The following is a 56142-nucleotide window of genomic DNA, read 5'->3' as shown; positions in this document are numbered from 1 at the left end:
GTCGAAGGCGTACCCGTCCGTGAGCGCTTCGTAGAGCAGCGCGCCCAGCGCGTAGAGGTCTCCGGGGATGCCCGCGTCGAAGCGCGCGCCCTGCTCCCAGAGGCCCTCGCGCAGGAAGGCCACGCATTCGGGTGGCAACAGGTGCGGAGAGGCTGGCGCCACGCCCACCGTCAGCGTCGTCGCGCCCGGCATGCGCACGGTGCCCAGGTCGATGAGGAACGGGCGCTCGTCATCGCGGCGGATGAGGAGGTTGTCGCCCTTCAGGTCGCGGTGGTGCAGGCCTCGCCGGTGGAGGTCCGACACGGCGCGCACCACCTCGGTGAAGACGGACAGCAGGTGCGCCGCGGAGGGCTTCACGCGCCAGCGCCACTCGTGGAAGGTTTCTCCGTCGATGAAGTCGGTGACGAAGAACAGGTAGCCCTCGGGGGGCTCCGGCCAGCGGTCCACGGCGTGGAGGCGGGGAAGGTTCGGGTGCGGCGCGCAGGCGAGCAGCGCGGCCACCTCGTGCGACAGCCGACCGTTGACGTCCTCCTCCTCGGAGACCTGGGAGCCGGCGGGGCGCAGCGCCATCTTCATCGTGAAGAAGCGCCCTCCCCGCTCGACCTTGAAGACGCGGCCGAAACCTCCCGCGCCCAGCGACGCCACCACGCGCCACGGGCCCACTTCACTGCCGGGAACCAGCTGGTCCGGATGGAACGGCGCCGACATCACGGCGGGGAGCCCTCCGGCCGCGAGGCCACGTCTTCCCGGCAAAGCTCGAGCCCAGCCGTACGGAGGCATGGAACGGCCTCAACGCCGATGCGGGCACGTGAGTCTGGCGCGGGGGGCGCTGTGACCACCCAGGAAACGGGGCCGTACAAGGGTAACCTCCAGGGTTGACCCTAGCCTCGATTCAAGGACTGTCACGAATTTTCCCCACCCGGCAGGTGGGTAGCATCGGGTCTGGGAGACCCAACGTCCTCCGTAGTCCCATGGAGCCTGAGTCCCCTGACGGGACAGGACACCTGGAGGGTCCGGGGCGTGCGCCACCACGGCTTCACGCGCGGGTGAAGGGCCTCGCGCGGCCTGGTGGACCTGTTCGGAGGACTCGTTGATCGCGACGCGACTGGCCCGTCAGTCGACGGGCGCTTCATCGCTCGCGGCGATGTCGAGCGCGGCTTCGGCCCAGCGTCCGCGAAGCCTCGCCTCAGCGGCGAGGGCCTCGTCCCATGAGGGGCCATCCGGCAGCAGCCGTGTCGAATGCGCGAGCACGAGTCGCTCCAGCGCCAGCTCTTCACACAACGCGCGCAGTCCTTCCGAGTCCAGCCCACTCGCGGACAGGAACGCATCGCGCTTGCGCACGGGGACCCGGCGCTCACGCCACCACGCCTCCTGCTCCCGGGCGACCTCATCCCCGGTGACGGACAAGCCCATCGTCCTCGCCCAGCCCGCGAGCAACGCTCGACGCAGGCCCGCTTCCGCCAGCGCTCGTGCGTCGGCGGACTGGCTCAACACCTCGAGCACATGCCCCGAGGGAACCTGCGCATCGGGCACACGCGTCACGTCCTCCACGAGGCGACGCCGTCGCACCAACGAGGATGGAACACGTCGCGCCCCTCGACTCGACGGCGCGCCCGAAGCCACCCACTCCTGTGCCGTACGGATGCAGGCCACCGCGTCGGCGCGCTTCAGGTCCTCCACGCCACGGGAGAACCACCGCGCCCACGCGCCTCGCGCGTCCTCGGGCCACCGCACGCGCTCGAGCAGTCGAGCCCAGGTGCGCTCCTGGTAGAACATCTCCGAGGCGACGGACACCAGCTCACGAGCGCGTGACGCGCTCAGCACACCAGCATCACGCGCGAGCCCGGCCACGTGACGGACGTTGACCAGCGGCACCGTGAGCGGGCGCCAGCCGTTCTCCGCATCCGCGTGCAGCAGCGCCACCTCCGCGTCATCCGCCACGACCCCATCGCGGTACCAGCCGAAGATGCGCCCCACGCCCACCATGCCGTGCGGCGCCAGCTCCACCGCGCGCAGCGCACCCATGCTGGAGCCACCGAAGACCGCCACGCCCGCCTCCAACGCGGCGAGCAACTCGTGGTGCCACACCGAGGGTTGCGCCTCGAAGACACCGTCCACCAACGCGATGGCCCGGGGCCTCCCGCCCAGCGCTCGCCACACGTCGCCCTGTCGCGCCGGGGGCAGCACCACGCACGGCCCCAGTCGCCGCGCCTCCTCGGCCGGCAACGACGGGCCCACGAACACCACCAGGTCCTCGGCTCGCCGCTTCACAGGAGCTCCGAGACGCGCATGCCCGGCACCACCACCCGCCGCACGTGAAGGCCCGGCACCGGCGCATCCATCTCCACCGAGGCCACCTGCGTGAATCCCGCCCGCTTCAGCCGCGCCAGCACCCGTCGCACCTGGACCTCCGCGTCCTCTTTCGCCACCGCGCCCAGGTCCGGAAGCTCCGTCACCCGCCGCCGCGCCTTCACCACCGCGCACGCCTCCGCGAACCCCCGCGCCGCCTCCCGGTCCGTCGAGGCCACATCCTCCCGGGCCCCATGGATGTCCGTCAGCCGCGACTGCGCCGCCTCGAGCAGCGCCTTCAACAGCGCCACGTCGCGCTCCAGCGCGCACGCATACCCCGCCGTGAGCGGCACCGGGCCCTCTTCCAAATCCACCAACACCGCCGCGCCCACGGGCAACCCCACCGCCCCCGCCGTCCGCGCGGACGGCGTCGCGTCGAAGAGATACACCCCGAAGCCACGCTCCCGCAGACGCTCGGCCAACGCGGCCGTCCTCGGCGCAGAGCGCGCCAGCTCCGCGCTCCGCAGCAGTCGCCCCCGCACCGCCGCCTCCGTCCACCCCTCGGGGAACACCCGCGCCAGCTGGTCTCGCTCCGTGGCCTCGAGCAGCGCATGCAGCAGCGCCCGCGCCGGCTCCGGATGCGCGCCCGAGCCGTTGCTCGTCCACGCCACCGACACCGGCCCCAGCGACACGCCCCCCGGCGGCGTCACATGCACGCCCTGCGCGGGCACCCAGACGCTCCGCCCCGAGCCCAGCTCCGTGGCCTCCCGCCACGCACATCGGACACCCTCACCCCACAACCGCGGCTCCACCAGCGCACCCGCGGAGCCCAGGGCGGGGGCACCCCACAACGTCCCCAACGGGCCCTCCAGCTCCTCGAAGGAGCCCCACGCCAGCCGCCCCGGCGCCACCGTCTCCGCCGCCCACAGCTCCGCCGTCTCGAACAGCGCACCCCAGGCCGCCTCGTCCGCCGTGAGCCCCTTGCCGTTGCACACCTGGAGCACATGCCCCCCAGGGCGCACCGCGCAGGCCACCTCCACGCCCGTGCGGTCCAACCCCGTGACACGCGCCACCCGCGTCACGCCCATGGCCCGGGCCAGCCCGGACGAACTCACTCGCTCGCTCGACACGCCCGGGCGGATAGCACTCCTCAACAGTTCTTAACACCCCGGCGACATCAACCATGCGATGCAGGACGCGCCCCTCCCAGGGACTCGGGAAGGACACAGTCGCCCCGTCCTGGGGCGAACGCGGCGGGAGCTGGCGAGCCATCGTCACCCAATCCCGCACGGAAGACGTGGTACCGGTGGACCGTCGCGGCCACCAGAAAGGGAGCTGCCGGGATGCTCGCCATCGGAGACCTCGCGCCTGACTTCGTCGCCATCGACTGTCATGGCGTGCCCTTGAGCCTGTCCGCGCTGCGAGGACGCCGCGTCGTCCTCTTCTTCTTCCCCAAGGCCTTCACGCTCGGCTGCACCATCGAGAACCGGGCGTTCCGCGACAACCACCAGCACTTGCAGGAGCTGGGCGCCGAGCTGGTCGGCGTCTCCGTGGACACCCAGGCCACCCAGTGCGCGTTCGCCGAGAAGGAGGACATCCACTTCTCGCTGCTCGGAGACCCGGACCGCGTCATCAGCCGCGCCTACGACGTCCTCTGGCCCGTGCTCCGCGTGGACCGCCGCGTCACCTTCATCATCGGCCCGGAAGGTCGCATCGAGGACATCATCCGTCACGAGGTGCGCGTTTACCGCCACCTGGACGACGTGCTCGCCTACCTTGAGTCCCACCCCATGACGGCCGCGCTCGACACGGCCGCCTGAGTCACTCCCAGGAGCAGTGGTACTCGCAGTGGGCCGCGCCCCGCGCCCGGCACATCGGATGCGTGACTCGCGGCGACAGCCCGCCCGACAGCTCGATGGCCCGCTCGTGCCAGCCGATGATGGTGAGGCAGTCCGCCTCCGTGACGTTCTCCGCGCTGAAGGTGCGCAGGATGGCGGAGCGAGGCCCCGTGGACTCGTACGTGCGCGAGCCCACCGCGTAATAGAAGCGGTAGATGCGCGGCGCCTGGCTCAAGAGGAAGTGCGGCTCTCCGCGCCGGATGAAGACGCTCTGCTCCCCGTGCAGCGCCTCGTCCGCGGACGAGCGGCCCATGTCGATGAAGGCCCGCCCCTCGTCCTCGGGCGACACCACCTCCGCGATGGCCGAGTCCAACCGCAGGTTCAGCTCCAGCGGATACCAGGCCACCGGGAGGATGGCCTGACGCAACAAGGCCCGGTCCACCGGAGGCAGACGCTCCAGGACCTCGTCCACCCGAACCTGCCCGCCCAGCCGGCGCAGCATGTTCAGGCGCGCGATGAGCACGCCCCCCTTGATGCGAGAGCCCGAGCCTTCCAGAACCATGAGAAGTCCGTGGGTTGCACCAACCTCACGCATTGTGACAGCCGGGTGGCGGAGGCGGCAACCGCCCCCCTGCCCGACGGTCCTTCAACCTGCTGTTATTTCTCGGGAAACATGACTTCAGACCCGGCGCGTCGCCGGAAAATAACCTGGGGGGAGGTCGGGGGTTGAGGCAGTCGTGAGCATCAGGGAGACAGGCGGCCAGGTCGTGGCGATGCCGTCTCGCCGGCTGGCCCTGGAGGGGGCACCGGACGAGGTGCTGTGCCGCGCCTTCCTGGACGGGGAGACGGCGGCGTTCGAGGTGCTGGTGCTCCGGCACCGGGCGCTCGTCTTCTCGCTGGTGCGCCGCTACACGACCAGGCCCGAGGACGCCGCGGACCTGACGCAGGGGGCGTTCCTGCGCGCGCTGGAGGCCTCGCGTCGGGTGTTCGGGCGCTTCACGCCGACGGGGCCGGCGCCGTTCCGGGCGTGGCTGGTGCGAATCGCGCTCAACCTGGCGAAGAACCACGCGCGCCAGGGACAGCGGTGGCGGCCGGTGTTGGTGGAGGCCACCCGCGAGGACGTGGCCGAGGCCCCCGGAGAATCCGCGCAGGACGGGCTGGAGCGGGCCGAGCGGGCTCGGAAGGTGCGCGAGGAGGTCCTCACCCTGCCCCGTCGGCAGCGCGAGGTGCTGACGCTGCGCGTGGACGCGGGCCTGGCGTTCAAGGACATCGCGCAGACGCTCGGCATCACCGAGAACAATGCGAAGGTTCAGTTCCACCATGCGGTGAAGCGCCTGAAGGCGCGGGTGGCCGAGCCCGAGGAGAAGCACTGATGGCCGCATGCCCGGACATGGAAGCCCGGCTGGACCTGCACGCCGCGGGGGCGCTGGAGCCCGAGGAGACGGTGCCCCTGCTCCAGCACGTGGAGTCGTGCGCGGGGTGCCGCGAGGCGCTCGCCCAGTCGATGGAGGTGTTGTCGATGGTGGCGCTGCCCGCGCCGACGGCCGCGGAGAAGGCCGCGCGGGACACCGTCCCCCAGCGCGCGCTGGAGACGTGGAAGCGCGAGCGCATGAGCCAGACGCTGCGGCGGCGCACGGTGGGCTCGCTGCTGGCCGCGGCGGCGGTGGTGGCGCTCATGGTGCTGATGCCGGGCATGCCGCGCCCGTGGGCGACAAAGGACTCCGCCGCCGAGCCCACGGACACCCGCGCCGAGGAGCGCGCGGTGGAGGCGCAGACGCTCGCGGACTTCGAGGCCTGGGCCGGACTGGAGCCGCTGGAGCCCGGGGCGACGTGGGAAGACGAGGAGTCCTTCGAGGACCTCGAGGGCTGGGACGACGACCTGCTGGGAGAGACGTTGTGAAGACGATGACGCGCACGTCGTGGGTGATGCTGTCCGTGGTGCTCGTGCCGTGGCTGGCGCTGGCGAAGCCCGGTGACAAGGGCGAGGAGCGCTCCACGCGCGAGACCAGTTGGATGGAGCGCGTGGAGAAGCGGCAGCGGCTGCGACAGGTGTTGTCGCTGTCGGAAGCGCTGGAGCTGGACAACCAGCAGGCGCTGAAGATGGAGCAGACGCTGCGCCAGTTCGACGAGAAGCGCAGGCCCCTGCGCGAGCAGGTGCGGGAGGCCGCGCGCACGCTGCATCAGGCGGCCCGGGGTGACAGCGCGGCGCTGGCGCAGGTGGACGCGGCCGCGCAGCGCGCGTTCGAGGCTCGCGAGCGCATCACCGTGTTGGACCGGGAGATGTATCAGGCGCTGGCGAAGGAGCTGCCCGCGGACAAGCGGGCGAAGCTGGCGCTCACCCTGGCGCGGGACGGTGTCCGGGGCAAGCGCCCCTGGAGGGGCGAGGGGCCGGGCGAGGCCCGCGGGGACGACTGAGATGCCGTCCCGTCCCCAGGTCCGGGACGGACAGGCATCCCTCCGGGAGTGCGGCGCGGGGGCATGACTACCGTCAGGGAGCCGACGGCGCGTGTCGCGCCGTCATCGAGGAGGCTTCCATGCGTCCGCTGATTCGACTCGCGCCCCTGTTCGTGGCGTGTGTCCTCACGGCCTGCGCCGGCATCGACGTGAGCACGAACTACGACCCGACCGCCGTCCAGCAGCTCGACGGCTACAAGACCTACGCGTGGCTGCCGCAGCCCCAGGGCAGCGACAAGCGCGTGTACAACCCCATCGTCGGCGGCGAGGTGGAGCGGGCGGCGGACGCCTATCTGCAATCGCACGGCTACCGGAAGGTGGAGGCCAACCCGGACTTCCTCATCGGCTGGCACGGGGCCATCGACAACAAGCTGGAGGCGGACACCGTCAACGCATACTACGGCTATCCGTACGACCCCATGTGGGACCCGTTCTACGGGGGAGGCCCGGTGGCCATGTCCGTGCCCGAGACGGTGGTGCGCGAGTACGAGCAGGGCACGCTGCTGCTCGACATCGTCGACGCCCAGTCGAAGAAGCTCGTGTGGCGCGGCCAGGCGCAGTCGGAGATCAGCGACAGCGCCAAGGCGGAGAAGCAGCAGTCGCGCATCAACAAGTCGGTGGAGGAGATTCTCGAGCGCTTCCCGCCTCGGGGTGGGAAGTAGCAAGGCGCGCGTGTCCGGCGCGGAGGCGTCGGACGCCGGACACGCCCGCTGTCCCGGAGGTCCGGTCGTGACGTGGCGGGGACGTGAGCAGCTTGAGCCGGCTCCATGTCCCTCCCGCGCCGACTCGTTGGATGCACCCTGCTGCTCGTCTGGGTGAGTGGGTGCTCCGTCGTGGCGCCCCGCTCGGAGCTGGTGCAGCGCGTGGGGCGCTCGGACCTGTCCGTCGAGGCGCTGCGCACCCGCGTGCGGGACATGGCCCGGCGCTTCTCCGGATTGCTGGAGGCCTCCGCGGATGAAATCGCGGCGGAGTCCGACTCCGAGGTCGTGCGCGAGGCGATGACGCGGTTCAAGATCAACGCGGTGCCCGCGATGCAGGCGGCCCTGCTCCAGCCGGACCCCGTGGCGGCGCTGGTGGATGCGTGGGCCCTGCTCGCGCAGCTCGAGCTCGCCCTGCCCGAGAGGGCGAGGAGCGCGGGCGCGTCACCGGAGCTCGTGGCCCGGGCGGAGCGGCTGTTGCGCCAGCAGGAGGCGGAGGTGGAGGCGCTCTGGAAGGACGTCTGCGGGCGCCAGGACGTGGAGGGCGCACGGGTGCGTGTCCATGAGTGGGCCGCGGAGCATCCGCTCGTGGGTCCGCTCGTCACACGGGTCTCCACGGTGTCGCTGCTCGCCGATGTGACGTCGCTGTCGGGACTGGGGGCCATCGGGACGGCGGCGGTGCTGGTCGAGGACATCCGGGACCTGACGGCGCGCGTGGACCTGTACGCGGCGTCGTTGCCCAGGCAGGCGCGATGGCAGGCGGAGTCGATGGCGCAGGATGCGTTGAAGGCGGTGCCCACGCGCGAGGTGCTGGCGGACTTGGGGCGCGCCGTGGACACGCTGGAGCAGTTCGGAGCGCTGGCGGCGGGGACCTCCGCGCTGGTGGCGCGCGAGCGCGGCGCGCTGGTGTCCGCGCTCACCTCGGAGCGGGAGGCGCTGCAGCGGTTCGTCGACGAGGAGCGACGGGCCTTGATGGCGGAGGTGGCGGGCGAGCGGCAGGCCGTGCTCGCCGCGCTCCACACCGAGCGGGTGGAGACCCTTCAGCAGGGCGAGCGCATCGGCCTCGGGATGGTCGACCAGGGCTTCCAGCGCGCGACACTGCTGGTCGACCGGGTGTTCCTGTGGCTGCTCGGGATGACGCTCGTGGGAGTGTTGGGGGTGCTGGGCCTCGCGGTGGTGCTGCTGCGTGCGTGGAGGCGCAAGGCGGGCTGAGTCGCGCGACATCGTGACGAGGGTGCGGCACGGCCTCCTGTCATCCTGTCACGAGCGCTTCGTCCCCACGCCATTCGGCCCCGGGGCCGTGGTCTGGGTGTGGTGTTTGCAATCGCCCGTGGGCATGGACTCGCGCTCACGCCAGGACCGCATCACCGGTGCGCTGTTGGGGACCCTCGTGGGGGATGCGCTCGGGCTCCCCCGGGAAGGGCTGGGACCCAAGCGCGCCCTCCGGATGTTCGGCGGCGCTCCACTTCGCCACCGGCTCATGTGGGGCCGAGGCGTGGGGAGCGATGACACGGAGCACGCATGCATGACGGGCCAGGCGCTGCTCGCGCAGCCCGAGGACCCGGCGCGCTTCGCTCGGAACCTGGCGTGGAGGTTGAGGGGTTGGTTCGTGGCGCTCCCCGCGGGCATCGGTTGGGCCACGCTCCGCGCCACCATGAAGCTCTGGGTCGGATTCCCGCCGGACCGCAGTGGTGTCGTCTCCGCGGGCAACGGCCCCGCGATGCGAGCCCCCATCCTGGGCGCGTGCCTCGCGATGGACACCGAGCGCCTCGATGCCTTCGTGCGCGCCTCCACGCGGCTGACGCATCGAGATGCACGCGCCGAGGACGGCGCACGACTCGTGGCGCGGGCCGCGGCCTACGGAGCCCTCCATGGCCCCGAGGGACTGCAGGACACGGAGCACGTGCTGCGGCGCCTGCTCGAGGCGACGACCACGCCCGACTTCCGCGAGGTCTTGGGCACCACCGTGCGTGCCCACCTGGCGCGAGGTGCCTCCTGTGCGGAGCTCGCCCAGAGCATGGGACTCGCCCGCGGTGTCACCGGCTTCGTCATGCACACCGTCCCCGTGGCGCTCTACGCGTGGCTCCGACACCCGGATGACTTCACGCGCGCGGTGGAGGAGGTCATCCTCCTGGGCGGAGACACGGACACGGTGGCGGCCATCGCGGGCGGCCTGGTGGGCGCCACCGTGGGCGCGAGCGGTATCCCCGTCCACTGGCTCGACGGCATCGCCGAGTGGCCACGCACCGTGAGCTGGATGAGCGCCCTCGCGGAACGCCTGTCACGACGCTTCCCCACGAACGAGTCCCCGAGCGAGAACATCGGCCCACTGGCCCTCTTCTGGCCGGGGCTGCTCCCCCGCAACCTGGCGGTCCTCGCCATCGTGCTCGCCCACGGCTTCCGCCGCCTGCTGCCACCGTACTGACGGCCGAGGAGCACGGGCCTCGTGCGCGAAAACCCGCACGAAGCCCTCCCCGAGTTGCCTCGCGCACACCGTCGTCGGGCCGCCCGCCCGCGTGTTCCGCTCACGGACTCGAATCGGCGGGAGGTTGCTCCGGCAGGGTGACGCTCCTCCACGCGCCCTTCACGCTCTCGGGGATGATGAGGGGCCGCTCACACCGGGCGCGGTCCCACTTCCCCAGGTCCGCGCACGCGTCATACGTGGACTGGAAGAAGTCGAGCAGGAAGGCCCTCGGGTCCTCCGCGCGCCGCACGGCCTCGTACGGCAGCAGGAACTCCTTCAGGTTCGCGTCGTACCCCGCCCCCGCGGGCCTCACGCTCGCTTCGGAGAAGCCCTTCGGCTCGGGCGCCGCGTAGCAATAGAACGCCGCGCCACCGAGCACCTCCGTGCCGGGCCAGAAGCCCACGCTGCACACCTCTTCGCAGTACGCCTCCGCCGTCACCGCGTCCGCGCCGGGCCGAGCCGGAGCAGGTCGCCCCCCGAAGCGCGTCACCGCCAGGTCGAAGCTCCCCCAGAAGAACTGCACCGGGCTGCACTTGCCGGTGAAGCCCGCGCGGAACTCCTTCATCGCGATGTGGGCCTGCAACAACACCCGCCACCAGTTGCGCACGTGCCCTGGCACATAGGTCGCGTGGTGCGTGTCCTGGCTGAAGGGCGTCGTGTCCTCGGGAATCTCCACCGGCTGTTGCCAGATGTGGACCTCGACGCCCAGCTCGCGCAGCGTCGACATCACGTCCCGATAGAACTCCGCCACCGAGCGCGCCGTCAGCTCCATGACGCGCACGTCGCCACGGCTCGTCAGGAAGCGCAGCTCGCTCGCCAGGAAGTCGAAGTCCACCTCGAAGCTCCCGTTCCCATAGGGAATCAGCCCCGTGGTGAGCCCGCGTGACGTCACGCGGAACGACACGTTCCACCAGTGGTTCTCCGGAGGCGTCAGCGCCAACCGCACCTTGCCGAGCACCTGGGTGTACCGGTGCAACGTGGCGTAGGTGTCCTTCCACTCCGCGAAGGGCAGCGCGGGCCACGCCTCCTCCCGCGTCCCGAATCCGGATGTCGACAGGGCCATGCGGCTCCCTCCTCAAGGGCCACGTCCACTTGGGACGGTGACCCCAGAGGCACGTCCGCGCCACACGGGCCCGGAGGCCCGCATGCCGTGAGGACGGAGGAAGGAGCGCCGGCCCACGAGGGCCCTGACACCCTCACGAACGACGCATCACCCGCCCGGGCGGCAGCCTCCACCCGGGCCGGCGAACGAGCACCCGCTCAGGGCTGGGCGAGCGCGGCGTCCACGGCCTTGCGCAGCTCGTCGCTCTCCGGCGTCACCTTGCTCGGGAAGCCCGCGCGCACCTGGCCGTCCTTGCCCACCACGTACTTGTGGAAGTTCCACTTCGGCGCGTCGTGGTCCTTCGACAGGAAGGCGTAGACGGGCGACTGGCCCTCGCCCTTCGTCTTCACCTTCTCGAACATGGGGAACGTCACCTTGAAGCGCAGCTCGCAGAACTTGGCGATCTGCTCCGAGCTGCCCGGCTCCTGCCCGCCGAAGTCGTTGGACGGGAAGCCCAGCACCACGACGCCCTTGTCCTTGTAGTCCTGGAAGAGCTTCTCCAGGCCCGCGTACTGCGGCGTGTAGCCACACTCGGACGCGGTGTTCACGATGACCAGGACCTTGCCCTGGTAGTCGGAGAGGTTCGCGGGCTTGCCATCGAGGCGGTTGGCGGACAGCGCGTGCAGGGACATGGGCTTCTTCTCGGTGGAGGGCTGGGACTTCGCGGGAGGGGACGGCTTCGTCGCCACATCACCGGCCAGGGCCGGGGTGACGACGAGCGCCGAGGCGACGCACAGGACATGAAGGGTTCGCATGCGGCCGGAAGGATGCCGAAGCCCGGCCCCCGTTTCACGCCCTTCTGTCCTGTCCATGACAATCTCCGCCATCCCCTACCCCCGCCGGGTCCCCGCCGCGCCCCGTCGCGATGACGGAGCCTCCTCGCCGGTGAAGAGCGAGCGCAGCACCCGCCCCGTCGCCGTCTTCAGCTTCGCCACCTCGCGAGGCGTGCCCGCGGCGACGATGTGTCCACCCTCCTCGCCGCCCTCGGGCCCCAGCTCCACCAGGTGGTCCGCCGCGCCGATGACCGACGGGTGGTGCTCGATGACCACCAGCGTGTCGCCGCGGTCCACCAGGCGCCCCATGAAGGTGATGAGCTTCTCCACGTCGCCCACGTGCAGCCCCGTGGTGGGCTCGTCCAGCACGTACAGCGTGGGCTCGTGCCGCGAGGACGCCGTCAGCTCGGCCGCCAGCTTCAACCGCTGCGCCTCACCGCCGGACAGCGTGTTGGAGCCCTGCCCCAACTGGAGGTAGCCCACGCCCAGGTCCGCGAGGCACTGCAGCGGCGCCGCCACCTTGGGCAGGTTCTGGAAGACGTCCTTCGCCTCGTCCGCGGACAGCCGCAGCACATCGCCGATGGACAGCCCGTGGTAGCGCACCTCCAGCGTCGCCGCGTCGAAGCGCGCGCCTCCGCAGGCCTCGCACGGCGTCACCACGTCCGGAAGGAAGGACATCTCGTGGGAGATGGAGCCCTGGCCCTCGCACGCGGTGCACCGTCCACCGCTGGCCGTGTTGAAGGAGAAGCGCGCGGCGGAGAAGCCCCGAATCTTCGCCTCCGGCGTCGCGGCGAAGGCCCGACGCAATTCATCCCAGATGCCCAGGAACGTCGCCGGCACCGAGCGCGGCGTGCGGCCGATGGGCGACTGGTCCACCGACATCACCCGCTTCACCGCCTCCACGCCCTTCAACGTGTCGAACGGTCCAGGTCGCGAGGACACCAGCTCCAGCGCCTCGCGCAGCGCGGGGTACAGCACCTGTCGGATCAGCGTGCTCTTGCCCGAGCCGGACACGCCGCTGACGACGTTGAGCCGTCCCACCGGCAGCCGCAGGTCCACGCGCTTCAGGTTGTTGGCCCGCGCGCCCTTCAGCTCCAGCCACTGCTTCGGCTCCCCGCGTCCGGAGGGAGGCCGCACCTGCGACGCCCTCAGCGCGAGCGCCGTGGGGGACTCGCCCTGGAGCACCACGTCCGGAGGCCCCTCGGCGAGGATGCGCCCACCGCCGCGACCGCCCGTCGGGCCCAGGTCCAACAGGTGGTCCGCCGCGCGGATGGTGTCCGAGTCGTGCTCCACCACCAGCACCGTGGAGCCCGTGTTCACCAGCGCGCGCAGGTTGTCGAGCAGCCGATGCGTGTCGCGCGGATGCAGGCCGATGGTGGGCTCGTCGAGCACGTACATCGCGCCCGTGAGTCCCGCGCCCAGCTGCGCCGACAGCCGCAGGCGCTGCATCTCGCCACCCGACAACGTCGCCGCGTTGCGGTCCAGGGACAGGTAGCCCAGGCCCACCCGCTCCAGGAACTCCATGCGCCGCAGCAGCTCCTGCCGCGAGGGCTCGCCGAGCAGCGCCCGGTCTCCCTTGAACTTCCAGCCCTTCACCCGCGCCAGCGAGGCCGCCACGGACTGCTGCACCACCTCGTGGTAGCGGGCCCCTTCCAGCCTCACGCCGCGAGGCACCGGCGCCAGTCGACTGCCGCCGCACTCACGGCACGGCGCCATCTCGCCCTCGGCCTGCGCTTCGGGGCCGCCCTTCACGCCCGTGCCCTCACACGACTCGCAGCGGCCCTGCCTGGTGTTGAACGAGAACCAGCGCGGGTCCAGCTCCGGCACGGCCGTGCCGCACTTGGGGCACGTGCGCTCGGTGGACAGGAGCGTCTCGCCCTTCGACGTGCGAATCTTCAGCGCACCCTGCCCCCAACCCAGCGCCTTGTCGAACACGTCCCGAGGCAGCTTCGACAGCTTGCCCTCGTGCATCACCAGGTCGATGTCGTGCTCGCGCGTCTTCGCCAGGCGCGGCGGATCATCCGTGGAGGACAGCTGTCCGTCGACGATGGCCGTGGTGATGCCCGCACGCGCCGCGGCGGCGAAGACATCCAGGTACGTGCCCTTGCGCGAGCGCACCGCCGGCGCCAGCACCGTCCCGTCCCCCTTCATCTGGGAGAGCTGCGCGAACAGCACCTCCGGCGACGTGGAGGTGATGGGGGTGTCGTCGTTGGGGCAGTGCGGCTCGCCCAGCTTGGCGAACAAGAGCCGCAGGTAGTGGGCCACCTCGGTGACGGTGGCCACCGTGCTGGTGCCGCCCGCGCGCGAGGTGCGCTGCTCCAGCGCCACGCTCGGAGGAATGGAGCTGACGCGCTCCACGTCCGGCCGAGGCATCGTGGGCAGGAACTGCCGCGCGTACGGGCTGAGCGTCTCCAGGAAGCGCCGCTGTCCTTCCGCGAACACCACGTCGAACGCGAGCGAGCTCTTGCCCGAGCCGCTCGGCCCCGTGACGACGGTCATCTTCCCCAGGGGAATCTTGCAGGACACGTCCTGGAGGTTGTGCTCGCGCGCGTGCTCCACCTCGATGGCGGGCGCCGCGTCCTTGCCCTTGGGCCGCGCCTTCACCACGCGCCCCAGGGGCTTGCGCTCGCCCCGGAGCGCCACCGCCGTCGCGCCCTCGCCGCGCGCCACCGACTCCGGCGTGCCCTCGGCCACCAGGCGCCCGCCGTCCTTGCCACCCACCGGCCCCAGGTCGAGGACCCAGTCCGACGCCTTCATCACCGCGACGTCATGGTCCACCACGATGACGCTGGCGCCCTTGTCCACCAGCGCGTGCAGCGCGTCGATGACGTGACGCACGTCCTCCGCATGCAGGCCCGCGGAGGGCTCGTCGATGAGGAACAGCGCGCCCTTCGCCTCGCTCGCGAGCGCCCGCGCCAGCTTCAACCGCTGCGCCTCGCCACCCGACAGCGTGGACAGCGGCTGTCCCAGCGGGAGATAGCCCAATCCCAAGCGCGCCACGGGGCCCAGCGCGCGCTGCAGGGCCGCGTCGCTCCCGAAGTGCTGGAGCACCTCCTCCACCGTCATCTCCAGCACCTGCGCCACGCTGAAGCCCTGGTGACGGACGGCGAGCACCTCCTCCTTGAAGCGCCGGCCCCGGCACACCGCGCACAAGAGGGCCACGTCCGCGAGGAACTGCATCTCCACCGTCTCGTAGCCCTCGCCCGAGCACGCCTCGCAGCGCCCCTTGTCCACGTTGAAGGAGAAGTGGGCCGGCGTCAGGCCCCGCACCTCCGCGTCCGGCTCCGCGGCGAAGCGCTCGCGCAGCCGGTCCCACGCCTTGGTGTACGTGGCCGCGTTGCCGCGCGAGGTGCGCCCCAACGGTGACTGGTCCACGAAGGTGATGGCCTTCACCGCGTCGGCCCCCTCCAGCGCGTCCACCGCGCCCGGGGCCTCCACGTCCTTCACGCCCAGCCGCCGCGCCAGGTGGCGATAGAGCACCTCGTCCACCAGCGTGCTCTTGCCCGAGCCGCTCGGCCCCGTCACCGCGCACAGCACGCCCAGCGGCACCTTCACCGACAGCGCCTTCAGGTTGTGCTCGCGCGCGCCCTTCACCACCAGCTCACCGGTCCGCTCGCGCGGCGCCCGCTTCGTCTCGGCCCCACCCGCGAGCAGCCGGCCGGTGGGCAAGTCCTTGCGCTTCGCCAGCGCCTCCGGAGGACCGTCGAAGCACAGCTCACCGCCCTCGCGTCCCGCGCCCGGCCCCAGCTCCAGCACGCGGTGCGCGGAGCGGATGACCAGCGGGTCATGCTCGATGACGAGCGCGATGTTGCCGCGCTCCGCCAGCTCCGCGATGGCCTCCGTCAGCGGCGGCACGTCCCCCGGGTGCAGCCCCACGGTGGGCTCGTCCAGCACGAACAGGGAGCCGGTGAGCGAGGTGCCCAGCGCCGCCGTCAGCGACACGCGCTGCGCCTCGCCTCCGGACAACGTGCGCGCCTGTCGGTCCAACGTCAGGTAACCCAACCCCACGCGCTGAAGGTAGCGCAGACGTCCGGCCAGCTCGCGCCGCGCCAGCTCCCCCTGCCCCGTCGTCGTGCCCAGCGCGTCCAGCCGCGCCAGGGCCTGCGTCAGCTCCAGCCCGTGCCACCCCGGCAGATCCAACCCGCCCACGCGATAGGCCCGCGCCTGCTCGTTGAGCCGCGCGCCGCCGCAGTCCTTGCACAGCGAATACGCCCGGTAGCGCGCCAGCAGCACACGCACGTGCATCTTGTACGTGCGGCCCTCCATCCACCGGAACCACGCGCGAACGCCCGGATACGCGCGGCCTTCGTCGTAGTCCCCCGCGCCCTCCAGCACCGACTCACGCTGCGCCGGCGTCAGCGAGGACCAGGGCGCATCCAGGGGAATCTTCTTCTCGCGGCACCAGCGCTGGAGCATGCCGCGCTCCCACTCCGTCGACGCGCCGGACCAAGGACGGATGGCGCCCTGGGACAGGCTCAGCGCCGGGTTGGGAATCACCTTGTCCCAGTCGATGCCGATGGTGCGGCCGAAGCCGCGACACGCCGCGCACGCGCCCACGGGCGACTGGTAGCTGAACAGCCCCGGCCGCGCCGCCTCGAACTCCCGCGCGCACTTGGGACACACCAGCCCCCGGCGCACCCGCTTCGCCTCGGCGCCGGGCAAGAGCACCACCGCCTCACCCTCGGCGCGCGCCCACGCGTCCTCCAGCGCCTGCGTCACCCGGCCCACCTGCGACGCCGACAGCTTCACCCGGTCCACCAGCACCCGCGCGATGCCCGCCGAATCCGTGGCCTCCGAGGGCTTGAGCGACTCCAGCTCCTTCACCTCGCCCTGCACCACCAGCCGGTGGTAGCCGTCCTTCAACAGCCGCGCGCGCACGTCCAGGAACGACGCCGTGTCGGGGACGCGCAGCGGGAAGGCGATGAGCGCCGCTGTGTCCGGGGACTCGGCCACCAGCGCCCGGGCCGCCACGCCCGCGTCGGTGCGCACCGCCTCCACCCCGCATGCGGGACACACCGGCATCGCCTCGCGCGTGAAGAGCGCGGACAGGTACGGCTCCACGTCCGCCAGCGTCGCCACCGTGGAGCGCGAGCTCTTCACCGGCGCCCGACGGTCCACCGCCACGCCCGCCGCCACCGGCTCCAGCGCCTCCATGGGCGGCCTCTCCAGCCGCTCGAGGAACTGCCGGGCATACGGGCTGAAGCTCTCCACGAAGCGCCGCTGTCCCTCGGCGTACAGCGTGTCGAGCGCGAGGCTCGACTTGCCCGCCCCCGAGACTCCGGTGATGCAGACCAGCTCCCCCTCCGCGAGGTCGACGGAGAGTTCCTTGAGGTTGTGGGTGCGCGCGCCTACGAGGTGGGTCTTGTGCATTCGGGTCGGAGGTTTAACGACCCGACACTTCAACGCCACAGACAAGTGAAGCTGTTTACCGATGCGCGCCCTCCCCGGTTGGGTGGAGGCCGAGCGGCTTGATACAACAGGGGTACAATCGAGCGCGCGAGGGCGGCACCCGGCCCGGTGCCCATCCCAGCCTCGCGACGCAGGAGGCCTCATGGCCGAGGGAGTCGTCAACAGGTCCCCCCCCCGCGACACGCTGTTCTTCGCCTCGCCCTCCCTGGTGTTGCTGGAAGTCGACGGTCGCCGCGCCTCGGGCTTCCTCGCCACCGAGCAGGGACACCTCGTCACCAGCCTCCACGCGGTCTGCGGAGCCCGCGAGATTCACGCGGTGATGGCGGACGGCACGCGCACGGAGGTGGTCCAGGTCGCCGCCATGGATGACCGCCGCGACCTGGCCGTCCTGCGGCTGCCCATCTCCAGGCTCGCCCCGCCACTCGACCTGTCTCCCGTCAGCCTGCCCGGCGAGGGAGACACCGTCTACGTGCTCAGGGCCACCGCCAGCCCCGCACCGGAGGTCCGCTCGCAGGAGGTGCGGGCCGTCCAGGTGCTCGGCGACTGGCTCACCCTGCTGGAGCTCACCCGCACGCTCCCCGACGACTTCTCCGGAGGTCCGGTGGTGGACCTGCGCGGCGGCGTGGTCGGCGTGGCCACCGCGGCGCTCGCCAACGGTCGCTCGTTGGGCCTGGTCATCCCCACGCGCTACCTGCTGCCGCTGCTGCACGGCGCGGGCAGCCTGCCCCTGTCCGCGCTGGACACGCCCCGCCGCCGCGCGGGCCGCGTGCGCCACGTGCCACGCCACCCGATGAGCCTCCTGGACGGCGCCAGCGCGGACGCGCTGGAGTCCATCGCCACCACGCTCGGCCACGCCATCAACGCCGGCGCGCCCGCCTACAACCGGGGCGACGTGGACGGCTGCTACCGGCTCTATGCGCGCACCGCCGAGCGCCTCATCGCCACGTGCGAGGCCTTCCCCGGCGCCCAGCGCGCGCTGCGCGACGGCCTGTCCCGCTGCGCCGGCCTGCAGGACTCCGACGACCGCGCCTGGGCCCTGCGCGACGCCTTCGACGGGCTGTTGGACGTCATCGGCCGCTGGCTCCAGGCCCGCCCGCCAGCGCCGCGCCCCTCGCCCAAGTCCAGCCCGAGCAACACCAGCCTCGTCGTGGCGCCCGCGACCAAGCACTACCTCAACTAGTCGCGCGCGACTCCTCCCACCGGACCCTCAGCGCGTAGCCCGTCGGGGCCCGCTCCAGCACCTCCACCCGCGCCGTCACCCGGGTGAGCCGGAGCACCCCGACCACCACGCCCGCCACGAAGTCCGGCAACGGGTCCGCGTCCACCACCCGCACGCACCACTCGCGCTCGCGCACCGGCTCCAGGTCCATGCGCATGTCCTCGCGGCCCGCCTTCAGGTACGTGGGCAGCCGCGTCAGACACCGCTCGGTGCCCAACAGCGGCGCGGCCGTGGCGAAGATGCGCCCCACCAACGTCTGCGCGAAGCCCTCCACGTAGGACAACCCCAGGGCCCGGTTCGCGGCCTCCGGCGTCTGCCCCGCGCACACGAAGCGCCGCGCCACGCCTAGCGCGGCGCGCCACACGGTGAGCGGGTAGTGCTCCTGCAAGTCCTCCGCGTCGTAGCCGATGTCCCGGAGGGATTGGGCGAACGCCCCGGACGGCTTCAGCGCATGCATGAACAGCCCCTCGAAGCTGCGCCGCGGCACCCAGACGGCCACCTGCGCCCTTCGCGCCACTCCCACCATGTCCTGCGAGCCCCGCCGTTCCATGACCATCCCCCCGTGCTTCGAATCCACCCGTCGTCCCGCAGTCTAACAGCCCGAAGGGCGCGAGGCTTTGGTTGCCCTGGAAAACTAGACCCTCGGCGCACTTTTACAACCGGAGGGCTCGTGCAACGATGGTTGTTTGCAATGCGAGGAGTCCCATGCGGGTCCTGATAGTCGCTCAGGGAGGGGCGGACCTGTCGCCACTGGAAACCCTGCTGGAAGAGCGGGGGATGACGGTGGTCCACGTCTCCAGGGACGTGGAGGTGCCAGCGGCGTGGCGCGCCGGCCCCTGCCCACTGGTGGTGCTGGATGCACGCGAGAGCGGCTCGCGCATGCCGCTCGTGCGGGCCCTGCGCAGCCTGCCCGGTGGGACGTCCGCCGTGGTGCTGCTGGTGGGACGACGCGGCGCGCTGCGGGCGCTGGAGCCCGCGCTGGAGGACGGGGCGGACGAGGTGCTGGCCTGGCCGCCGGACACCGAAGAGCTGCGGGTGCGGCTGGACATGGCCGAGCGCAGGTACCTGCGGCGCGAGTCCCGCATGGGCGTGCCCTTCGGAGACGAGCTGCGCGACACCATGCTCGCCGTCAGCCCCGTGCCCACCTCCATCACCACGCTGGGCGAGGGCAAGGTCGTCGCCGCCAATGACGCCTACTACCGCGCCTTCGGCTACACGCGCGAGGAGATGCTGGGCAAGACGACGGTGGACCTGCACCTGTGGGAGCGCCCCATCGACCGCGCGCAGGTGATGGAGCGGCTGCGCCGACACGGCTCGGTGCGCGGCGTGGACGCCCAGTACCACACGCGCACGGGTGAGGTGCGCCACACGCTGCTCTTCATGGGCCTGGTGCCCTACGCGGGCGAGCCGCACGTCATCTCGTTCTTCCCGGACATCACGCCGATAAAGCAGGCGGAGGAGGAGGTGCGCCGCTCCGAGGTGAGCTTCCGCACGCTCATCCAGAGCCTGCCGGACCTGGTCGCCGTGTTCGACCGCGACGCGCGGGTGCGCTACGCCAACCTCAAGGTGGCGCGCGCGCTGGGCTATTCGGACGTGAAGGAGCTGGTCGGCAAGCACATCTCCGACATGATTCCCCCCGAGGACTTCGCCTCCGCGGACGCGCGCATGCACGAGGCCCTGCGCACCGGCCGCAATGCATTACAAGAAAGGCGCATGGTGCGCCGCGACGGCGGCATCCTCCACGTGGAGTCCACCACCTTCCCGCTGCACTTCGACGGCGAGGACTCCATCGTCTCCGTCGCGCATGACCTGACGGAGCGCCACCAGATGCAGGCCCGGCTGATGCTCGCCGAGCGCATGGCGTCGGTGGGCACGCTCGCCGCGGGCGTGGCGCACGAAATCAACAACCCGCTGGCCTACCTCACCGCCAACCTCGCCTTCGCGCGCGAGGAGCTCTCGCGTGTGCCCGCCCCCGGCGTGGACGCCTCGTTGACGGAGGCGCTGTCGGACGCGCAGGCCGCGCTCTCCGAGGCCCAGCAGGGCGCCGAGCGCGTGCGCACCATCGTGCGTGACTTGAAGACCTTCAGCCGGGTGGACTCGGTGGAGGACTCCGTCGTGGACGTGCGCGCGGTGCTCGAGTCCACGCTGAACCTGGCCACCACGGAGATTCGCCACCGCGCGCGGCTGGTGAAGCTCTTCGAGGACGTGCCCCCCGTGCGCGCCAACGAGTCGCGGCTGGGCCAGGTGTTCCTCAACCTGCTGGTCAACGCCGCGCAGGCCATCCCCGAGGGCGCGCCGGACCGCCACGAGATTCGCGTGGGCGCGCGCATGGGCGAGGGCGGCCGCGTGCTGGTGGAGGTGACGGACACGGGCGTGGGCATCGCCACCGAGCACCTGCCGCGCCTGTTCGACCCGTTCTTCACCACCAAGGCCCCCGGCGTGGGCACGGGCCTGGGCCTGTCCATCTGCCACAACCTGGTGACGGCGCTCGGCGGTGAGATTCAAGTCCGCAGCGCGCCGGGCCGCGGCTCCACCTTCCGCGTGCTGTTGCCCTCGGCCGAGCCCGTGCGCGTCGCACCCGCTCCACCGGCCGAGCAGCCCCAGCCCGCCGCCCCCGTGGAGAAGCGCGGGCGGCTGCTCGTCGTCGATGACGAGCCCCTGGTCTGCACCGCGCTGGGCCGCACCCTGCGCCCGCACCACGACGTCACGCTGGCGACACGCGCCCAGGACGCGCTGGAGCGAATCGAAGCGGGCGAGTCCTACGACGTCGTCTTCTGCGACTTGATGATGCCCGGCATGAGCGGGATGGACTTCTACTCCACCCTCATGAAGCGCCATCCGGAGCAGGCCCGCCGGGTCATCTTCCTCACTGGCGGTGCGGTGACACCGCAGGCCCGCGCCTTCCTGGAAACCGTCACCAGTCCCCACATCGAAAAGCCCTTCGCGGGACGTGAGCTCCTGTCCTTGGTGCAGGAACGATTGGCCCGCGCCTGATCCGGGTCACTGTCCACCTGTGGAAGAATCGGACAGGCTCACTCACCAGCTGTCCTTCAATTCCCCAGCGACTTTCCGGGCCTCCCCAACGGGTGTCCGCAGGCGCCGCCCCAAGCCCCCAGTTTCATTGAGCTCAAACGAATCCCTCAGAGGAAGACCTCGGGATTCCTGAAGAATTTCCAGGCGCCAGGCCCCCTGACGCGGGCTGGTACGCGGGTTGCTCAAGGACTGACGCGCCGCACCGAGGAAGCCTCTCGGGGCGGCGGAACCGGGTGAGCACCAACGAATCTGGCGCTCGCCCGCCCCCTCGGTCTCCTGGAGGCAGCAGGCGTGACGTCGGACAGCAACAGGCAGGGCGGGATGCGCGCGGCGTGCGTGCGGTGGCTGGGCGCGGCGATGGTGGCCACGGCGGGCACGGCGTGCGCGGCGGCTCCGGCCTCCGCGGCGCAGACGCGCGGCGCCCAGGCGTTCTCCGCGGACACGGTGGTGGAGCTGGCCCGGCAGAAGGCGGCGCGGCCGTACGAGGCGCCGGTGTCGACGTTGCCAGAGTCCTACCAGTCGCTGGACTACGACGCGTACCGGGACATCCGTTACCGCCCGGAGAAGGCGCGCTGGCGTGACGCGAAGCTGCCCTTCCAGGCGCAGTTCTTCCACCCGGGCCGCTCGTTCCAGTTCCCGGTGGTGATGCACGAGGTGTCCGAGGGCAAGGCCCGGCCGCTCGCCTTCTCCCCGGAGCTGTTCACCTACGGCCCGCTGGTGAAGCCCGGTCCGCTGAAGAAGGCGGAGGGCTTCGCGGGCATGCGCCTGTCGCACCCGCTCAACCGCGAGGACGTGTTCGACGAGCTGGTGGTGTTCCAGGGCGCCAGCTACTTCCGCGCGCTCGGCCGGGGCAGCCTGTATGGCCTGTCCGCGCGCGGGCTCGCCATCGACACCGCGACGTCCCGCCCCGAGGAGTTCCCCGACTTCAGGGAGCTATGGCTGGAGAAGCCCGCGCCCGGCGCCGACCGCGTGGTGGTGCACGCGCTGATGGACAGCCCCAGCGTCACGGGCGCCTACCGCTTCACCATCATCCCCGGGGCGAACACGGTGATGGAGGTGGAGGCCACCGTCTTCGCGCGAAAGGCCGTCGAAGAGCTGGGCGTGGCGCCGCTGACGAGCATGTACCTGTTCGGCGAGAACGACCGGGGCGACTACGACGACTTCCGCCCGGAGGTGCACGACTCGGATGGCCTGTTCGTCTGGACGCGCGCGGGTGAGCAGCTCTGGCGGCCCCTGCAGAACCCCGAGCGCATCAACGTCTCCAGCTTCCAGGTGGAGAGCCCGCGCGCCTTCGGCGTCCTGCAGCGCGACACGACGTTCGCCCACTACGAGGACCTGGAGGCGCACTACGAGCGCCGGCCTTCGGCCTGGGTGGAGCCCGTGGGCGACTGGGGCCCGGGCGTGGTGCGGCTGGTGGAGCTGCCGACGCCGGACGAGACGAACGACAACATCGTCGCCTTCTGGGTGCCGAAGAAGACGCTGGGCCCCGGAGACTCGCTGCGCGTCCAGTACAAGCTGCACTGGGGCGCGCACTCGCCCTGGCCCGTGACGGGCTCCACGGTGGTCGCCACGCGCGTGGACGCGGGCGACTCGTGGAAGGGCGCCCGGCTCAAGGACGCGCGCCCCATGCGCCGCTTCATCATCGACTTCGCGGCGCTGCCCGACTTCGCGCAGGACGACGTCCCGGTGGAGCTGGTCGTCAGCGCCTCCTCGGGCAAGGTCCTGCGCCCCATCGCCACGCGCCACACGCCCACCGGCGGCTGGCGCGCCACCTTCGAGCTGCACCCCACCACCCCCGTCCCCACCGAGCTGCGCGCGTTCCTCAAGCGCGGCCCGGAGACCCTCACCGAGACCTGGAGCTACCTGTGGATTCCGTGACGACACTGACCACCTGCCCTTCCGTCCCGACCACCGTGTGGGCCGTCCCGCGCGCTCGCGCGGCGCTCGACACCTTCTTCCAGGGCTTCGGCTTCACGGCCGAGGCGGACCTCTCCACGCTGGCGGCGTGGGTGCTGGACGGCTTCGGCGCGCACGGCGCCCAGCCCCAGGCGGCGGTGGCGCTGGCCCGCGCTCGCATGGAGACGTGGCTGTCGGGCGTGCTGGGCCTGGAGCACTCGGGTCCGGGCCTGCTGTCGCGGGGCCGGGCGGCGTTCGTGCTGTGCGACGGCGCGAGCCGGGGCGCGCGGCTGCTCACCCGTCCCGCGGCGCCGGAGGACTTCGTCCGGGCGGTGCGCGCGGCGGTGCCGGTGCCGGCGCCCGCGCAGGTCAGCTCGGTGATGCCCGAGCAGCAGCTGGTGCTCAACCCGTTCGGGGAGATGCTGCGCCGCTGGTGGCGTGGCGCCACGGCGGGCATGTCCACCTCGCCCTGAGCGGGGCCCGGGGAGCGTCGCGATGCAAGCCCACTCGTTTTCGCCCGAGAGCGCCGGCTACCGGCGCGCCGGAGTGCTGGGACTGGCGGCCGTCACCACCGTGGTGGGGACGTGCGAGATGCACCGCCTGTTGAGCGCTCAAGGGACGTCGGTGCCGGAAGTGGTGCTGGTGGGGCTCTTCGCGCTGTGCTTCGGGTGGATTGCGCTGTCGTTCTTCACGGCGGTGGCGGGCTTCTTCCAGCTGGCCTTCGCGTCGCGGATGCCCGGGCTGCGCTACCCCACGCCGGAGGAGGAGTCGCAGCCGCTGGTGTCGCGCACCTCGGTGGTGATGCCCATCCACAACGAGGACCCCGCGGCCGTCTTCGCCAACGTGCAGGCCACGTACGAGTCGGTGGCGGCGACGGGGCACCTGGACGCGTTCGACTTCTACGTGCTGAGCGACTCCACGCGCGCCGAGTCATGGGTGGCCGAGGAGCTGGCGTGGTCGGATTTGTGCCGCAGGGTGGGCGGACAGGGCCGCATCTTCTATCGGCGGCGCACGGACAACACGGGCAAGAAGGCCGGCAACCTGGGTGACTTCTGTGAGCGGTGGGGACGCCGCTACGACTTCACGGTGGTGCTGGACGCCGACAGCCTGATGGATGGCCGCACGCTGGTGAAGATGGCGCGGCTGATGGAGCTCAACCCGCGCGCGGGCATCCTCCAGGCGCCCCCGCTGAACGTGGGCCGCACCACGCTGTTCGCGCGCCTGCAGCAGTTCGCGGGCCGGGTGTACGGCCCCGTCGTGGCGGCGGGCGCGGCGGCGTGGCAGCTGGGCGAGTCCAACTACTGGGGCCACAACGCCATCATCCGCACGGAGGCGTTCATCAACCACTGCGGGTTGCCGGTGCTCCCGGGCAAGCAGCCCTTCGGCGGGCACATCCTCAGCCACGACTTCGTCGAGGCGGCGCTGATGCGGCGCGCGGGCTACACGGTGTGGTTGGTGCCGGAATTGGGCGGCAGCTACGAGCAGCCCCCGCCGAACCTGCTGGCGTATGCGCAGCGAGACAGGCGCTGGTGCCAGGGCAACTTGCAGCACCTGAGCCTGGTGATGGCGGGGGGCTGGCATCCGCTCAGCCGGGGCCACTTCCTGATGGGCGTCATGTCATATGCCGCCTCGCCGCTGTGGCTGCTGTTCCTGGTGTCGGGCCTGGTGGCCGCGCTGCATGACCGCTTCTTCCTGGACGTGTCCGCGCTGGAGTCCCCGGCGCTCGCGTTCGACGCGCCGGGCGCGCTGCGCCTGTTCGCCGTGTCGATGGGGATGCTGTTCGCGCCCAAGTTCCTGGGGCTGACGCTGGCGCTCTTCAAGAAGGGCGAGGCGGCGCGGATGGGCGGCAGGTGGAAGCTCATCCTCAGCGTGCTCGCGGAGAGCGTGCTCGCGTCGCTGCTGGCGCCGGTGATGATGCTGTTCCAGTCGCACTTCGTGTTCGGCACGCTGCTCGGCTACCGGGTGAACTGGTCCAGCCAGCAGCGCGAGGACGCGGACCTGCCCTGGTCGGAGGCGGCGCGGCGGCACGTGGCGCACATGGCGGTGGGCGTGGCGATGGTGGCGGTGGCGGCGCTGGTGTCCACGGCGCTGGTGGCGTGGCTGATGCCGGTGGTGGTGGGGCTCTTGCTCGCGGTGCCCCTCACGGTGCTGACAGCCCGCGCGTCGCTGGGGTTGTGGGCGGCGCGTCGGGGGTTGTTCCTGATGCCCGAGGAGACCGAGCCGCCCGAGGTGGTGGAGCGCGCGCAGGCCATCACCGAGGAGCACGGGGTGGAGCCGGTGCCAGACGCCATCGAGCGGGTGCTCACCGACGCGAAGACGCACGCGCTGCACGTGGCGCTGCTGGAGTCCCAGCCGGGGCTGGCCGAGACGACGACGCCAGCGGCGCTGGAGTCCGCGCGGCGCAAGCTCCTGGGTGACGATGCCGAGCCCCTCTCCGCGCAGGAGAAGGTGGCGGCGCTGCTGGATGTCACCACGCTGAGCGAGGCCCGCGAGCAGCGGCTGACGCGCACGCTGGCGTGAGCGCCTGGGACGGGCACCCGCGAGGAGCGGATGCCCGGCGCGCCGGAAAGCGGTGTCGGTAACACTCGGCGCTCGGTGGCCACCTCCTCCTACTCGTCCGAGTCCCGCAGGATGTCCGCCGTCATGGGCCACGGCAGCCCCTTCTCCGCGTTGCGGCGGACCTCACGGTCCTCCAGCCTGCGAGTCATCAGCCCGCGCAGGTTGAAGCTCGCCGCCCGGGCCAGTGGTCCCGCGCGCGCCTTCAACGCGCCTCGAGAGACCTTGCGCGAGGTGGTCAACCCCACGAAGACACGATTGGCCGTGGTGCGCGCATCGAAGGCATGCAGTTGCTCGAAGCTCGCGCGCCACGTCTGGAGCATGGCGGGATAGAGCGGATTGGGCGAGCGGTGCACGTTGCTCACCACCGCGCCCTCGGGCGTCAGTCGCGCGCGCACGGCCTGGAGGAACTCCCACGTCGCCAGGGCGCGAGGCACGCCCCGGGGGCCGAAGGCATCCAGGAGGATGACGTCGTACGCGGGCCCGGGCGTCTCGATGAACCGCCGCCCCTCCTCCAGATGCAAGCGCAGGTGCGAGTCCTCGCGCAGCCCGAAGTACCGCCGGGCCACGTCGAGCACCTCCGCGTCACAGTCCACCGCGTCGATGTGCGCCTGGGGCAGCGCGGCGCGCAGGAACATCGGCAGCGAGCCCGCGCCCACGCCCACCATGAGGATGCGCTGGGGCTGGGCCACGAAGCCCACGCCGGCCACCATGCCTTGCGTGTACTCGAGCTCCAGTTGCAGCGGGAAGCCCTGTCCCCTGACGCTCTGATAGGCGCTGTCCCAGCCGAACTGGAGGTAGCGCCGGCCCTCCCCATCCTGACTGACGATGCAGCGGTAGCCGCCGGACTGCCCCACGTACAGCACGGTGCGCGGGACATTGAGCCAGCGGAAGACGCGAGCCAGGGTGCGCCGGGTGCGTGCCGCGCGGGCCCCCGGCGACGTCAGGCCGAGCGAGGTCCCGGAGCGCGAGAGGACTCGCGTCCAGGGCGCCTTCCTCCACCAGGGACCTTTTGCGCGCGGCCAGGTCACCAGGTCAGATCTATCACCTTCCGCGGGCGACGCTGACGGACATGCCTCGTCACGCGAAGAACCGGCGCAGCACGGCCACCATCGCCGCCACGTCGCTGGCGCACGCCATCTCCCGGATGGAGTGCATGGACAGCATGGGATTGCCCACGTCCACCGTGCGGATGCCGAGCTGCCCGGCGGTGATGGGCCCAATCGTGCTGCCGCAGCCCAGGTCCGTGCGGGTCACGAAGTGCTGGGCCGTCACACCCGCCTCGCGACACAGCGCGGCGAAGTGCGCCCACGACTCGCCATCCGTCGCGTACGACTGGTTCACGTTGGACTTGATGACCGGGCCCAGGCCCATCTGCGGCTGGTGCTTGGGCTCGTGCAGCGAGGCGTAGTTGGGGTGCACCGCGTGCGCCATGTCCGCGCTGACCAGGAACGACTGGGCGATGGCGCGGTGGAACGCGTCGGGCTTCCCATCCGAGTGCGCCAGGGTGATGCGCTCCAGCAGCGTGCGCAGGAAGGGGGACGCCGCGCCCTGCGCGCTGCGACTGCCCACCTCCTCGTGGTCGAACAGGATGACGCCGCTGGTGGCCTCGCGCGAGGGCGGGGCCGTCAGCAGCGCCGTCAGGCTCGAGTGGCAGCTGGCGAGGTTGTCCAGGCGCGCCGCATGGAGGAACTCGTCGTGCGCGCCCGAGCGCGTGGACGGCTGCAGGTCATAGAGACACAAGTCGTAGCCGAGGATTTCGGCGGGCTCGGCCTTCACCCCACCCTTCGCCAGCTCCTGGACGAGCATCCCGCGCAGGTCCACCGCGCCCCCGCTCTCCAGCCCCAGCACCGGCACCATGTGCTCCTGGGCGTTGAGCTTCAGGCCGTCCGAGTTGACGGTGCGGTTGAGGTGGATGGCCAGGTTGGGCACGCGCAGCAGCGGCCGGCGGAAGTCCACCAGGTGGCCCTTGGGCTTGCCGCCCTCCATCACCACGACGCGGCCGGCGAGCGACAAGTCCCGGTCCGTCCACGTGTGCAAGAGGACGCCGCCATAGATTTCGACGCCGAGCTGCTGGTAGCCGTTCTTCGACACCTGCGCGTTCGGCTTGAGCCGCAGGTTGGGCGAGTCCGTGTGCGAGCCGACCAGCCGGAAGCCCGAGCGGTCCACCGGCGCCGTGCCCAGCTGGAAGGCGGCGATGCTGGTGTCGCCCCGGGTGACGTAGACGCGCTCGCCCGGCTTCAGCGTCCAGGACTCGCGCTCGTCCAACGCGCGATAGCCGGCCTTCTCCAGTCGGCGAGCCGTCTCGCGCACCGCGTGGTACGGCGTCGGCGAGGCGTCGATGTACGCGAGCAAGTCATTGGCCAGGGCATCGGTATCGGTCGGGCTCATGTCGGCCCGAAACTAACCCCTGGCGGGCGTCACGCCACGTCCGAATCACGCCACCCGGACGGGGGAGCGGGCCCCGGGCTGTCCCGGGGGAACCACCACGGAGGCCGGCCGCGCCTTGGGCGCCGCGTCCAGGAACGTGCCCAGCAGCACCCAGCGCCGCGCCTCCCCTTCCGCACCGCGCCGCGCCACCACCGGCGTCGTGTAGTGCCAGAAGGGCAGCCGGTACACGGTGAGCCCGCCCACAGTGCTCACCCGGGCCATCTCCGACAGGTGGTTGTCCTTCTCGTAGATCAGGTACTGATGATCCACGCCGGGCATGGTGAGGCTCAGGTGCATGTCCACGTAGCCATCCCGGGCCTCCTCCTCCTCGGGGTGGTGATCATTGTGCGGCCCGGAGTAGTCCCCGGGGCCGTAGCACAGCACCTGGATGCCCCAGTTGCGGCGCAGCACGCGGCCGCTGACGGCGGCGGCGAAGCCCGCGAAGGTGTCCGAGCGCAGCATCCCCGTCAGCCCCACCGCCTCCGCCGCCTTCCACGAGCGCGAGCGCCGATTCTCCAGGAGCGCCGTGCGCACCCGCACCGTCTTGGGGAGCAGCTCCATGTAGTTCATGGTCATCCCGGAGATGGAGTCCACGGGGATGGGGTCCTCCATGGGCACCACCAGCTCGCGCAGCGCCGCGTCGAGCGCGTTGCGGCACGCGGTGGCCTTGGCCACGTCCACCACGCCCTGCAGCGCGACGAAGCGCCGCGCGGGGTCCAGGAGCGCGCCCACCACCGCCTTGTCCTTGCCCTCCAGGATGCGGCGGCCCTTGGGGGTGAGCAGGTCTGCGAACTGGCTGGGGAATCGCTTCATGCCGCCCCGAATACGGCTTCACGCGCCCGTTGTCCTGCGGAATGCGCGGAGCGACCCGCCAGGTGTGCCCGAGCGCCCACCCGACTTCGACGCCATGCGTCATACATGGCGTCCGTGTGAAATTTCGCTGGGCGGAAACCTTTACCGGACTCCTGCGATAACCTCCCAATCGTCGAACTCCGGAGACTCCCCCAGGCATGGACCCCATCCGCAGCCGCCCCCGCGTCGTCAGCTCGAACCCCTCCACGTCGCTCCAGCCGCAGGCGGAGGCGCGTCCGACGGCGGCGCCCGCTCGTGCCAACGCGGTGGGGCACACGCAGCTGAGCACCTTCGAGGCGAAGCTCGTGGCGCCCGCGCAGGCGCAGGCGGCTCAGCCCACGCCGGGCGCGTGGCGGGGCGGGCCGGACACCGAGGTGGGCAAGGCCGTGAAGGCCATCTGGGACCGGATGCAGACCATGCCGGGCGCGGACATCTCCATCAAGGGTGACACGCCCGCGTCGCTGCTCGGTCGCGCCATCCTGGACGGCAAGAAGGTGTCCAACGAGCAGATCATCGCGATGTCCAAGGTGACGTTGGATCAGCTCGCGACGGATCCGAAGGACCGCGAGAAGGTGCTGAAGAAGGTGCCGAACGCGCGCGAGCTGCCGGTGCACAAGTTCACGGTGGCGATGCTGTCGGCGGCCACGGGGATTGATCCGCAGAAGCTGTCCGAGGCCTGTCCGGACCTGGGCCTGACGGGCGCCCCGGGCACCCCGCTGCTGTTCGCGGCGGACGGCGCGGGCCTGCAGCGCTCCACGGCGCTGCACGACTTCACCGACTACCTGCGCGGTGCGGGCATCAAGGGCCTGAACAAGGCCGTGTGGGGCGTCGAGAACCGCATCCTGTCCGCCATCGTCTCCGCGGTGGGCGGCGGGCGGTACTGAAGCACCGGCCACGCGTCACGCGCTGAGCCAGGCACCTGGGCCGTGTTCCTCGAGGGGAACACGGCCCTTCGTGTTTCCGGGGTCCGGCGTCGCGGCGGATCCGCGCGCGCTGATGACTGGAGCCAGTCCCCTGATGTCTGCAGTCATCGGCTGGGGGCCCGAATGGGGAGCACCGCCTCAGTGAAGTCGCGGGGTTGCGAAGCCGGAAGGGCTGGCATCCGCGCTGCAATGAGGGAGAGCACGGGCGAGACGATGAACTCCTCGCCGCAGCGGTCCCCCATCGCTGTCCTGAAACAGGTGCTCTCATGGTCAAGCTCAAGGTCCCGTCGTTCTCCTCCCCGAAGCTGAACAAGAACCCGGCGGAGTCGGTCGCCCCGCCGAAGAAGACGCCCATCTCGGCCCCCGCGCCGCAGGACACGAAGTTCCGCAACCCCACGAACTCGCCCGGGGCGTCGGACCCGAAGTTCCGCAACCCCACGAACTCGCCTGGGGCGTCGGACCCGAAGTTCCGCAACCCCACGAACTCGCCTGGGCCTCTGCAGCGGCCGACGGATGGGTTCGAGGGCAAGAACCCCTTTGGCGGCCGGGGCGCCCGGGCGATGGATGCCCTCTCGAACATCTCGGGGATCGCCGCGCCCGCGATGGAGACGCTCGCGAACGTGTCGGGGGTCGCACCGCTCGCGATGCAGGCGCTCTCGCCCATGATGGCCGGCGGACTCCCGGCGGCGGGGCAGCTCGCGCCCATGATGGCCGGTGGGCTCCCGGGCGCGGCGCAGCTCTCCCCCATGATGGCCGGCGGACTCCCTGGCGCGGAGCAGCTCTCCCCCATGATGGCCGGCGGACTGCCCGGGGCGGCGCAGCTGTCGCCCATGATGGCCGGCGGACTGCCGGCGATGGACTCCCTGTCGCCGATGCAGCAGGGCCTGCCCGCGATGGGGGGATTCTCGCCCATGCAGCAGGGGCTGCCGGCGATGGACACCTTGTCGCCGATGCAGCAGGGCCTGCCCGCGATGGGGGGATTCTCGCCGATGCAGCAGGGAATGCCCTCGCTGGGCGCGCTCCCGCAGGACCTCGGGCTCCCGATGGCGCCTCCGATGATGACGCCGAACATGCTGGAGGGCCTGCAGGTGCCCTCGCTGCCGGGGCCGGCCCAGTTCGGGCCTCGCGGGATGCCTTCGGAGTTCCAGGACCTCTCTCCGGCGCTCACCCACGAGCCCGCCAACCCCGCGCCGCGTGGGCTGCCCCCGCAGCTGAGGGACATGCTGCCGGCCCGTGAGGCCACGCCGCGTGTCGCGCAGCAGGCCGAGCCGGAGTCCTCGGGCATCCCGAGCGCCAATGACAAGCGCCCGGCCGGTGACAAGCGCTCGGCGGCGCAGATCGTCGACGACTCGCCGGCGCTGAAGAACCTGGGCCGTCAGAAGGACATCAAGTTCGACCAGCTCTGCAAGCAGACGGGCATCGACCCGAAGCTGGACCTGAAGGACGCGAAGCAGAACCCGGACGCGGTGTTCCGCCTGGCCAAGGTGCTGGAGTTCATCGACAGCGCGAAGGCGTCCAACGGCGGGGACCGCGACAGCAAGGTGAAGGGCGGCAAGGGTGACGGCAACATCGAGGGCATCACGAAGGACGGTGATGCGCGCCACGGCACCGAGGCTGGCATGGTGAAGGACTTCGCGGAGAAGGGTTACTCGTTCCTGGGTGAGCAGAAGCTGCCGGAGACGAAGGACACGCACGTGAAGGCGGACGGCAGCAACAAGGACAACTTCCAGTGGGCCGCGGGTGAGGCGGGCAAGCACCTGTGGTTCCTGCCGGGGGTGAGCAACGTGCTGACGGGCATCGGCAACTCGGAGGGTGGCGTGAAGGGCGTGTTCGAGGGCGCGGCCAAGGGCGCCCTCAACACAGTGAAGGGCGCGGCCGAGGGTGTGCTCGGCGCCGTCACCACGGGCCGCATCAACCCGGCCTCGCTCATCCTGGGTGGCGCGGCGGGCGCGCTGGCCAACACGGAGGCCGCGCCCCAGCCGGTGAAGGACATCGCCAGCATGCTGTGAGCTTGAATTGAAGTGGAGTGGTGACCCGAGCGGGGGATCTGCTCGGTAGAGGGGCCCTCGGAGCGACCTTGCGGCGGCAGGGAAGCTCCGAGGGCCTTTCTGTTTTCGAGCCGGGTCGTCGAAGCGCGCCGGCATGGCGAAGTGCTCGGTGGATGCATCGAGCCACGGGGAGTCTCGCCAGGCGCGAAGAGCATCCTCACGAACGTCTGGCCATCATCGCGGCAGCGGACCCGAACCGTCAGGCGTCGGGAGTCGGCGCTCCACCGGCGAGCTTCACACGAGCAGCCTCGAGTCGCTTGGCTCGGACCTTTCCCGCGACGCCGAGCAGACGTCGGTCACGCTCCCAGCGCTCACGGGTGGCGGCATCGACCTGTGCCCACAAGGGCTCGATGGATGTCAGCGCCCGATTCACCAGTGCCAGTCCACCGCCGAGCGCCACATGGGTCGAGGCCGCCGTCGGATCCGCCTGAGCGAGGCCCCGCATCATCACCGCGAGCGAGAGCAGCTCCTCGAGCACGGCCTCCGGCCAGCCACAGCGCCGCGCCAGTTGGATGAGCCAGCCGAGGAGCGCGAGCTGGACGTGACAGTCCTCCACGGTGCGGAACGGCTTGAGGTAGCGCGTGTACCCATCACCTGGGAGCACCTCGTCCTTGGACACCGCGACGCCTTCGAGCCGCAGCTCCGCGTGGGGTACCTCGGGCACGAAGGGGAGCTCGGGCAGCTCGTTGACCGTGATGCCCGCGCGCTTCGCGTCGACCGTCACCATGCGAAGCCGGTTGCGCCCCTGCTCATCCTGGCCCTCCGTGGTGACGACGAGCAGCACCTCCGCGCGAGTGCCCAGCGTGACGAAGGCCTTCTCGCCCGTGAGGGAGCAGCCTGAAGCGATGGACTCGAGGCGCGTCTGGATGGCGTTGGGGTGGCCGCCCATGGGCTCGGTGGCGCAGAGCGCGACGGGCTTGTCCGCGGGGAGCATGGGGAACAGGAAGCGAAGGGCGGCCTGGTACCCGGAGGAGAACGCGTAGCCGAGCCGGTCCGCGCGGAACCCACCCGCGAGCGCCAGGTCCGCGGGCGCGGGGAAGCGGGACACCAGCTCCAGATGCCGGCGCCACCACGACTCGATGGAATCGAGCACGACGGGCTCGGGCGCCTCGGTGAGCAGGAAGTTCAGGATGGCATTCACGGTGCCACACTACACCAGCACCACCTGTCACCTGTCCCGCGAATCCATCCCGAAGCAGCGGCTCGAGACAATCACTGGACTGTCTTCACCTCGCCGACATCCGCCAGGCCTTGTTGGCAACGACAGTACATCCAGCCCCACCGTGACGAGAGCACCACATCCACCCTCGTCACGGCGAGCCCACGCTCCGTGATGCCACACGGGGCGCGGCAGGAAGCTCGGTGACGCCCTACCCCGCCATGCGCTTGCGACCGCCGGCGGACTTCTTGCCCTTCGTCGACTTCGCCGGCTTGGACGTCTTGCCCTTCACGGGCTTCTTCGCCGAGCGCGTCTTGGACGCGGACTTCGTCCCCGACTTCGCGCCCTTCTTGGCGTCCGACGTCTTCTTCGCGGCCTTCTTCTTCGCGGGAGCGGGCTTCTGCGGGGCGAGGATGGTCCCTCGGCACTTGGGCGAGCCACAGCGGCACACGTACAGCGCCTCGGACTCCTCGTCCATCTCCGGGGTGCGCTCGTAGGCGTAGTCGTAGACCAGCTCCTCCCCGAGCGCGATGTCGCGCAGGGCGAAGATGTAGATGCGCTTCTTGTCGATGAGCGCCTCGCAGTTCGGATCACACGAGTGGTTGATGTAGCGCGACTCGTTGTGAAGCGTGCCGGCATCGAGCACCGTCTTGCTGTCCAGGTTGAACAGGAAGGTGTGGTGACGGCCCATCGCCTCGTCGTCGTAGCGGCGGTCGGCCTCCGCCTGGTTGATGCGCTCACCGACGTACTCGATGAGGCGCTCATCCTTGCGGATGCGACGCGTGGCGAAGGCACCCGTGCCCTGGATGGACGACGGACGCAGCTCGAAGGGGAGAGGCTTGGAGGAAGGAACGAAATTGGGGGATGTCATGCGGAGTATGAGCGGCCCGGAGTTCACGTCGGCCGGGACGCTCCATCAACTGCCGGTGTAGCGTGCACCAGTCGGACTCTCGATGAAAGGCGCACGATGATGCGGTGGTGGCTCGTCCTGGGTGCAGTGAACGCGTTCCTGTCCGTGGCGGCGGGAGCTTTCGGGGCCCATGGCCTCAAGTCCCGGCTCTCCCCGGACCTGCTCGTCATCTTCGAGACCGGCGCGCGCTACCACATGTACCACGCGCTCGGACTCATCGCCGTCGGACTGTTGGGCACCCTGCGCCCCGCGCCACTGCTGAATGGTGCGGGCTGGGCCATGCTCGTGGGCATCCTCCTGTTCTCCGGGAGCCTCTACGCGCTCGCGCTCTCCGGCGTGCGCGCCCTGGGCGCCATCACCCCCCTGGGCGGCCTGGGCTTCCTCGCGGGATGGGCCCTGCTCGCCGTCGCCGCCTGGCGCTCGACCCCCTGAGCCGCCCGAGTCATTCCCGAACCAGCGGCGGCATCGGATACACCAGGTCCAACTCCCGGTTGTTCCGGATGCCGCACGCCTCGCGCTGCACCATGAGGTTCCACCGCTGGAGCTCCGCCTCCTTGCGGACCTCCCGGTAGCGCGCATGGCGCGCCGCGCGCGCCGTCCCCTGGGAGGCCAACAGCTCCCGCTCCGCGAGGGCCAGCGCCGCGAGCGCCTTCTCCAGCTTCTCGCCGGTGCGCCGCAGCGCGGACGCCTTCTCCTTCTGGAACTCGACCTCGACCGGCAACAACGCGTTGACGTTCTCGTTTCGGGCCATGCCCTCCCTCTAACCACCCGCGCGCCCCCCGGCAGCAGCGTCGATGAGCCCCGCTGAAGCGCTCCCTCAGCCCCGCTTGTCCCCACACCACCCGGGCGGCGAAGTGGCCCCTCTCCTGGTGGCGCGCCATCATCCCCTCCCCACACCCACGCCCCGGCACCGCCATGCGCGCCCTCCTCCTCGCCCTCGTCGTCACCACGGCCTCGGCCCAACAGCCCTCGAGCCCCACGCCGCCCAAGAGCTACGTGCTCCGCCCCACGAGCGTCTTCGACGGCGTCACCGCGAAGCCCCACACAGGCTGGGTGGTGGTCGTCACCGGTGAGCGCATCACCGCCGCCGGCCCCGCTGGCCAGGTCCAAATCCCCGAGGGCGCCGAGGAGGTCGACCTCGCCGGCGCCACGCTCCTGCCCGGCTTCATCGAGGGCCACTCCCACCTCTTCCTCCACCCGTACAACGAGGCGACGTGGAACGACCAGGTGCTGAAGGAGGCCCTGGCCCTGCGCGTGGCTCGGGCCACCCAGCACGCGAAAGCGACGCTGCTCGCGGGCTTCACCACCGCGCGCGACCTGGGCACCGAGGGCGCGGGTGACGCGGACGTCGGCCTCAAGCAGGCCATCCAGCAGGGCATCATCCCCGGCCCCCGCCTGCTGGTGGCCACGCGCGCGCTGGTGGCCAGCGGCACCTACGGCCCCAAGGGCTTCGCCCCCGAGTGGCACGTCCCGCAGGGCGCCGAGGAGGCCGACGGCGAGGACGCGCTGGTGCGCGCGGTGCGCGAACAGATGGGCCGGGGCGCGGACTGGGTGAAGGTCTACGGCGACTATCGCTGGGGGCCCGGTGGAGAGACGCGCCCCACCTACTCCGCCGAGGAGATGAAGCGCATCGTCGACACCGCGCGCGACGGCGGCCGCCCCGTCTCCGTGCACGCCAGCACGCCCGAGGGCATCCGCCGCGCGGTGCTCGCCGGCGCGGAGAGCATCGAGCACGGCGACAGCGGCACGACGGAGGTCTTCCGCCTCATGGCCCAGCGGGGCGTCTTCCTCTGCCCCACGCTCGCGGCCGGCGACGCGCTCTACCGCCACCACGGCTGGAAGAAGGGCGTGGACCCGGAGCCCGCCGCCATCCAGGCCAAGAAGGTCAGCTTCCGCGCCGCGCTCGCGGCCGGTGTCCCCATGTGCGTGGGCGGGGACTCGGGCGTCTTCGCGCATGGAGAGAACGGGCGCGAGCTGGAGCTGATGGTGGAGTACGGCATGACGCCCGTGCAGGTGCTCCAGGCGGCCACGTCCGGCAACGCCCGGATGCTGCACCGCGAGGACGCGCTCGGGCAGGTGAAGCCGGGGCTCCTCGCGGACCTGATTGCCGTGGACGGAGAGCCCACGAAGGACATCTCCGCCGTGCGCCGCGTGCGCTGGGTGATGAAGGGCGGCGTGCCCTACCGCCGCTGAGTGGCGAGCCCCACGCTCGCGGGGTCCACCGGCTCCGTCGCCGAGGGGATGAAGTCCACCGGCGGCGCGGAGGTCCCCGGCGTGGAGGTGCTCGCGGAGGCGCGGCGCCACGCGTCGCGCACGAGCATCACCGCCGCGGCCATCAACAGCCCGTTGCGCGTGAGCAAGAGCAGCGTCTGGGGGATGCCCAGCCCATCTTTGTACGTGGGCCCCACGAAGACGCCTCGGGACAGGATGGCCGCCACCAGGACGAGCACCGCCACCGCGCGCGAGCCGGACAAGAGCGACAGCGCCGCGGCGCCCATGAGCCACGTGAGGAACTGGGGACTGAGCACCGGGTTCAAGATGATGAAGGCCACCAGCGGCCCCAGCGCCAGTCGGGCGACGTCCTCCACCTTCTCCGGCATCTTGCGGCGCACCGACCACATGCCCAGCGCGGCCATGCCCAGCGAGCCCACCACCCACAGCCAGCGTGTCGTCGCCCGCACCCCCTCGGCGGCGGCGCCGTGCAGCTCGTACGCCGCGGGCGCGTGCACCCAGAGCACGCCCTTGACGAGCCCCAGGTGGTGCGCCGCCCACAGGAGCGACGCGCCGAGCGACTCGACCTGCAGTCCCCGGTCGACGTGGAACGACGCGAAGCCCCACCACGGCCACACGAAGCTCAGCGGCACCAGCGGCGCCACACCCAGGGTCAGCCCCATCACCAGCCGGCCCAGCGTGCCGCGCTTCCAGCACACCGCCACCGCCAGCGGCACCAGCACCACGGGGTAGAGCTTCGTCACGATGCCCACCGCGAGCGCCAGGCCCGCGAGCCCATCCCGGCGCCGCGCCAGCGCCACCAGCGCGCCCAGCGTGAGCAGCGCGGGGATGAGGTCGTAGCGCTTGAGGTAGTAGAGCGCCGCCGCCCACGACGTCACCGAGTACGCCAGACACGGGATGACGGAGCGCCACTGGCGGCCCCAGCGGCGCGCGCCCTCGCGGAGCAGCGTCCACTTGATGAGCCCGTCCATGATGGCCAGCTGCAGGCCGAACATGGGGACGAACTCCCACTGCGTGGTGCGCAGCCACGCGGCCGGGACGAACCAGAGCAGCGCGTAGGGCGGATACTCGAAGCGGAAGTCCTGGTTGGGGGTGGCCCCGGTGAGGAACGCGCGCGCCGTGCGGAAGTAGAGGTCCAGGTCACCGACGCGCGGCGAGAACGCGTACACCACGAGCGGCGTCACGCCGACGAGGAGCGCGACCCAATGCCAGGGGCCGAGGCGAACACGGGAATCAGCGGGGAGCGGCGGAGTGGGGGCGGACACGCGAGCGCACTCTGTCCAATCCCGACCATCCTTGTCGAGACATGCCGATGCCCCGCCCGGCCTGCGTGCGAGGAGGCAAGGCCCACCCGGGTTACGGACGCGCCACGGGGAGCGCCTTCACCTGCGTGAACAAACGCTCGACGTCCGCCCGGGCGCACAGGTCGGTCCCCTGGGACAGGAGCGCCGCGGTGCCGGAGGCGATGCCCCAGCGCAGGGCCTCCTCCGGGGACTGGCCCCGGGCGAGCGCCAGCGTCACCCCGGCCACGAAGCTGTCCCCGGCCCCCACGGAGCTGTGGGTTTCCACGGGAGGCGGCGAGGCGCGGAGCTGGACGTCGCGGGTGGTGAGCAGCGCGCCATCGGCGCCCATGGAGACGGCGAGAACCTGGGCGCGGCCCCGGGCGACCAGCTCCCGGGCGGCCGAGGCCTGGGACTCCAGGTCCTCCACCTGCATGCCCGTCAGCTCCCGCAGCTCGCGGCGGTTGGGCTTGGCCAGGAACACACCCTCCTCCAGGGCGGCGGCGAGCGCCTTGCCGCTGGTGTCCACCACGCAGCGCACGCCGAGCTCCTTCGCCAGCCGGGCGACGCGGGCGTAGAAGTCCTCGGGGACACCCTGAGGCAGGCTGCCGCTGGCGACGATGAAGGCGGCGTCCTGGGACACCTCGCTCACGGCGGTGAGGCAGCGCTGCCATTCGCGCTCGGTGAGCACGGGGCCGGGGAGGATGAAGCGGTACTCGCGGGCGCTGTGGCCCTCGGCGACGGTGAAGCTCTCGCGGGTGGAGCCCTCCACGGGGATGGAGCGGCGCAGGAGGCCCTTCTCCTCCAGCAGCTCCTCGAGGAGCAGGCCGGTGGCGCCGCCCCGGGTGTAGACGGCGATGGACTCACCGCCGAGCTCGCGCACCACGCGGGCCACGTTGATGCCGCCGCCGCCAGGATCCCTCCGCACGGAGCCGCAGCGCAGCTTGTGCTCGGGCGTGACTTCCGGCACGGACGTCGCGACGTCGATGGCGGGGTTGAGCGTCAGCGTCACGATGTGCGCCATGTGCGGGGGCTCCAAGCATCGGAAGGTGGACGTCCCCACGGGGACGCATCGCGACAGCGTGCCCCAGCGGACGCGTCGGGCGCCAGCGGAGCGTTGTCATGGGGTGCGAGGGGTGCGAGAAGCGGCCCATGCCTGCATCACGGCGCCCCACGCGCGAGGAGCTCGACGCCGCCACTGGCCGTACCATGCCGGACCTCGTCGGCCCGGGGTTGCGCGTACTCTTCTGCGGCATCAATCCCAGCCTGTATTCGGTGGTGGTGGGGTACCACTTCGCGCGGCCGGGCAATCGCTTCTGGCCGACGATGCACCAGTCGGGCTTCACGCCCCGGCAGTTGTTGCCCTCGGAGCAGGGGGAGCTGTTGGGATTCGGGTTGGGAATCACCAACGTCGTCGACCGGGCCACGGCCACGGCCGACCAGCTCGATCACTCGGAGTTGAGGTCGGGCGCGAAGGGACTGGAGGCCAAGGTCCGCCGCCATCGACCGCGCTTCCTCGCGGTGCTGGGCGTGGGGGCGTACCGCACGGCGTTCGCGAGGCCCAAGGCGAAGCTGGGGCTCCAGCCGGAGACGCTCGGCGCCACGCGCCTGTGGGTGCTGCCGAATCCCAGCGGACTCAACGCCCACTACCAGCTCCCCGACCTGGCCAGACTCTTCGCGCAGCTCCGCCACGCGGCGGATGAAGGCTGACGGCAAGGTCCTCAGCGTCCTCGACGCGTCAGGTTCTTGATGGATATCCCCTGCGTGGCCAATGCTGGCACGGGGGCATTCATGCAAGCATTTGCCTGTCGAACCTGGCGGTCCTTTTGTCTATCGATTCTCGTAGGGGCGTGGATGGCCTGCGCCACGCCACCGCCCGCGCCCCTGCAGGAGGCATGGGAATCCGCGGAGCTCGAGTGCGAGGCTCCACATGAGGACCAGTGCGTCACCTTGCTGTGCCTCGGAGAAAGCTGCGGTTTCTATCGCTGCGAGGACAGCTTCGAGGGAGTGATTGAGCAGGCGCGGTTCCCACCGTCCCGCCCACCCGCCGCGGCAGCGGCTCCGGGAAGTGGGCCTCGCCGGAATTGGGGAGGTGCCCAGAAGCTGCCGGGCGAACCCATCATGACGTTCCCCAACTGGAATGGTCCGGAACGGGTCGTTCCGCCATCTCACCGACTTCCGCCTGGGCGATGGGAGAAGCATCACATCTTCCCCCAGGAAGAAGGGCTCGCGAGATGGTTCAAGCGGCAGGGCGTCAAGATCCACAGCTACACGCTACCGATTCCCTATGAGGTTCATCGGAGGATTCACGGTGGAGGCAATCGCGGCGGAGCGTGGAACGAAGCCTGGCGACAGTTTCAACGGGACAATGGCGAAGCGTCGCCGGAGGCGATCTTCAGACACGCGGGCGAGCTCATCTATCGCTTCCAGCTACTGGGTGGCCCCATCCAGTCGTACTATTCGCAGCCAGGGACGTGAGGGTGAATGCGACGATTTTTCTGGGTGGACGAGGACCGCGTCGCGGCGACCCGGCGAGGTGGGCTGGTGGACGCGTCCCACAAGTGGGGACTGCCGGGCCTGCGGACATGCCCCACCTGCGCGGTCACCTGGAGTGGCGCGGGGCACTACCTGCCCAGCGTCGACCTGTCGCGACTGACGGAGAGCGAGTCCTTCGAGGAGGCGCGACCCGAGCCCTACGAAGAGTTCATGCGGCTGCGCGACCTCGTCCGCCCGCTCGTGCCGCCCGCGGTCCAACTCCTCCCAGGGACTGAGTTCGGACCACTCGTCGGTAGAGTGACTGGGAAGGTCCCGGACTTCGCGTGGTCGGCGGCCGTCATGCTGATTCACAACGAGCCCTTTCACCGCCTTCAGGAGCAGGCAGTGAGCGGCCTCCGTGGCTTCCCGACCGAGCTGCGATTCCGCCAGAAGCAGCCCACAGAACTTCTGGAGCTCGAAATCCCACTCCGTGGGCGACTGCATCGAGACTGCATGCCGCCAGACCATCCGGGGCCATGCGAGACCTGCGGGCGAATGGGACTGAAGCGCCCCGACGACCCGATTCTGGACGCAGCCTCATTGCCAACCGAGGTGGACCTGTTCCGGCTCGGCAACCTCGCGACGATGGTCATCAGCACCGAACGATTCAAGGACGCCGTGAGCCACCTCGGACTCGAGGGGCTCACGTTCCGCGAAGTGCCGACACGCTGATGGAATGTCCGAGCAACGCTTCGCACCACGCCACTCGAACGGGCGCGACGGGATGCGCCGTCAGTCGAGCAGCCCCGCCTCGCGCGCGAAGCGGGTGACCACGGGCTGCACGTGAGGAAAGGCCGCGGCGTTGCAGGCCAGCAGGCCGCGCAGGTTCTGGAGCTCCGCGGTGTCGTAGCGATACGGCGTGCCGCCCAGGTCCGTGAGGATGCCACCCGCGGAGCGCAGCACCGCCTCCGGCGCGCAGTTGTCCCAGCGGTAGCTCTTGGAGCTGGTGTGCAGGTAGAGGTCCGCGACGGACTCTGCGAGCAGGCCACACTTGATGCCCACGGAGCCGGACTCGTACATGCGGACGATCCCCAGCCGCGCCGCAATCTGGTTCGTCAGCATCGAGCGATGCGAGCGCGACACCACCAGGCGCAACGACGACGGCTCCGCCACGTCCGATACTCGCAGGGCCCGGCGCGCTCCCGCCTCCTCCACGAAGCCGCCCTCCCCCACCACGCCCGAGTAGAGCTTGTCGCCCACCGGCCGATAGACGACGCCCAGCCGCGCCTCGCCGCCGATGGCCAGGCCGATGTGGATGGCGAACTCGCCGTTGCGGTTGACGAACTCCTGGGTGCCGTCGAGCGGGTCCACGAACCAGCACCGCTCGAAGCGCGTGGCCACCGCATCGTTCTCCGACTCCTCCGCCACCACGCCGTCCTTCGGGAAGGCCCGGTGCAGCGCGTCCACGATGAGCGCGTTGGCGCGGGTGTCGGCCTCGGTGACGGGCCCCTGCCCGCCCGCCTTGTCCTCCACCGCGAAGGGCGTGGCGTAGACCTGGAGCAGCACGGCGCCTGCTTCACGGGCGATTCGACGGGCGGTTTCCAGCTCGGTGTCGAGGGAGGGCATGGTCCTCACAGTCTGCCCCCGTTGCCCCGTTCCGGGGAGTCCCGAGCGAACAGACGTGGGGCGAACTGCCCCGCGCGGGGCGAATTGCCCCACCGCCGGATGACTGGCCCCGAGGAGAGATGCTGGCGCGGCTTCTGCACTGCAGGAAGCGAACCGTGAGCCCATGCGGGAACCCCCGAGGGCCAGCGCGAGGACAGGCCGAGATGATGAAGGGATTGATGACGGGGTTGATGCTGCTGTTCGGCGCGATGCTGGCCTATGGAGGCGGGCGCCTGCTGTACCGCGCGCATGCGAGCGAGCAGTGGCCCACCACCGAGGGCACCGTCGTCTCCTCGTCCGTGCAGACGATGCACGACCGGCGCAACACCCGCTTCCACCCCGAGGTGCGCTACGAATACTCGGTGGGCGGCAGCCACTACACCTCAGACACCGTCTCCTTCGGCGGCAACGACACGGGCGCACTGCCGGACGCGCAGCGACTGACGCGCCGGTATGCCTCCGGCACGAAGATGGCCGTCCACTACGCGCCGGACGACCCGGCCATCGCGTGCGTCGAGTGCGGTGGCGCGGGGGTGTCCAGCTACGTGGTGATGTTCGGTGGCCTCGCCGTCGCAGGCGTCGCGGGGACGAGCATGGTGGACACGCTGAGCGCCGACTTCCGCGAGCGTCGGCGCAACAAGGGCAAGCGGCTCGCCAGCTGACAGCAAACCCCAGGCGCCCTCCGCGCTCGCTCCGCCGCCGTCAGGCCATCACCTTCCTGGCCCATTGTGCGACCCGGTCCGCCCGCCGCTCCGCGGGCGTCTTCTCCGATGATTCGTACATGCGATTGAGGGCCTGCAGGGATGGGTGGTTTCCCGAGTACAGGGCCTCGAACCCCGCGGCCTCCACGGCGGTCATCGCGCTCCTCCCCAGGGCCACGATGCAATCATATCCAGCAAACACGCCCCGCAGGCGACGCAGATTCTCCTCCGCGCGAATCTCCTGCTCGGTCCCCTCCGTCCGTCCGGTCTTTCCCCTGAAATGAACCGCCTCGACCGCATTGACGAGGGTGTAGTCATCCAGGTTCGGCGAGGGGAAGCGAACAGGGTCGAGCACGTGCCAGACCCGGAGCGCCAACTGCAACGTGACACCCGTCTGCCCCGCGGCGGGCCTCCTCATGCGCGCCTCCAGCCGCCCACCCGCAGCGAGGACCAGGAGGGTCAGGATGTCCGACCGATTTCCCCTTCGGAATGCGTGGGACCGCGAGTTGCCAGGACTCGACTCCGTCGATCTCGACTTCGGCATACACAGCTCCTCCCTCATTGATTTGCAGACGTCAGCAGAGCGCGTGCAGAAGGACCGCCCCGTCACCTCCCACGGCGGACGTGTCGGGATTCCTCGTGGTGATGGCCCGGCGCCGTTCCACGACGAGATATCTTCAAGGCTCGCGTTCTTCCTCGAGCCTTGCTCGCGCAGCCGTCCTTTGTGAAGACAAATCGCTCACGCATTCATGCGTCTGCCTTTAAGCCGGACTTTCGTAGCCCTCCAGCCCATGGCCCGTTTTCAGCCAGACTTTCGTAGCCCTCCAGCCCATGGCCCGTTTTCAGCCGGACTTTCGTAGCCCTCCAGCGCGACACCCGTCCCCTCCCGTGCAACGGTCAGCCCTGGACGACACGGTCCACCACTCCACAGTGACGACGCGAGCCGTGCACAGGCTCCGGGCCTGTGTGAGTCTCTCCGCCCCGCGCCCCTCTCGCGCGGCCCGCATCAGGAGATCCGCATGGCCGTCACCCTCCGTCCCGCCCAGCCCTCCGACGAGCCCGCCCTGGGCCGCATGGGCGCGGCGCTCGCGCAGCTCCACCACGACTTCGACCCACAGCGCTTCATGATGCCCGACGACGTCGAGTCCGGTTACCGCTGGTGGCTGGGACGCGAGGCGAAGAAGGCCGACGCCGTCGTCATCGTCGCGGAGATGGACGGCGAAGTGGTGGGCTACGCCTACGGCCGCGTGGAGGCCGTGGACTGGAACGCCCTGTTGGACCGCTCCGGCGGCTTCCACGACCTCTGGGTGGACGCCAAGGCGCGCAAGGCGGGCGTGGGCGCCCAGCTCGCCGAGGAGCTGATGCGTCGGCTCACCGCCCTGGGCGTGCCGCGCGTCGTGCTGCACACCGCTGCGAAGAACGAGGCCGCGCAGCGCATGTTCGCCCGCCTGGGCTGGCGCCCCACCATGGTGGAGATGACCCGCGAGGCCACAGCCGACACGGCCCCGAAGCCCTGAGCACTCAGAGGTCGATGATGCCCCGGCGCATCGCCACCACCACGGCGTGCGTCCTGTCCCGCGCGGAGAGCTTCGTCAGCACGTTCTTCATGTGCGTCTTGACGGTCTCCTCGGAGATGCCCATCTGCGCGGCGACCTCCTTGTTCGCGTTGCCCGCGGCCACGCGACTCAACACCTCCCGCTCGCGCGCCGTCAGCTCGTCATCCGCCACGTGCTCCGCCAGCTCCGACGCGATGTCCGCGGCGATGCGGCGACGGCCCGCATGCACGCTGCGGAGGGTCTCCACCAGCTCCTTGCGCAGCATGCTCTTGAGCAGGTAGCCGGACGCCCCCGCCTTGATGGCGCGCAGCGCCTGCGCATCCCCCTTGTACGTCGTCAGCACGATGATGCGCGCCGTGGGGAACTCGGCGCGGATGGCGGTGATGGCGTCGATGCCGTTCATCCCCGGCATCTGCACGTCCATCAACGTGATGTCCGGCGTGTGCGCCCGGTACGCCTGCAACGCCTGCTCGCCCGTCTCCGCCTCGGCCACGAGCGTCATGTCCGGCTGACTGGCAATCATCCCGCAGAGCCCTTCACGCAACATCGGATGGTCGTCGACCACCAGGATGCGGATGTTCGCGTCCTTCGAAGTCATGCGTCGCAAGGTACCCCCGTCGCCGCCCGTGAAAAGACTCACATCCCCGAGGCGGAACCCCTGGCCGGCGCATCCCCCATTCGGGTGATGCCGACACGGACCTCCCCGTGTTTCATGACAAGGACTGAAATCAATTCCCTGACACCCCGAAGTCCCCCGAGACGACCCATGCCCAACGCCTCCCCCACGCCCGGCAAGAGCCTGCTCACCCCGGACAACCACGCGCTCATCCTGGTGGACCACCAGTCGCAGATGGCCTTCGCCACGCACAGCATCGAGCTGCCGCTCCTGCGCAACAACACCGCGCTCATCTGCAAGGCCGCCGCGGGCTTCCGCGTCCCCACGCTGCTCACCACCGTCGCGGAGAAGAGCTTCTCCGGCCCGCTGTTCCCCGAAATCAAGGAGGTCTTCCCCGAGGCGAAGGTCATCGACCGCACCACGATGAACTGCTGGGAGGACCCGAACGTCACCGACCAGGTCAACCGCTTCGACAAGGCGCGCGTCGTGTTCGCCGGCCTCTGGACGAGCGTGTGCATCGTCGGCCCGGTGTTGTCCGCCATCGACCAGGGCTTCCAGGTGTATGTCATCACCGACGCCAGCGGTGACATCTCCCAGGAGGCGCACGAGCGCGCCGTGCAGCGCATGGTGCAGGCCGGCGCCATCCCCGTGACGAGCCTCCAGTACCTGCTGGAGTTGCAGCGCGACTGGGCCCGAGGCGCCACCTACGCCATGACGACGGGCGTGGCCGTGGCCCACGGCGGCGGCTACGGCCTGGGCGTGCAGTACGCCAAGAGCATGTTCAACGCCTCCGAGGGCGGCGGTCACTGACGTCCGCCGAGCCTACTCCGTACCCCGGCGATGGCCTCGAAGCCCCACTCGAGCACGCCGCCGGGTCGTCGTCCCGCATCCCCCTCAGCACGAGTCCCCTCATGGCCGACCTGATTGTCCGCAACGCCCGCGTCACCACCCTGGATAGAGACCTCCCCCAGGCCCAAGCCCTGGCCGTCACCGACGGCGTCGTGGAGGCCGTGGGAGACGAGCGAGACATCATGGCGCTCGCGACGGCCGTCACGCGCGTCATCGACGCGGGCGGCCGCAGGCTCGTCCCGGGCCTCAATGACAGCCACATCCACCTGATTCGCGGCGGGCTCAACTACAACCTGGAGCTGCGGTGGGACGGCGTGCGCTCGCTGGCGGACGCCATGGCGATGCTGCGCGAGCAGGCGGCCCGCACGCCCGCGCCCCAGTGGGTCCGCGTGGTGGGCGGCTTCAGCGAGCACCAGTTCGTCGAGAAGCGCCTGCCCACGCTCGACGAGCTCAACGCCGCCGCGCCCGAGACGCCCGTCTTCATCCTGCACCTGTACGACCGCGCCCTGCTCAACGGCGCCGCCCTGCGCGCGGTGGGCTACGGCAAGGACACGCCCGAGCCTCCCGGAGGCCGCATCGAGCGCGACGCGCGCGGCAACCCCACCGGCCTGCTCCTGGCCAGCCCCAACGCGCTCATCCTCTACGCCACGCTCGCGCTGGGCCCCAGGCTGCCACCGGAGTACCAGCTCAACTCCACGCGCCACTTCATGCGCGAGCTCAACCGGCTGGGCGTCACCTCCGTCATCGACGCGGGCGGCGGCTTCCAGAACTACCCGGAGGACTACGACATCATCCAGAAGCTGCACGCCGACGGTGAGCTGACGGTGCGCATCGCCTACAACCTCTTCACCCAGAAGAAGGGCTCCGAGCAGGCGGACTTCGAGCGCTGGACGGGCATGCTCTCGCCCCGGCAGGGCGACGACATGATGCGCCACAACGGCGCGGGCGAGATGCTGGTGTTCTCCGCCGCGGACTTCGAGGACTTCCGCATGCCGCGCCCCGAGCTGCCCGCGGGCATGGAGGGCGAGCTGGAGTCCGTCGTCCACCTGCTCGCCAGCAAGCGTTGGCCCTTCCGCATCCACGCCACCTACGACGAGAGCATCCGCCGGGTGCTGGACGTCTACGAGAAGGTGAACCGGGAGGTGCCGCTGGACGGCCTGCACTGGTTCATCGACCACGCGGAGACCATCTCCGAGCGCAACATCGAGCGGGTGCGCGCGCTCAGCGGCGGCATCGCCGTGCAGCACCGCATGGTCTACCAGGGTGAGTACTTCCAGGAGCGCTACGGCCCGCAGGCCCTGCGCCGCACGCCGCCCGTCCGGAAGATGCTGGAGCTGGGCGTGCCGGTGGGCGCGGGCACGGACGCCACGCGCGTGGCCAGCTACAACCCCTGGGTGGCGCTGTACTGGCTCGTCACGGGCCGCACGCTGGGCGGCCTGTCCATGTACGGCGAGGACAACCTGCTGGAGCGCGAGGAGGCCCTGCGCCTGTGGACCCACGGCAGCGCGTGGTTCTCCCACGAGCAGGAGAAGAAGGGACTGCTCAAGCAGGGCTACCTCGCGGACTTCACCGTGTTGTCCTCGGACTACTTCCAGGTGCCCGAGGAGTCCATCCAGCACATCACCAGCGTGCTGACGGTGGTGGGCGGCCGGGTGGTGCACGGCACGGGAGACTTCGAGCCGATGGCCCCCAGGCTGCCCCGGCCCATGCCGGACTGGTCGCCGGTGAACCGCTTCGGTGGCTACCAGGGCGGCACGCTGGCCCAGGCCCGCCAGGCCTTCGCCAAGGCGTCACATGCCCACGGCGACGCCTGCGCCGTGCACGGACATGGAAGGACCCACGCATCGAGACACGAGGTCCCCACCTCCGATGTGACGGGCTTCTGGGGAGCGCTGGGGTGCCTCTGCCATGCCTTCTGAAGCGAAGGTCGCGGTGAGCCCCGCGCCCGTGGCCCAGGAGGTGGGGGCCCTGGCGCCCCTGCGTCACGCCACGTTCCGCACGCTGTGGCTCGCGGTGCTGGCCAGCCACATCGGCACCTGGGTGCACGACGTGGCCGCGGCGTGGTTCATGTCGGAGCGCACCGGCTCGCCGCTGATGGTGGCGGCGGTGCAGTCCGCGACGACGCTGCCCGTCGTCGTGTTCGCGCTGGCGGCGGGCACGCTGGCGGACATCGTCGACCGGCGGCGCTACCTCATCACCATCCAGCTGTGGATGCTGGTCATGGCCACGCTGCTCGCGTGGATCTCCATGGTGGGCGAGCTGACGGAGTGGACGCTGCTGGGGCTGACGTTCGCCCTGGGCATGGGCGCGGCCATGGCCATGCCGGCGCAGGCGGCCACCACCGCGGAGCTGGTCCCCAGGCCCCTGCTCGCGCCCGCCGTGGCGCTGAGCTCCATCGGGATGAACATCGCGCGCTCGGTGGGGCCCGCGCTCGGAGGTCTCATCGTCGCGCGCTTCGGCGCCGGGTGGGCCTTCTCCGTGGACGCGGTCTCCTATCTGGGCGTGCTGCTGGCGCTCGTGTCCTGGCGACGCGTGAAGGAGGCCTCCACGCTCCCGTCGGAGCCCTTCGGCACCGCGCTGCGCGGAGGGCTGCGGTACGCGTCGCGCTCGGGAGATTTGCGCTCGGTGCTGCTCAAGTCCGCCTGCTTCTACGCCTTCGCGAGCGCCCTGCCCGCGCAGCTCGCCATCGTCGTGCGCAAGGAGCTGGGCGCGGGCGCGGGGACGTACGGACTCCTGCTCACGTGCATCGGCGCGGGCGCGGTGGCGGGCGCCGTCGTGTTGCCCCGGCTGCGCGCGCGGTGGGGCGTGGACCGGTTGGTGCTGGGGGCGACGCTGCTCTACGCGCTCACCATGGTGACGGTGGCCTTCGTGCGCAGCCTGCCCGTGCTGGGCGTGGCCATGGTGGCCAACGGCCTGGCGTGGATCAGCGTGCTGTCCTCGCTCCAGACGGCCACGCACCTGTCGGTGCCCACTTGGGTGCGCGCCCGCGCGCTGTCGCTCTACATCGTGGTGTTCTCCGCGGGCATGGCCGGCGGAGGCCTGGTGTGGGGTTCGGTGTCCCAGCGCTTCGGCGTGCCCGTGTCGCTGACGGTGGCGGCGGGCGCGGCGGTGCTCGCGGGCTTCTTCTCGCTGCGCTTCCGCCTGGGACAGGCCATGGCTCGCAACACCGCGCCGTCCGCCCACTGGCCCACGCCCCAGGTCTCCGACGACCTCGGGAAGGACCAGGGCCCGGTGCTGGTGACGGTGGAGTACCGCATCGCCCCAACAGGGCGCGCGGCGTTCCTGCCCCTGGTGCACCAGCTCGGCGACACGCGACAGCGCGACGGCGCCGTGCAGTGGGGCGTGATGGAGGACACGACGGAGCCCGGACGGTTCCTCGAGTACTTCGTCCTCGGCTCCTGGATGGAGCACCTGCGCCAGCACGAGCGCGTCACCCATGAGGAGAAGGCACTGCAGGAACAGCTGCGCGCGCTGCACCAGGGCGCCCAGCCCCCCGTGGTCCATCACTACGTCGGCGCCGCGCCGACGCCCCCTCGCTTCATCCCCTCGGAGAACGACGCGTGAACTGGAAACTGTGTGTGGGACTGCTGCTGGGCCTGGGCATCGGCTTCGGCTGTCGCTGGCTGGGAGTCCCCGTCCCCGCGCCGCCGGCGCTCGTCGGCGCGCTGCTCGTCGTCACCATGACGACGGGCTACACGCTCACGGACCGGCTGCTCGCCTCGCGCCCGTCGCGCAATCACATCCACTGCGGCGGGCCCACCGGGGAGACCCAGGAGAGCAGGTCATGACCCTGGCCCTCATCGGTGTCGCCCTGGCGCTCCTCATCGGCGCGGGATGCCGGCTGCTCGACATCCCCCTGCCCGCGCCCCCGAAGCTCCAGGGCGCCCTGCTCGTGGTGGCCATGACGGTGGGGTTCCTCCTGGGAGAGCGGCTGCTGGGCTGAGCCCTCTGGCCTGTCTCCATCACACCGGGGGAGCGGGCCGGGCTCCTCCGCCCGGCGGGGCCGAAACGAACGCTTCTCTTCCGGGGGGCCGCGGAACAGGATGTCGGAGGATGTCTTCGCGCGTTGCCCTCCGCCCCCGATGTGACCGCTGCTATCTCCCATCGCACCTGTGTCTGTGCGCGGAGATTCCCCGCGTGCAGACGCGCACGCGGTTCCTCCTGGTGCAGCACGCGCTGGAGATTCGCAAGAAGAGCAACACCGGCCGGGTGGCCGCGCTCGCCCTCACCAACGCCACCCTGCTCACCCACGGCTCGCCCGCCGACGTCCTGGACAGCTCCCTGTTCGCCGAGCCGGGCACGTGGCTGCTCTTCCCGGACGGGCCCGAGCTCCCCGAGGACACCCCGCCTCCCAGGCAGGTGGTGGTGCTGGATGGCAGCTGGTCCCAGGCGCGCCGGATGAGCCAGCGGCTGCCCACGCTGCGGCTGCTCCCCCGCCTCGTGCTGCCACCACCGCCCCCCGGGATGCTCCACCTGCGCGAGCCGAGCCACCCCGCGGGCATGTCCACCCTGGACGCGATTGCCCGCGCCGTGGAGCTGCTGGAGGGCCCCCAGACGGCGGCCCCCCTGGCGCGGCTCGCCCAGCTGCGCGTCCAGCGCATCGCCGAGTGCGGCTCGCTCAACCGCGAGGCGATGAGCCAGAACCGCTGAGCCGGGACGCGGGTCAGGGCTTCGGGATGAGCACCATGTCCTCGTCCTGCTCCAGCTGGTAGGTGCCGTCCGGACGCAGGCAGCGCTCCGCGTGCAGGCGCAGCTTCCGGTCCATCTCCCGCGCCTGCTCCGGCCCCATGGCCGCGAGCTGCTCGGCCGTGAAACACCCCTCCAGCACGAAGAAGCGGCAGAGGGTGAACATCTCCTCGAAGGTGCGCGCGGTGAAGCCGCTCATCGCCGGCAGCACGTCATGCGCCAGCGACATGCGCCCCATCGTGTCCAGGAGCAGCTGGCCGAAGTTCAGCGTGTCGGCGAAGTCGCGACACAGCTCGAAGGTCGGCCCGCGGCCCGCCGCCATGACGAGGAGCGCGTGGCCTCCGGGGCGCACGAACGACAGGAGCCGGTCGATGAAGCCCGGCCAGTCGGCAGGCGGCACGTGGTACAGGACGTGGGAGCACAGCACCAGGTCGAAGCGCTCGGACGCGTCGAACCGCTCGAAGGGCTCGATGAGCACCTTCGCCTTCTCCAGCCGCAGCTCCGCCACCTGCTCCGGGTTGGGCTCCAGCAACGTGAGCGCGCCGAAGCGCGGCGCCAGCGCCTGGGCCACCTTGCCGGAGCCCGCGCCCACGTCCAGCAGCGAAGGCGACGAAGGCATGCGGGGCGACAGGCGCTCCGCGACGAGCCGCGCGATGTTCTCCGGATGGCGCGCGGTGGATGCGAGCAGACGGAACGCGGTGGCGTACTCCCGCGGGGACATCGTGATTCCCATCGTCAGACCCCCAGCTCCAGTTGAACGGACAACCCCAACCCTTCCCGAGGGAAGGTGCCCGGAGCGTACTTCGGACACCGCCGGCGAGGCACCGCGCGCCGTTCACATCCCCAGCCGACGCACCAGCGCCTCCGGCACCGGATAGACGGACTCGCGGGGCAACAGCCGCGCGGCCTGCTCCGCGCGCCCCTCGTCCAGGTGCTTGCGCAGCTTGTGCACCAACGGCGTCAGGTCCGTGATGGAGACCGCCCAATCCTCCACGTAGCGCTGGATGATGGCGCGCCCCAGCCCCACCTGGATGCTGTCCTGCGGCAACCCCGCGCCACGCAGCGAGCGCTCCGGATCCCACTGGACATGGACCGGCGCCGACTCGAAGGCCTTCCTCCACGCGTCCGGTGAGCCGTGGGCGGCGGGCTCGTACGAAGTGAGCACGCCCGCCGCCAGCGCCGCCTCCCACCCCGCGCGGTGGATGCGCACCGCCAGCGTCCGCTCCTGCCCGCTCTTGCGCCCCCAGTTGGAGCGGTGCATCAGCCACAGGAAGCTGGGCTTGATCCAGGTCATCCGCCCCACGGAGAACGGCGGCCCGAAGCGCTGCGTCGCCACCGCCACGTCCGCGATGGCGTCCGGATACGCCTGATACATCACGATGGAACCCCGGTCGAAGTCCGCGCGGACCTCACGCCGCGCGCTCATGACACCAACCTCGTCCCACAGCCTCGTCGCACATCCCGCCGCATGACGCGCACCGTAACAGCTTCGCGTCGTTTCATTCCCTGAGAATCCCAGACAGGTGCTCCCTGCCCTGCGGTCCCAGGTGAGCGGGAGATGGGACACGCGTTCTTGCGCCCACCGGGCAGCGCGAGCGACCAACATCAGGCAACGGACGGTGCCACGAGGAGAGGTGTTCAGGACAAGCAAACTGCACGGGGGAGGGAGAAGGCACTCCCGGTGTCTCGCGATAGATTGCCATGGGGTTGCCGGCAGCGGTTCGTCATCCAGATGCGATTGCAACGAACTGGCGACTTCATCTCTCGCTGGGGGGTAGTGCATGTTTGTGAAACGGGGACGCGGTGTCCTGGGTACCACGATGTTGTGCCTGACACTGAGCGCCTGCACCGAGGCCGACACACCGAAGGACAGACACGACACGGCCACCACCCAGGGGACGGCCACCCTCGCGGGCGGCCAGGAGATTCTCGCGGCGGACCAGGACCAGGTGCCCACCTTCCTCCGGGGCGACTTCGGCCCGGTGCCCACCGGCAAGGCGGCCCTCCACGGGCTCCAGGAGAACAGCCTCGCCCCCGTCCTCGCGCGGGTGGCGCCCCACTTCAAGCTCGAGTCCGGGCAGCTCTTCCTGAAGAAGGCCTACGTCGGCTTCGACGGCGACACGCACTACCGCTTCGGCGTGCGCTACCACGGCGTGGAGGTGCTGGGCGCGGAGCTGCGGCTGCACGCGCGGGACGGCCGCATCTTCGCCATCAACGGTGACGCGCGCGGCGGGCTGGTGACGCCCAAGGGCAGCGCCATCGGCGTCGCCCTGGCGAAGACCCACGCCCTGGGGGACAAGGCCACGCCGCCGGGCGCCACCGTCGGCGGCGAGCCCTCGCTCGTCTACTGGAGGGACCAGGACCAGCTCATCCTCGCGTGGCGGGTGCTGGTGACGGGGGAGAAGAAGGACGGCACGCGCGTGAAGGACTCGGTGCTCGTCAACGCCCTCTCCGGCGACGTGTTCGAGCGCTTCAGCCACATCCACTCCGCGCTCAACCGCCGCGTCCACGACGGGCAGAACACCAACACCCTGCCGGGCGTGCTGGCGCGCTCGGAGACGGACCCGCAGCCGCACGCGGACGCCGTCGTCAACGCGGCGTTCGACAACACGGGCGCCGTCTGGCGCTGCTACAGCGAGCTGTTCGAGCGCGACTCCTACGACACCCTGGGCGCCACGCTCCTGTCCACCGTCCACCACCGCGTCAACTACGTGAACGCGTACTGGGACGGCGAGCAGATGGTCTTCGGCGACGGCGACGGCACCACCGCCATCAACCTGGCCTATGGCCTGGACGTCATCGCCCACGAGCTGACGCACGCGGTGACGGAGCACGACTCGGACCTCATCTACTCGGGTGAGTCCGGCGGCCTCAACGAGTCCATCTCCGACATCTTCGGCGCCGTCTGCGAGTGGCACAGCGAGGGCAAGGTCATCAACTCGGGCACCTTCCTCGTGGGCGAGGACATCTGGACGCCCGGCACCGAGGGCGATGCGCTGCGCTACATGAACAACCCCACCCAGGATGGGGACTCGCTGGACGACTACAACGACTACAGCAACGGCGTGGACGTCCACTACAGCTCCGGCATCTCCAACCTGGCCTTCTACCTGCTGTCCCAGGGCGGCACGCACCCGCGCTTCCCCACGCGGCCGGCGGTGACGGGCATCGGCATCGAGATGGCGGGCCGCATCTTCTACAAGGCCAACCGGGACCTGCTGACGCCCAACTCCAACTTCGACGCCGCCAAGGTCGCCACCGAGCAGGCCGCCGTCCAGCTGGGCTACGACGCGTCCGTCGTCGCCGCCGTCACCGCGGCGTGGAAGGCCGTGAACGTGGGCGTGGTGTTCGAGCCGCCCAACCCCATCCAGCTCGAGCGCAACGTCCCCCTCCCGCTCTCCGGCGCGCGCGGCGCCAAGGTGTACGCCTGGGGCGAGGTGCCCGAGGGCGCCACCAACCTGCGCTTCACGATGTCCGGCGGCACGGGCGACGCGGACCTGCACATCCGCTACGGCAACTACCCCACCACGGGCCTCTACGACTGCCGCCCCTACCGCTCCGGCAACAACGAGGAGTGCGTCATCCCCAACCCGGCCGCCGGCAAGTGGTACGCCATGGTCAACGCGTATACGGACTACGCCAACGCGTCCCTGGTGATGAAGTTCGACGGGGGCTTCTTCTCGCTCGCGCCCAACGTCGTGGTGAACGGACTGTCCAGCCCCACCAACGGTGGCAACGGCTTCGTCACGCAGATTCCGCCGCGCGCGGACGGCAAGCCGCGCACCATCACCGTGCAGCTGTTGGGCGGCACCGGCAACGCGGACCTCTACGTGCGCATGGGCGGCATCCCCACGCATAGCGAGTACGACTGCCGCGGCGTGAAGGAGACCAACGACGAGAAATGCACCCTGCGCCAGGTCGGCCCCGGCAAGCTCTATGTCTGGGTCTTCGGCGCCAAGGGCGGCTACCAGAACACCGCCGTGCTCGTCTCCTATCCTCCCTGACGGGTGACATCCGCCCTCGCGGCCTTTCGCCTCCGCCCGGAATGACGGGCGGGGGTGGACGGCCGCTTGGGGGCCCCGCCGGCTTGCGGCCACGCCCGGACCTGGACCAGGCTTCAAGGGAGCATGCTCCCACTGAAGGACAGGGCCGGATTGTCTCCCGACGAGCGCTCGGCGCTGGAGCGCGAGCTCGCCCCGCTCACCCTGCTCCAGGACGTGGTGCGCTGGGGTTTCGCGAGCACGCCGCCGCGCGACGTGGCGGAGGTGGTGGTCCAGGACGAGTTCACCCACGACGTGGTGCTGCCCTGGAAGGACGGGGGCTACCTCGTCTTCGACACCACCTGACTGGGCGGCGTGAATGCGGTCTCCGTGTGGGACCGTCGACCCAGCGCGGAGGAGCTCCTGGACGCCCGGCTCGAGGCGGGCTGGACGCCCACGCCCACGAGCACCGTCGACGGGGACGTCATCCTGGGCCTCGCCGCGTGCAGGGTGCCGCCCGGCAAGGGCCCGGCGACACCCTGAGCCTGCGTCGCGACTACTTGCCCTTCTCCTTCACCCACGAGTCCTTGAGGGACACGGTGCGATTGAAGACGGGCTTGCCGGGCTGCGAGTCCTTCGGGTCCGAGAAGAAGTAGCCCAGCCGCTCGAACTGGAAGCGGGACTCCGGCGCCGCGTTGGCGAGCAGCGGCTCCACGCGCGCCGAGCGCAGCACCTCCAGGCTGTGCGGGTTCAGGAACTTCGTGAAGTCCGTCGCGTCGTCCGAGTCCGGGCTCTCCACGGAGAAGAGCCGGTCATACAGCCGCACCTCCGCGGTGGGCGCGTTGCCCGGCACCCAGTGCAGCGTGCCCTTCACCTTGCGGCCATCCGGCGAGTCCCCGCCGCGCGTGGCCGGGTCATAGGTGCAGCGCAGCTCCACCACCTTGCCGTCCGCGTCCTTGATGACCTCCTTGCAGGTGATGAAGTACGCCGAGCGCAGGCGCACCTCCTTGCCCGGGGCCAGCCGGAAGAAGCCCTTGGCGGGGACCTCCATGAAGTCGTCCGCCTCGATGTAGAGCTCGCGCATGAACGGCACCTGGCGCGTGCCCATCTCCGGCTTCTGCGGGTGGTTCTGCACCTCCAGCATCTCCACCTGCCCCTCCGGGTAGTTCTCCACCACCACCTTGAGCGGCCGCAGCACCGCCATGGCCCTGGGCGCCGTCTCGTTCAAATCCTCCCGGATGCACAGCTCCAGCACGCCCATGTCGATGAGCTGCTGCGTCTTGCTGACGCCCGCGCGCGTGGCGAAGTCGCGGATGGACGCGGGCGTGAAGCCCCGGCGGCGCAGGCCGCTGAGGGTCATCATCCGAGGGTCGTCCCAGCCGGAGACGTACTTCTCGGTGACGAGCTTGAGCAGCTTGCGCTTGCTCATCACCGTGTAGTTGAGGTTCAGCCGGTTGAACTCGTACTGGTACGGCCGGTCCCCCTGGATGAGGTTGTCGACGATCCAGTCGTACAGCACCCGCCGGTTCTCGAACTCCAGGGTACAGACGGAGTGGGTGATGCCCTCAATCGCGTCCGACAGGCAGTGCGCGAAGTCGTAGAGCGGGTAGATGGGCCACGCCTCGCCGGTGCGGTGGTGGTGCGCGTGGCGGATGCGGTAGATGGGCGGGTCGCGCAGCACGGGGTTGGGCGACGCCATGTCGATCTTCGCGCGCAGCGTGTGCTTGCCGTCGGGGAACTCACCGCCGCGCATGCGCGAGAACAAGTCCAGGTTCTCCTCCAGGGAGCGGGTGCGGTACGGGCTGTCCTTGCCCGGCGTGGTGAAGTCGCCGCGGTACTCGCGAATCTCCTCCGGCGACAGGCTGCACACGTACGCCTTGCCCTGCTTGATGAGCTGCACGGCGAAGTCGTAGAGCTTCGGGAAGTAGTCGGAGGCGTAGAACTTGCGGTCCGCCCAGTCGAAGCCGAGCCACTTCACGTCGCGCTGGATGGCCTCGACGTAGTCGGTGTCCTCGGTGACGGGGTTGGTGTCGTCGAAGCGCAGGTTGC

The 56142-nt window shown here is 70.7% G+C and carries 52 protein-coding genes (2 of these 52 running past the window's edge); 30 read left to right on the top strand and 22 right to left on the bottom strand.

What is annotated here, in order from left to right:
* From LXT21_RS17040 to LXT21_RS17030, 3 genes are all read right to left on the bottom strand, one after another.
* Window positions 1–708: the start of a serine/threonine protein kinase gene (locus LXT21_RS17040; protein ID WP_254039651.1), read on the bottom strand. It extends 1293 nt beyond the left edge of the window; 708 of the gene's 2001 nt are visible here — the first part of the coding sequence; its start codon is at window positions 706–708; its stop codon lies beyond the left edge, outside the window.
* 405 nt (window positions 709–1113) lie between these two features.
* A complete protein-coding gene (locus tag LXT21_RS17035) occupies window positions 1114–2271 on the bottom strand; it encodes a TfuA-like protein (protein ID WP_254039201.1) in 1158 nt (385 codons plus the stop codon).
* On the bottom strand, window positions 2268–3377 hold the full coding sequence (locus tag LXT21_RS17030) for a YcaO-like family protein (protein ID WP_254039650.1): 1110 nt from the start codon (window positions 3375–3377) through the stop codon (window positions 2268–2270). The genes LXT21_RS17035 and LXT21_RS17030 overlap by 4 nt, the downstream gene beginning before the upstream one ends.
* A 255-nt stretch (window positions 3378–3632) precedes the next feature.
* Here LXT21_RS17030 and LXT21_RS17025 point away from each other — a divergent pair, with 255 nt between their 5' ends.
* Complete coding sequence (locus LXT21_RS17025; protein ID WP_254039200.1) at window positions 3633–4109, top strand: peroxiredoxin; 477 nt, start codon at window positions 3633–3635, stop codon at window positions 4107–4109.
* Window position 4110: 1 nt separating this feature from the next.
* Here LXT21_RS17025 and LXT21_RS17020 read toward each other — a convergent pair whose 3' ends face one another.
* The gene (locus LXT21_RS17020) at window positions 4111–4689 is read right to left on the bottom strand and encodes a TIGR02265 family protein (protein WP_254039199.1); all 579 of its coding nucleotides are present in this window, start codon (window positions 4687–4689) and stop codon (window positions 4111–4113) included.
* A gap of 175 nt (window positions 4690–4864) precedes the next feature.
* Between LXT21_RS17020 and LXT21_RS17015 the strand changes: the two genes are divergently transcribed.
* From LXT21_RS17015 to LXT21_RS16990, 6 genes are all read left to right on the top strand, one after another.
* Window positions 4865–5500, top strand: coding sequence for an RNA polymerase sigma factor (locus LXT21_RS17015; protein WP_254039198.1), 636 nt, complete (start codon window positions 4865–4867; stop codon window positions 5498–5500).
* On the top strand, window positions 5500–6027 hold the full coding sequence (locus LXT21_RS17010; protein ID WP_254039197.1) for a zf-HC2 domain-containing protein: 528 nt from the start codon (window positions 5500–5502) through the stop codon (window positions 6025–6027). Before LXT21_RS17015 ends, LXT21_RS17010 begins: the two co-directional genes overlap by 1 nt.
* A 5-nt stretch (window positions 6028–6032) precedes the next feature.
* Complete coding sequence (locus tag LXT21_RS17005; protein ID WP_256571745.1) at window positions 6033–6542, top strand: hypothetical protein; 510 nt, start codon at window positions 6033–6035, stop codon at window positions 6540–6542.
* A 119-nt stretch (window positions 6543–6661) separates the two neighbouring features.
* Entirely contained in the window at window positions 6662–7243 is a 582-nt protein-coding gene (locus tag LXT21_RS17000) for a DUF4136 domain-containing protein (protein WP_254039195.1), read from the top strand.
* A 105-nt stretch (window positions 7244–7348) separates the two neighbouring features.
* Window positions 7349–8491 carry a chemotaxis protein gene (locus tag LXT21_RS16995; RefSeq protein WP_254039194.1) on the top strand — a complete coding sequence of 381 codons (1143 nt, stop codon included), beginning with the start codon at window positions 7349–7351 and terminating at the stop codon, window positions 8489–8491.
* A 106-nt stretch (window positions 8492–8597) separates the two neighbouring features.
* A complete protein-coding gene (locus LXT21_RS16990; RefSeq protein WP_254039193.1) occupies window positions 8598–9704 on the top strand; it encodes an ADP-ribosylglycohydrolase family protein in 1107 nt (368 codons plus the stop codon).
* Between the two features lie 100 nt (window positions 9705–9804).
* On the opposite strand, the gene LXT21_RS16985 is transcribed toward LXT21_RS16990, so the two are convergent.
* The 3 genes from LXT21_RS16985 to uvrA all read right to left on the bottom strand — a co-directional run bounded on the left by LXT21_RS16985 (window position 9805) and on the right by uvrA (window position 16988).
* Window positions 9805–10806 carry a DUF5996 family protein gene (locus LXT21_RS16985; RefSeq protein WP_254039192.1) on the bottom strand — a complete coding sequence of 334 codons (1002 nt, stop codon included), beginning with the start codon at window positions 10804–10806 and terminating at the stop codon, window positions 9805–9807.
* A gap of 197 nt (window positions 10807–11003) precedes the next feature.
* Entirely contained in the window at window positions 11004–11600 is a 597-nt protein-coding gene (locus LXT21_RS16980; protein ID WP_254039191.1) for a glutathione peroxidase, read from the bottom strand.
* A gap of 75 nt (window positions 11601–11675) precedes the next feature.
* Window positions 11676–16988: an excinuclease ABC subunit UvrA gene (uvrA, locus tag LXT21_RS16975; protein ID WP_254039190.1), complete on the bottom strand. Its 5313-nt coding sequence runs from the start codon at window positions 16986–16988 to the stop codon at window positions 11676–11678.
* A gap of 181 nt (window positions 16989–17169) precedes the next feature.
* Between uvrA and LXT21_RS16970 the strand changes: the two genes are divergently transcribed.
* Window positions 17170–18207: a S1 family peptidase gene (locus tag LXT21_RS16970; protein WP_254039189.1), complete on the top strand. Its 1038-nt coding sequence runs from the start codon at window positions 17170–17172 to the stop codon at window positions 18205–18207.
* On the opposite strand, the gene LXT21_RS16965 is transcribed toward LXT21_RS16970, so the two are convergent.
* A complete protein-coding gene (locus LXT21_RS16965) occupies window positions 18200–18802 on the bottom strand; it encodes a DUF2378 family protein (protein ID WP_254039188.1) in 603 nt (200 codons plus the stop codon). The genes LXT21_RS16970 and LXT21_RS16965 overlap by 8 nt on opposite strands.
* A gap of 221 nt (window positions 18803–19023) precedes the next feature.
* On the opposite strand from LXT21_RS16965, the gene LXT21_RS16960 reads away from it, so the two are divergent.
* The 4 genes from LXT21_RS16960 to mdoH all read left to right on the top strand — a co-directional run bounded on the left by LXT21_RS16960 (window position 19024) and on the right by mdoH (window position 25695).
* Window positions 19024–21240 (top strand): PAS domain S-box protein, encoded by a 2217-nt coding sequence (locus LXT21_RS16960; RefSeq protein ID WP_254039187.1) that lies wholly within the window; start codon window positions 19024–19026, stop codon window positions 21238–21240.
* A 360-nt stretch (window positions 21241–21600) separates the two neighbouring features.
* Window positions 21601–23157 (top strand): glucan biosynthesis protein, encoded by a 1557-nt coding sequence (locus LXT21_RS16955; RefSeq protein ID WP_407667004.1) that lies wholly within the window; start codon window positions 21601–21603, stop codon window positions 23155–23157.
* Window positions 23154–23648: a hypothetical protein gene (locus tag LXT21_RS16950; protein ID WP_254039186.1), complete on the top strand. Its 495-nt coding sequence runs from the start codon at window positions 23154–23156 to the stop codon at window positions 23646–23648. Before LXT21_RS16955 ends, LXT21_RS16950 begins: the two co-directional genes overlap by 4 nt.
* A gap of 22 nt (window positions 23649–23670) precedes the next feature.
* Window positions 23671–25695: a glucans biosynthesis glucosyltransferase MdoH gene (mdoH, locus tag LXT21_RS16945; RefSeq protein ID WP_254039185.1), complete on the top strand. Its 2025-nt coding sequence runs from the start codon at window positions 23671–23673 to the stop codon at window positions 25693–25695.
* Window positions 25696–25784: 89 nt separating this feature from the next.
* On the opposite strand, the gene LXT21_RS16940 is transcribed toward mdoH, so the two are convergent.
* From LXT21_RS16940 to LXT21_RS16930, 3 genes are read right to left on the bottom strand one after another with little or no spacing between them, the layout of a single operon-like run.
* On the bottom strand, window positions 25785–26762 hold the full coding sequence (locus LXT21_RS16940; RefSeq protein ID WP_254039184.1) for a spermidine synthase: 978 nt from the start codon (window positions 26760–26762) through the stop codon (window positions 25785–25787).
* Window positions 26763–26811: 49 nt separating this feature from the next.
* The gene (locus tag LXT21_RS16935) at window positions 26812–28122 is read right to left on the bottom strand and encodes a M18 family aminopeptidase (protein ID WP_254039183.1); all 1311 of its coding nucleotides are present in this window, start codon (window positions 28120–28122) and stop codon (window positions 26812–26814) included.
* Between the two features lie 45 nt (window positions 28123–28167).
* Complete coding sequence (locus LXT21_RS16930) at window positions 28168–28974, bottom strand: hypothetical protein (RefSeq protein ID WP_254039182.1); 807 nt, start codon at window positions 28972–28974, stop codon at window positions 28168–28170.
* Window positions 28975–29171: 197 nt separating this feature from the next.
* Between LXT21_RS16930 and LXT21_RS16925 the strand changes: the two genes are divergently transcribed.
* A complete protein-coding gene (locus LXT21_RS16925; RefSeq protein WP_254039181.1) occupies window positions 29172–29897 on the top strand; it encodes a hypothetical protein in 726 nt (241 codons plus the stop codon).
* A 305-nt stretch (window positions 29898–30202) separates the two neighbouring features.
* On the top strand, window positions 30203–31945 hold the full coding sequence (locus tag LXT21_RS16920; protein ID WP_254039180.1) for a mediator complex subunit 15 domain-containing protein: 1743 nt from the start codon (window positions 30203–30205) through the stop codon (window positions 31943–31945).
* Between the two features lie 238 nt (window positions 31946–32183).
* Here the strand turns inward: LXT21_RS16920 and LXT21_RS16915 are convergent, their stop codons facing one another.
* Window positions 32184–33125 (bottom strand): acyl-CoA dehydrogenase family protein, encoded by a 942-nt coding sequence (locus LXT21_RS16915; RefSeq protein WP_254039179.1) that lies wholly within the window; start codon window positions 33123–33125, stop codon window positions 32184–32186.
* A 229-nt stretch (window positions 33126–33354) separates the two neighbouring features.
* On the bottom strand, window positions 33355–34014 hold the full coding sequence (locus tag LXT21_RS16910) for an SET domain-containing protein (protein ID WP_254039178.1): 660 nt from the start codon (window positions 34012–34014) through the stop codon (window positions 33355–33357).
* 96 nt (window positions 34015–34110) lie between these two features.
* Here LXT21_RS16910 and LXT21_RS16905 point away from each other — a divergent pair, with 96 nt between their 5' ends.
* Entirely contained in the window at window positions 34111–34485 is a 375-nt protein-coding gene (locus tag LXT21_RS16905) for a DUF423 domain-containing protein (RefSeq protein ID WP_074957182.1), read from the top strand.
* Between the two features lie 10 nt (window positions 34486–34495).
* On the opposite strand, the gene LXT21_RS16900 is transcribed toward LXT21_RS16905, so the two are convergent.
* Complete coding sequence (locus tag LXT21_RS16900) at window positions 34496–34804, bottom strand: hypothetical protein (protein WP_254039177.1); 309 nt, start codon at window positions 34802–34804, stop codon at window positions 34496–34498.
* Between the two features lie 164 nt (window positions 34805–34968).
* Here LXT21_RS16900 and LXT21_RS16895 point away from each other — a divergent pair, with 164 nt between their 5' ends.
* Window positions 34969–36246 (top strand): metal-dependent hydrolase family protein, encoded by a 1278-nt coding sequence (locus LXT21_RS16895; RefSeq protein ID WP_254039176.1) that lies wholly within the window; start codon window positions 34969–34971, stop codon window positions 36244–36246.
* Here the strand turns inward: LXT21_RS16895 and LXT21_RS16890 are convergent.
* Both LXT21_RS16890 and LXT21_RS16885 read right to left on the bottom strand, forming a co-directional pair.
* On the bottom strand, window positions 36234–37550 hold the full coding sequence (locus tag LXT21_RS16890; RefSeq protein ID WP_254039175.1) for a glycosyltransferase 87 family protein: 1317 nt from the start codon (window positions 37548–37550) through the stop codon (window positions 36234–36236). The two genes, LXT21_RS16895 and LXT21_RS16890, sit on opposite strands and share 13 nt — an antisense overlap.
* Window positions 37551–37641: 91 nt before the next feature.
* Window positions 37642–38589, bottom strand: coding sequence for a 1-phosphofructokinase family hexose kinase (locus LXT21_RS16885; protein WP_254039174.1), 948 nt, complete (start codon window positions 38587–38589; stop codon window positions 37642–37644).
* Window positions 38590–38717: 128 nt separating this feature from the next.
* Here LXT21_RS16885 and mug point away from each other — a divergent pair, with 128 nt between their 5' ends.
* The 3 genes from mug (at window position 38718) to sitI6 (ending at window position 40772) form a co-directional block, all read left to right on the top strand.
* Window positions 38718–39275 carry a G/U mismatch-specific DNA glycosylase gene (gene mug / locus LXT21_RS16880; protein ID WP_323394583.1) on the top strand — a complete coding sequence of 186 codons (558 nt, stop codon included), beginning with the start codon at window positions 38718–38720 and terminating at the stop codon, window positions 39273–39275.
* A gap of 81 nt (window positions 39276–39356) precedes the next feature.
* Window positions 39357–40043, top strand: coding sequence for a SitA6 family polymorphic toxin lipoprotein (gene sitA6, locus LXT21_RS16875; RefSeq protein WP_256571740.1), 687 nt, complete (start codon window positions 39357–39359; stop codon window positions 40041–40043).
* A 6-nt stretch (window positions 40044–40049) separates the two neighbouring features.
* Window positions 40050–40772: a SitI6 family double-CXXCG motif immunity protein gene (gene sitI6, locus LXT21_RS16870; protein ID WP_254039172.1), complete on the top strand. Its 723-nt coding sequence runs from the start codon at window positions 40050–40052 to the stop codon at window positions 40770–40772.
* Window positions 40773–40832: 60 nt separating this feature from the next.
* On the opposite strand, the gene LXT21_RS16865 is transcribed toward sitI6, so the two are convergent.
* Window positions 40833–41666: a 3'(2'),5'-bisphosphate nucleotidase CysQ family protein gene (locus tag LXT21_RS16865; RefSeq protein WP_254039171.1), complete on the bottom strand. Its 834-nt coding sequence runs from the start codon at window positions 41664–41666 to the stop codon at window positions 40833–40835.
* A 203-nt stretch (window positions 41667–41869) separates the two neighbouring features.
* Here LXT21_RS16865 and LXT21_RS16860 point away from each other — a divergent pair, with 203 nt between their 5' ends.
* Window positions 41870–42367, top strand: coding sequence for a DUF3592 domain-containing protein (locus LXT21_RS16860; protein ID WP_254039170.1), 498 nt, complete (start codon window positions 41870–41872; stop codon window positions 42365–42367).
* Between the two features lie 40 nt (window positions 42368–42407).
* On the opposite strand, the gene LXT21_RS16855 is transcribed toward LXT21_RS16860, so the two are convergent.
* Complete coding sequence (locus tag LXT21_RS16855; RefSeq protein WP_254039169.1) at window positions 42408–42824, bottom strand: hypothetical protein; 417 nt, start codon at window positions 42822–42824, stop codon at window positions 42408–42410.
* Between the two features lie 601 nt (window positions 42825–43425).
* Between LXT21_RS16855 and LXT21_RS16850 the strand changes: the two genes are divergently transcribed.
* Window positions 43426–43923, top strand: a complete 498-nt coding sequence (locus LXT21_RS16850; protein WP_254039168.1) for a GNAT family N-acetyltransferase — start codon at window positions 43426–43428, stop codon at window positions 43921–43923.
* A gap of 4 nt (window positions 43924–43927) precedes the next feature.
* Here the strand turns inward: LXT21_RS16850 and LXT21_RS16845 are convergent, their stop codons facing one another.
* Complete coding sequence (locus LXT21_RS16845; RefSeq protein WP_254039167.1) at window positions 43928–44560, bottom strand: response regulator; 633 nt, start codon at window positions 44558–44560, stop codon at window positions 43928–43930.
* A gap of 168 nt (window positions 44561–44728) precedes the next feature.
* On the opposite strand from LXT21_RS16845, the gene LXT21_RS16840 reads away from it, so the two are divergent.
* From LXT21_RS16840 to LXT21_RS16815, 6 genes are all read left to right on the top strand, one after another.
* Window positions 44729–45388, top strand: coding sequence for a hydrolase (locus LXT21_RS16840; protein WP_254039166.1), 660 nt, complete (start codon window positions 44729–44731; stop codon window positions 45386–45388).
* A 101-nt stretch (window positions 45389–45489) separates the two neighbouring features.
* Window positions 45490–47346, top strand: coding sequence for an amidohydrolase (locus tag LXT21_RS16835; RefSeq protein WP_254039165.1), 1857 nt, complete (start codon window positions 45490–45492; stop codon window positions 47344–47346).
* Window positions 47336–48991: an MFS transporter gene (locus LXT21_RS16830; protein WP_254039164.1), complete on the top strand. Its 1656-nt coding sequence runs from the start codon at window positions 47336–47338 to the stop codon at window positions 48989–48991. The genes LXT21_RS16835 and LXT21_RS16830 overlap by 11 nt, the downstream gene beginning before the upstream one ends.
* A complete protein-coding gene (locus tag LXT21_RS16825; protein WP_046712631.1) occupies window positions 48988–49215 on the top strand; it encodes a DUF1427 family protein in 228 nt (75 codons plus the stop codon). Before LXT21_RS16830 ends, LXT21_RS16825 begins: the two co-directional genes overlap by 4 nt.
* Complete coding sequence (locus tag LXT21_RS16820) at window positions 49212–49370, top strand: XapX domain-containing protein (RefSeq protein ID WP_254039163.1); 159 nt, start codon at window positions 49212–49214, stop codon at window positions 49368–49370. The genes LXT21_RS16825 and LXT21_RS16820 overlap by 4 nt, the downstream gene beginning before the upstream one ends.
* Before the next feature lie 110 nt (window positions 49371–49480).
* Window positions 49481–50077, top strand: coding sequence for a tRNA-uridine aminocarboxypropyltransferase (locus LXT21_RS16815; protein ID WP_254039162.1), 597 nt, complete (start codon window positions 49481–49483; stop codon window positions 50075–50077).
* 13 nt (window positions 50078–50090) lie between these two features.
* On the opposite strand, the gene LXT21_RS16810 is transcribed toward LXT21_RS16815, so the two are convergent.
* Together LXT21_RS16810 and LXT21_RS16805 are read right to left on the bottom strand one after the other, a co-directional pair.
* Window positions 50091–50834, bottom strand: coding sequence for a class I SAM-dependent methyltransferase (locus LXT21_RS16810; RefSeq protein WP_254039161.1), 744 nt, complete (start codon window positions 50832–50834; stop codon window positions 50091–50093).
* A 114-nt stretch (window positions 50835–50948) separates the two neighbouring features.
* Window positions 50949–51539, bottom strand: coding sequence for a DUF4291 domain-containing protein (locus LXT21_RS16805; RefSeq protein ID WP_254039160.1), 591 nt, complete (start codon window positions 51537–51539; stop codon window positions 50949–50951).
* A gap of 394 nt (window positions 51540–51933) precedes the next feature.
* Between LXT21_RS16805 and LXT21_RS16800 the strand changes: the two genes are divergently transcribed.
* From LXT21_RS16800 to LXT21_RS16790, 3 genes are all read left to right on the top strand, one after another.
* Entirely contained in the window at window positions 51934–54117 is a 2184-nt protein-coding gene (locus LXT21_RS16800) for a M4 family metallopeptidase (protein ID WP_254039159.1), read from the top strand.
* A gap of 123 nt (window positions 54118–54240) precedes the next feature.
* A complete protein-coding gene (locus tag LXT21_RS16795; protein ID WP_254039158.1) occupies window positions 54241–54459 on the top strand; it encodes a hypothetical protein in 219 nt (72 codons plus the stop codon).
* Between the two features lie 24 nt (window positions 54460–54483).
* Window positions 54484–54636, top strand: coding sequence for a hypothetical protein (locus LXT21_RS16790; RefSeq protein WP_254039157.1), 153 nt, complete (start codon window positions 54484–54486; stop codon window positions 54634–54636).
* Between the two features lie 13 nt (window positions 54637–54649).
* Here the strand turns inward: LXT21_RS16790 and LXT21_RS16785 are convergent, their stop codons facing one another.
* Window positions 54650–56142 carry the 3' portion of a glutamine--tRNA ligase/YqeY domain fusion protein gene (locus LXT21_RS16785; protein ID WP_254039156.1) on the bottom strand. Its footprint extends 190 nt past the window's final position, so only the last 1493 of its 1683 coding nucleotides appear in the window; its start codon lies off the right edge, out of view; its stop codon occupies window positions 54650–54652.

The organism is Myxococcus guangdongensis (assembly GCF_024198255.1).
In the GTDB taxonomy this organism is placed as follows: domain Bacteria; phylum Myxococcota; class Myxococcia; order Myxococcales; family Myxococcaceae; genus Myxococcus; species Myxococcus guangdongensis.
This window is presented reverse-complemented; position numbering and strand designations above follow the sequence as displayed.

Coding starts and splice junctions, on each gene's coding strand:
- LXT21_RS17030 (WP_254039650.1), bottom strand. CDS start 3,377: ATGGGCGTGACGCGGGTGGCGCGTGTCACGGGGTTGGACCGCACGGGC.
- LXT21_RS17025 (WP_254039200.1), top strand. CDS start 3,633: ATGCTCGCCATCGGAGACCTCGCGCCTGACTTCGTCGCCATCGACTGT.
- LXT21_RS17020 (WP_254039199.1), bottom strand. CDS start 4,689: ATGGTTCTGGAAGGCTCGGGCTCTCGCATCAAGGGGGGCGTGCTCATC.
- LXT21_RS17010 (WP_254039197.1), top strand. CDS start 5,500: ATGGCCGCATGCCCGGACATGGAAGCCCGGCTGGACCTGCACGCCGCG.
- LXT21_RS17005 (WP_256571745.1), top strand. CDS start 6,033: ATGACGCGCACGTCGTGGGTGATGCTGTCCGTGGTGCTCGTGCCGTGG.
- LXT21_RS17000 (WP_254039195.1), top strand. CDS start 6,662: ATGCGTCCGCTGATTCGACTCGCGCCCCTGTTCGTGGCGTGTGTCCTC.
- LXT21_RS16995 (WP_254039194.1), top strand. CDS start 7,349: ATGTCCCTCCCGCGCCGACTCGTTGGATGCACCCTGCTGCTCGTCTGG.
- LXT21_RS16985 (WP_254039192.1), bottom strand. CDS start 10,806: ATGGCCCTGTCGACATCCGGATTCGGGACGCGGGAGGAGGCGTGGCCC.
- LXT21_RS16980 (WP_254039191.1), bottom strand. CDS start 11,600: ATGCGAACCCTTCATGTCCTGTGCGTCGCCTCGGCGCTCGTCGTCACC.
- uvrA (WP_254039190.1), bottom strand. CDS start 16,988: ATGCACAAGACCCACCTCGTAGGCGCGCGCACCCACAACCTCAAGGAA.
- LXT21_RS16970 (WP_254039189.1), top strand. CDS start 17,170: ATGGCCGAGGGAGTCGTCAACAGGTCCCCCCCCCGCGACACGCTGTTC.
- LXT21_RS16965 (WP_254039188.1), bottom strand. CDS start 18,802: ATGGTCATGGAACGGCGGGGCTCGCAGGACATGGTGGGAGTGGCGCGA.
- LXT21_RS16960 (WP_254039187.1), top strand. CDS start 19,024: ATGACGGTGGTCCACGTCTCCAGGGACGTGGAGGTGCCAGCGGCGTGG.
- LXT21_RS16955 (WP_407667004.1), top strand. CDS start 21,601: ATGCGCGCGGCGTGCGTGCGGTGGCTGGGCGCGGCGATGGTGGCCACG.
- mdoH (WP_254039185.1), top strand. CDS start 23,671: ATGCAAGCCCACTCGTTTTCGCCCGAGAGCGCCGGCTACCGGCGCGCC.
- LXT21_RS16935 (WP_254039183.1), bottom strand. CDS start 28,122: ATGAGCCCGACCGATACCGATGCCCTGGCCAATGACTTGCTCGCGTAC.
- LXT21_RS16930 (WP_254039182.1), bottom strand. CDS start 28,974: ATGAAGCGATTCCCCAGCCAGTTCGCAGACCTGCTCACCCCCAAGGGC.
- LXT21_RS16925 (WP_254039181.1), top strand. CDS start 29,172: ATGGACCCCATCCGCAGCCGCCCCCGCGTCGTCAGCTCGAACCCCTCC.
- LXT21_RS16920 (WP_254039180.1), top strand. CDS start 30,203: ATGGTCAAGCTCAAGGTCCCGTCGTTCTCCTCCCCGAAGCTGAACAAG.
- LXT21_RS16910 (WP_254039178.1), bottom strand. CDS start 34,014: ATGACATCCCCCAATTTCGTTCCTTCCTCCAAGCCTCTCCCCTTCGAG.
- LXT21_RS16905 (WP_074957182.1), top strand. CDS start 34,111: ATGATGCGGTGGTGGCTCGTCCTGGGTGCAGTGAACGCGTTCCTGTCC.
- LXT21_RS16900 (WP_254039177.1), bottom strand. CDS start 34,804: ATGGCCCGAAACGAGAACGTCAACGCGTTGTTGCCGGTCGAGGTCGAG.
- LXT21_RS16895 (WP_254039176.1), top strand. CDS start 34,969: ATGCGCGCCCTCCTCCTCGCCCTCGTCGTCACCACGGCCTCGGCCCAA.
- LXT21_RS16885 (WP_254039174.1), bottom strand. CDS start 38,589: ATGGCGCACATCGTGACGCTGACGCTCAACCCCGCCATCGACGTCGCG.
- mug (WP_323394583.1), top strand. CDS start 38,718: ATGCCTGCATCACGGCGCCCCACGCGCGAGGAGCTCGACGCCGCCACT.
- sitA6 (WP_256571740.1), top strand. CDS start 39,357: ATGCAAGCATTTGCCTGTCGAACCTGGCGGTCCTTTTGTCTATCGATT.
- sitI6 (WP_254039172.1), top strand. CDS start 40,050: ATGCGACGATTTTTCTGGGTGGACGAGGACCGCGTCGCGGCGACCCGG.
- LXT21_RS16865 (WP_254039171.1), bottom strand. CDS start 41,666: ATGCCCTCCCTCGACACCGAGCTGGAAACCGCCCGTCGAATCGCCCGT.
- LXT21_RS16860 (WP_254039170.1), top strand. CDS start 41,870: ATGATGAAGGGATTGATGACGGGGTTGATGCTGCTGTTCGGCGCGATG.
- LXT21_RS16855 (WP_254039169.1), bottom strand. CDS start 42,824: ATGAGGAGGCCCGCCGCGGGGCAGACGGGTGTCACGTTGCAGTTGGCG.
- LXT21_RS16850 (WP_254039168.1), top strand. CDS start 43,426: ATGGCCGTCACCCTCCGTCCCGCCCAGCCCTCCGACGAGCCCGCCCTG.
- LXT21_RS16845 (WP_254039167.1), bottom strand. CDS start 44,560: ATGACTTCGAAGGACGCGAACATCCGCATCCTGGTGGTCGACGACCAT.
- LXT21_RS16840 (WP_254039166.1), top strand. CDS start 44,729: ATGCCCAACGCCTCCCCCACGCCCGGCAAGAGCCTGCTCACCCCGGAC.
- LXT21_RS16835 (WP_254039165.1), top strand. CDS start 45,490: ATGGCCGACCTGATTGTCCGCAACGCCCGCGTCACCACCCTGGATAGA.
- LXT21_RS16830 (WP_254039164.1), top strand. CDS start 47,336: ATGCCTTCTGAAGCGAAGGTCGCGGTGAGCCCCGCGCCCGTGGCCCAG.
- LXT21_RS16820 (WP_254039163.1), top strand. CDS start 49,212: ATGACCCTGGCCCTCATCGGTGTCGCCCTGGCGCTCCTCATCGGCGCG.
- LXT21_RS16815 (WP_254039162.1), top strand. CDS start 49,481: ATGTCTTCGCGCGTTGCCCTCCGCCCCCGATGTGACCGCTGCTATCTC.
- LXT21_RS16810 (WP_254039161.1), bottom strand. CDS start 50,834: ATGTCCCCGCGGGAGTACGCCACCGCGTTCCGTCTGCTCGCATCCACC.
- LXT21_RS16805 (WP_254039160.1), bottom strand. CDS start 51,539: ATGAGCGCGCGGCGTGAGGTCCGCGCGGACTTCGACCGGGGTTCCATC.
- LXT21_RS16800 (WP_254039159.1), top strand. CDS start 51,934: ATGTTGTGCCTGACACTGAGCGCCTGCACCGAGGCCGACACACCGAAG.
- LXT21_RS16795 (WP_254039158.1), top strand. CDS start 54,241: ATGCTCCCACTGAAGGACAGGGCCGGATTGTCTCCCGACGAGCGCTCG.